The sequence below is a fragment of the Streptomyces sp. NPDC051020 genome (genome assembly GCF_040683105.1).
Taxonomy (GTDB): domain Bacteria; phylum Actinomycetota; class Actinomycetes; order Streptomycetales; family Streptomycetaceae; genus Streptomyces.
The window spans coordinates 1-56589 of sequence record NZ_JBFBCG010000050.1; the positions used below are offsets into that span (position 1 = coordinate 1).

The window sequence follows — 56589 nt, forward strand, 5'->3', positions numbered from 1 at the left end:
GGTCAGGGCCGTGTGGTCACCACTCCAGGGCCCAGGGCCGGCCGGTCGAGGCGAAGTGACCGACGTTGACACATTCGGTGGCGCCGGTCGACGGAACGTTCCGTCGACGGGCGCCGATGAATGTAAACCAGCCGGGTCCGTATCTCGGTACACGCCGGCCGGCGTGCCGGGGTCAGTGGATGATGCCCGTGCGCAGGGCCACGGCGACCATTCCGGCGCGGTCACCGGTGCCGAGCTTGCGGGCGATGCGGGCGAGGTGGCTCTTGACCGTCAGGGCGGAGAGCCCCATGGAGACGCCGATGGCCTTGTTGGACTGGCCTTCGGCAACCAGCCGGAGCACCTCCACCTCGCGGCCGGACAGTTCGCGGTAGCCGCCCGGGTGGCTCGGGGTGCCGGGGGGCCGGCGGTGCATACGGGCGGCATTGGCGCCGATGGGGGCGACGCCGGGTCGGGTGGGGTGGCCGATATTGGTACGCGTGCCGGTGACGACATAGCCCTTCACGCCGCCCGCGAGGGCGTTGCGTACGGCGCCGATGTCATCGGCGGCGGAGAGGGCGAGGCCGTTCGGCCAGCCGGCGGCTCGGGTTTCGGACAACAGGGTCAGCCCGGAACCGTCGGGCAGATGGACGTCGGCAACACAGATGTCGCGCGGGTTGCCGACGCGGGGACGGGCCTCCGCGATGGACGACGCCTCGATGACGTCACGTACCCCGAGGGCCCACAGGTGGCGGGTGACGGTGGAACGGACGCGGGGGTCGGCCACGACGACCATGGCCGTCGGCTTGTTCGGGCGGTAGGCGACCAGGCTTGCGGGCTGCTCTAGGAGAACGGACACCAGGCCTCCTGGGGAGTGGCGGAACGGGCCGGCTCGGGGATGAAGCCGGGGCGAACCGTGCTTGAAGGGTCATTGACCTCTTCGGCAGCAGACCCGTCCTCCTTTAGAGGAAGATCACGATTTCATGCGTAACAATTCGGACAAATCGGACGGGTGATCGATTGTACGACAAGAATGCCGGTAGCTGTGCGAAGCCTGTGACGCGCCGTCGCGGACAGGACCCGGCCGCCGGGACGCGCGGCACGATCCGGTGCCCCGCACTCCGGTGGCAGGGAGGAGCGTGCGGGATGCGGCGTACGGCACCGGCGGTGGAACGCTGCAGGCAGGACCGGGTGTCCGGGGGTACGGCGGCGCGACCGGGCGTGCGGGACCGGGGGTGCGGATACGGTGGCGCGGCGGGGTGTGCGGGATCCGCCTGCCGGAGAGACGGGCCGCGCGGGCATGAGGACCTGGGGGTACGGAACCGGCATACCGGGCCCCTGCCGGAGCCGACGCGCGGAACCTGGTTCCCGGATCCGGCTTCGGACCGGCTGCAAGGAATGGGCACAACGGAACCGGTGGGATACGGAACCGGCGTAGGCAAGATCCGCCTCCGCGTCCGGCCTGCGCACCCACATGGCGCATCCGGCCTACGCACCCACACGGCGCATCCGCCCTACGCACCCGGCCCTGGGAGTCCGCCCGCGTGGCCCCGCTACGGTGCCTGCGGGCCGCGCCGCTGGGGCAGTGTCACCACCGCCGCGTCGGCGGGTCCCGACGGCGGCAGACCGGCGATCTGGCACAGCAGATCTCCCCACGCCGCCAGATGCGCCGCCGTGTCCGGCACCCCGCCACGCCCCTCGCGCGGCGTCCAGGACGCACGGATCTCGATCTGGGTCGCCGGGCGCCGCTCCGCCAGCGTCCCGAAGTAGTGGGAACCGGCGCGGGTGACCGTGCCACCCGCCTCCCCGTACGACAGGCCCCGCGCCTCCAGCGCGCCGGTCAGCCAGGACCAGCACACCTCCGGCAGCAGCGGGTCGGACGCCATCTCCGGCTCCAGCTCGGCGCGTACCAGTGTGACCAGCCGGAATGTGCCCTGCCAGGCGTCATGCCCGGCCGGATCGTGCAGCAGCACGAGGCGGCCGTCGGCGAGATCGTCCTCGCCGTCGACGACCGCCGCCTCCACGGCGTACGCGTGCGGAGCGAGGCGCTGGGGCGGCCGGGTCGGCTCCACTTCCAGCTCGGGGCGGAGCCGCGCGGAGCGCAACGCTTCCACCGCCGACCGGAACGCGGGTGGGACGGAACTGCCCTCCACACTGTCCTTGCCGTCAGCGCTGTCGGAATGTTCGGAAAATTGTCCCTGAGCCGGAGCCATGCGGGGAAGAGTAGGCGGAACCGGAGCCTCGTGCAGGGAGGGACACCCTGCGGGGCTCGGCTCCTTGCCGCTTCATGCGAAGATTCTGTGCGTGAGCGCCAACGACAGCCCTTCGGGCCAGCAGACGAAGACCTCCGCCACCCATGAGTCGGCGTTCCTGAAGGCGTGTCGCCGCGAGCCCGTGCCGCACACGCCGGTCTGGTTCATGCGTCAGGCGGGGCGCTCGCTGCCCGAGTACCTGAAGGTGCGCGAGGGCATCGCGATGCTCGACTCCTGCATGATGCCGGAGCTGGTCACGGAGATCACGCTGCAGCCCGTACGCCGCCACAAGGTCGACGCGGCGATCTACTTCAGCGACATCGTCGTCCCCCTCAAGGCCATCGGGATCGACCTCGACATCAAGCCCGGCGTCGGTCCGGTCGTCGCGGACCCGATCCGCACCCGGGCCGACCTGGCCCGGCTGCGTGACCTCACGCCGGAGGACGTCCACTACGTCACCGAGGCCATCGGCATGCTCACCGCGGAACTCGGGTCGACGCCGCTGATCGGGTTCGCCGGTGCGCCGTTCACTCTGGCGAGCTACCTCGTGGAGGGCGGCCCGTCCCGCAGCCACGAGCGCACCAAGGCGATGATGTACGGCGAGCCGGAACTCTGGGCCGAGCTGCTCGACCGGCTGGCGGAGATCACCGGTGCGTTCCTGAAGGTGCAGATCGAGGCGGGCGCCTCGGCCGTGCAGCTCTTCGACTCCTGGGTCGGCGCGCTCGCCCCCGCCGACTACCGCCGCTCCGTGATGCCGGCCTCCGCGAAGGTCTTCGACGCGGTTGCCTCGTACGGTGTCCCGCGCATCCACTTCGGTGTCGGCACCGGTGAACTGCTCGGGCTGATGGGCGAGGCGGGCGCGGATGTCGTCGGCGTCGACTGGCGGGTCCCGATGGACGAGGGTGCGCGCCGGGTCGGACCCGGCAAGGCGCTCCAGGGCAACCTCGACCCGGCGGTGCTGTTCGCGCCGACGGCGACGGTGGAGGCGAAGGCGCGTGAGGTGCTGGACGCGGCCGCGGGTCTGGAAGGTCACATCTTCAACCTGGGGCACGGCGTGATGCCGGCGACCGACCCGGACGCACTGACCCGGCTCGTCGAGTACGTCCACACGCAGACGGCCCGCTGAACCGGTCGCCGAAACGCATCCTGCTCGCCGCGAAACCCTCGGGTTCCGCGGCGAGCGGTGCCTGGTGCGCACCCAGCCCCGAGACGCCGCCCCACCTATGTGCGCGGCCTCTCAGTGGTCACGGAGTGGCCGTTCGCCTGCCTGACGACGGAGAGCCCCCCTACACACCCGCCGCGCGCACGGCCTGGACCGTCTTGCGTGCCGCCACCAGGACCGGGTCCCACACCGGCGAGAACGGCGGGGCATATCCCAGGTCGAGCGCTGTCATCTGCTCCACCGTCATCCCCGCGGTGAGTGCGACCGCCGCGATGTCGACGCGCTTCGCCGCTCCGTCCCGGCCCACGATCTGTACGCCGAGCAGCCGGCCCGTGCGGTACTCCGCGAGCATCTTCACCGTCATCGGCTGAGTGCCCGGGTAGTAGCCCGCCCGCCCGGTCGACTCGATCGTCGCCGTGACGAACCGGAGCCCCACCGCGCGGGCGTCCTTCTCCCGCAGCCCCGTCCTGGCGATCTCCAGGTCGCAGACCTTGCTGACCGCCGTACCGACCACGCCCGGAAATGTCCCGTACCCGCCGCCCACATTGGACCCGATGATCTGGCCGTGCTTGTTGGCGTGGGTGCCCAGCGCGATATGCCGGGTGCGGCCCGCCACCAGGTCGAGAACCTCGACGCAGTCGCCGCCCGCCCAGATGTTGTCGTGCCCGACGACCCGCATCGACAGATCGGTGAGCAGACCGCCGTGCGGGCCGACCGGGAGGCCGGCCGCGCGGGCCAGCGTCGTCTCCGGTTCGACGCCGATGCCGAGCACCACCACGTCCGCGGGGTAGGTGCCCTCCTCCGTGGCGACCGCGCCGACCCGGCCGTCGGCACCGGTGATGATCTTGCTGACCGGGGCCCGGTTCACTGTCGTGATGCCCAGACCGTCCATCGCGTCGTGGACCAGGCGCCCCATGTCGGGGTCGAGCGTCGCCATCGGCTGCTCCCCGCGGTTGAGGACCGTCACCTCGAAGCCGTGCTTCAGCAGCGCCTCCGCCATCTCGACACCGATGTAACCGGCGCCGACCACGACCGCGCGCCGGCCGGGCGCCCGGTCCAGGGAGTCCAGCAGCGCCTGACCGTCGTCCAGGGTCTGCACCCCGTGCACCCCGGCCGCGTCCATGCCGGGCAGCGCGGGGCGCACCGGCCGGGCACCGGTCGCGATCACCAGCTTGTCGAAGCCGGCCCAGTACGTCTCGCCGGTCTCCCGGTCCAGCGCGCGCACCCGCTGCCCGGCGACATCGATCTCCGTCACCTCGGTGCGCATCCGCAGATCGATGGCGCGGGCCCGGTGCTCCTCGGGCGTACGGGCGATGAGGTCGTCCCGCTGCTCGACGTCTCCGCCGACCCAGTAGGGGATGCCGCAGGCGGAGTACGAGGTGAAGTGACCGCGCTCGAAGGCGACGATGCCCATCTCGTCGGGCCCCTTGAGCCTGCGGGCCTGGGACGCGGCGGACATGCCCGCCGCGTCCCCGCCGATGACCACCAGTCGCTCCGCTGCCATGCCGGGTCCCTTCGAGCGTCGAGTACGAAGGGCCCACGCTACGACCCTCAAGGAGCAGCCGGAGCTTCCGGCGGTACGGAGGCGTGCTCGGCCGCCCGGCGCGTTCGGCGCCGGGTGCGGACCAGCCGCCAGAGCAGCAGCAGTGCGGCCGCGGCCGCCAGGAACGGCGCCGCCGCACCCATCGCCATCGCGATCCACTTCACCGTTGTCACGAACGCGTGCCAGCCGCCGCCGAGCGCGTCCACGAACCCCGGATCGTCGTCGTCCGTGCCCTGCGCCGAGGACTCCGGCTCGGCGAGGTCGAGGGTGATCGTGGCCAGGGTGGTGCGGTCCTTGAGCGACTCCTGCCGGGCGAGCAGCGACTCCAGCTCTGCCTGACGATTGCTCAGTTCCCCTTCCAGGGCGACCACATCGGCAATCTTCTCGGCCCGGTCCATCAGTTTCCGGACCCGGGCGACGCTCGCCCGCTGGGTGGCGATCCGGCTCTCCACGTCGACGACCTGATCCGTGACGTCCTTCGCCTCCGACGTACGGGACAGCAGTTTCCCGCCGCCCGCCAGCTTCCGCAGCACGGCGTCGTACTCGGCCTGCGGCACCCGCAGCACCAGGTGCGACGTCTCGCGCAGGTCGTCGATCCGGTCTGTGGACTCGTTCGCCACCAGCCCGCCCGCATCCTCCGTGACCGAACGGGCCGCCGCGGCTGCCTTCGGCACGTTCTTCACCTCCACGGAGAGCGAGGCCTTACGGATGACATGGGTGGTGGTCGGCGCGGGGGAGCCGGTCGATCGATCCGGGCTGCCGTCGGTGGCCCTCCGGTCCGACTCCCCGCTTGCGGAGTCGGCGCGCCCCGCGGGAGCTGCCGCCTTGTTGTCCGCGGCGTCCGCCGCCTTCGTGGTGCTGCCTGAGCTGTCGTCGGCGGCGCCGCAGCCGCTCACCGCGAGCAGCACGGCAAGCATCCCGGCGGCGAGTACCGTGCGTGAACGACGGGTGGACGAACGGCTCGAATGACGTGGGCTCTGCATAACTGCTCCCCCGGGGCGGGTGGTTGATGGTGCCGGTTCGACGTGCGAGGCGGGGATGCGGGTTGCCCTTTACCGGTTTCGAAGCGGTCACGGTCAGGACTCGGAAGAGGTCTGAGAGAGTGGAGGCATGCAGCGTTCAACACACCGCGTGGACACAGGTACGGGTCATGTCGTCGTCATCGGCGGCGGCATCGCCGGACTCGCGGCCGCCCATCGGCTCATCGGCGCAGGACTGAGGGTTACGCTCCTGGAGGCGACCGACCGGCTGGGCGGCAAGCTCATGACCGGCGAGATCGCCGGCACCCAGGTCGATCTGGGCGCGGAGTCGATGCTGGCCAGACGACCCGAGGCGGTCGACCTGGCGCGCGCCGTCGGGCTCGGCGACCGGCTTCAGCCCCCCGCCACCGCCATCGCGTCGGTCTGGACGCGGGGCGAACTGCGGCCGATGCCCAAGGGCCATGTGATGGGCGTCCCGGGCGACCCCGACGCAGTCAGCGAAGTGATCTCCCCGGAGGGTCTGGCCCGCATCGCGCAGGAACGGGACCTCACGCCGACCGCGATCGGCGACGATGTCGCGGTCGGCGCGTATATCGCCGACCGGCTGGGCCGCGAGGTCGTCGACCGGCTCGTGGAGCCCCTGCTCGGCGGCGTCTACGCGGGCGACGCCTACCGGATCTCGATGCGCGCAGCCGTGCCGCAGCTCTTCGAAGTGGTCCAGGAGGGCGGCTCGCTGCTCGACGGCGTGCAGCGCATCCAGCGGCAGGCCGCAGCCCGGCAGCAGACCGGCCCGGTCTTCCAGGGCATCGACGGCGGCATCGGCACCCTCCCGGACGCGGTCGCCGAGGCCGTGCGCGCCGGAGGCGGCGAGATCATCACCGCCACGCCCGTGCTGGGCCTGACCCGTACCGCCGACGGCTGGGACGTCCGCACCGACACCCGGGTGATCGCCGCCGACGGCATCGTCCTCGCCGCCCCTGCCTGGTCCGCGTCGACGCTGCTGGCCGCCGAGTCCCCGGCCGCCTCCGCCGAGCTCGCGGGCGTCGAGTACGCGTCCATGGCGCTGGTCACCCTGGCGTTCCGGCGCTCCGACGTGGCGGCCATGGGCGCCCTCGACGGGCGCTCCGGCTTCCTCGTGCCGCCGGTCGACGGCCGTACGATCAAGGCCTCCACCTTCTCCACCCACAAGTGGCAGTGGGTCGCCGACGCCGCCCCCGACCTGTTCATCCTGCGTACCTCGGTCGGCCGGTACGGCGAGGAGGACCATCTCCACCGCGAGGACACCGAACTCGTCGACGTCTCGCTGCGTGACCTCGCCGACGCCACCGGACTCGCCGCGAAGCCGGTGGACACCGAGGTCACCCGGTGGCTCGGCGGCCTGCCCCAGTACCCCGTCGGCCATCTGACCCGGGTCGCCCGGATCCGCGACGAGGTCGCCAAGCTGCCGGCCCTGCGGGTCTGCGGAGCGGTGTACGACGGGGTCGGCATCCCCGCCTGCATCGCCGGCGCCCACCGGGCCGCGGACGAGATCGCTGCGGACATCGCGGGCGGGACCGCGGGAGAGATCATTGCCACTCCGACCCCGGTTCAGGGCACACGGAGCGAGGCGGGACAATAGCCGTATGAGTGCGCCTGAGAAGATTCCGAACGCCGGTAAGAAGGCCAAGGACCTCAACGAGGTCATCCGCTACACGCTGTGGTCCGTCTTCAAGCTGCGCGATGTGCTGCCCGCCGACCGTGCCGGTTACGCCGACGAGGTCGAGGAGCTGTTCGACCAGCTCGCGGCCAAGGACATCACGGTCCGCGGCACCTATGACGTGTCCGGCCTGCGTGCCGACGCCGATGTCATGATCTGGTGGCACGCGGAGACGGCGGACGAGCTGCAGGAGGCGTACAACCTCTTCCGGCGCACCAAGCTGGGCCTGGCGCTGGAGCCCGTCTGGTCGAACATGGCGCTGCACCGCCCCGCCGAGTTCAACAAGTCGCACATTCCGGCGTTCCTCGCCGACGAGACGCCGCGCAACTACATCAGCGTGTACCCCTTCGTGCGCAGCTACGACTGGTACCTGCTGCCCGACGAGGACCGCCGCCGCATGCTCGCGGACCACGGCAAGATGGCCCGCGGCTACCCTGACGTCCGCGCCAACACCGTGGCCTCGTTCTCGCTCGGCGACTACGAGTGGATGCTCGCCTTCGAGGCCGACGAGCTGTACCGCATCGTCGACCTCATGCGTCATCTGCGGGCCTCCGAGGCGCGGATGCACGTCCGCGAGGAGGTCCCCTTCTACACGGGCCGCAGGAAGTCCGTCGCAGACCTGGTGGCCGGGCTCGCGTAGCGAGCGGGCTCCGACCACCCCAACCCGGAAGATCAGACGGCGGGCGCCGGCGCACAGCTGTGCGCTGCCCGCCGCTCCAGCGACACCGGGTTCGGCTTCGGGTTCGCCGAGGGCTCCGACCTGCGGCGATCCCGAGACCTGCGGGGAAGCGCACCGCCCTTCCCCGCAGGTCCCCGGCCCACCTCTGCGTGGGCCGGTCGCATGTTCCCGCGGGGGCACGACGGTCCGTGCCGTCCCGCCGCACGACCGCTCGCCGGCCAGGAACGGCTTTGCCCCGTACCTCGCCGCCGATCTTCGTGGCCGGCCAGTGCGCCCGTTCATCGCCGCCGATCCGGCGCACCGTCGCTGCGCCCGCTCGTACGCGTCGACTGGATCCTTGCTGCGGAAGACGCGACGAGACATGGAATCGCCCATGTGCCGAGATGCCGTGTGACCGGCGCCGCAGGTCCTCGCGGGAAGACTTCGGAACCGCCACCTGTACACGGCATCGCCCATTCGGAGATCCTCAGTGACTGTGACCGACAAGAAAAGCGATACTGCGTGGCCCGGGGGGCATCAGCGCCATCACTCTGTTCGTCGAGGACCTGGACGCCACGAAGGGTTTCTACCGGGAGGTCTTCGGGCTGCCGGTGGCCTACGAGGACGACGACTCGGCCGTATTCGGATTCGGGAACGCCCTCATCAACCTGCTGAGGGCCCCTGCCGCGCACGAGCTGATCGAGCCCGCGCGCGTCGCGGCTGCCGACGCCGGATCCCGACTCCAGCTCACCCTCACCGTGGACGACGTGGACGCCATGTGCGAGGAGTTGGCCGCGCGTGGTGTGACGCTGCTCAACGGACCGATGGACCGGCCCTGGGGCATACGGACCGCCAGCTTCCGCGACCCCGGCGGCCACATCTGGGAAATCGCCGAGTGACCGGGGGAGGCACCGGCGGACATCGAGCGCGAGGCGCTGTTCGCGGCCCCCGGCCGGCCACCTCACCGGCCGGGGTGTTCGCGTCAGAGGTGTGAGGGCCCCGGTGTGCCGCGCGGCTCGCCCGTGAGCGCGGCCCGCAGCGCCAGATCGTCGACGGCGCCGACCCCTTTTACGGCGACCGCCGCCAGTACGTCACGCTCCGCGCCGCCCGCCGGGGCGGCGTAGGAGTCCAGCAGCCGCTGTCCCGTGGGAGAGGCCCAGGAGTCCCACGGATGGATCTCCATCCGGGCGATGGCCAGGCAGCCGAGCGTCAGGACGAGCGGCAGTCCGAACCAGACCCACTCGGTCGTCAACGGACTGCCGTGACCTTGCTCCTGACCGGACAGCAGCAGCACCGCACCGGCCATCGCAACCTCCAGCAGCGCCGCGCCGCGCACCATGCGCACCGCCGATGCGAGGTCCGTCCGTTCGCCGCCTGGCAGGGCCAGACCCGCGGCGACGAGCCGGTCGGCGAGGGCGCGAACAGCATCGGCTGCGGCGGTGGCCGCACGTATCGGAGGGATCAGCGACTGCCCCGCCGGCCCGATGGCATGGATCACCGTCCGTTCGACCTCGTCCCGGCCCTCAGGGTCGACGACCGTCGCCCATCCGGTGTGGGCGAGGAGCAGGCGTCTGCGCAGATGCATGGTGACGAGCGCGACATCGGCGACCCGGTGGGGGCCGCCGGCCAGGAACGCCGTCTCGTACAGGGTCAGTTCGACATCACCGGGGTCCCGGGCCCGGTCGACGGCTGCGGCGGCGAGGCAGAGCCGGAGGCAGGAGAGAGCCGCCGCACCCGATGCGACCAGCAGCAACAGAACCCAGAGCATGTCCGAGTTCTATGCGAGGCGGGCGGGGGAGCGCCATAGCCTGTTCAGTATTCGGAATTCGGACCCGCTTGCGAGGTGCCGGTGTCAGGAGCTGCTGCCGCAGCTCGACCCCCCGCAGCTGGATCCACTGCTGCTGGATCCACTGCTGCTGGAACAGCCGGAGCCGCCGGACCCGCCGCAACCGGATCCGGAACTGCCACCGCACCCGCTGCCCCCGCCCGGGGTCCCGCTGGAGCTCCCGCAGCCGGAGCCGGAACCGCCCGAACCGGCGCACCACACCGCCGCGACGAAGTGGTCGTTGCTGCCGGCGTAGGAGCGCGAGGGCGACATCGGTCGCATCCCGCCGGCCGTCCGCATTCGTGCGGCCGTCGCCAACTGCGCCCGCAGCACGGGATCGGGCAGCGCGCGCAGCCCCAGATTCGCCACGAGGTGGGCAGGTTCGGCGGTGGAGGCATGGGCGGCGCGGTACTGCTCGGCGGCACGCCGCCCTGCTTTGGTGATCCGCGTGCGGGCGACGCCCGCGCAGATCAGCCCGGTCGGAAAGCCGACGAACAGGGCGGGGAACACTTTGACGATGAAGGGGAGGGAGAAGTCGAACTCGTCGAATTCCGCCGTGAACTGTGACGCCGTCACCGCGAAGGAGACCGGGATGGCCAGCAGGCAGCCCAGCCCCTGGAACAGGCCCCAGCGGCGCCACTTCACGGTGGCCTCCGGTGCGGCCAGCAGTCCGCGGGCCGCGAGCCCGTCACCGATCTCCTGCACCGCCGGGTGCCGCATCACCGCATCCCGCAGGGTGTGCAGCGCACCGCTGGGGGCGGCGGCGTGCTCCTGGAGAACGGCTCGCTCCACCGGGTCGTGGGCGACCGGCCGCTGGACGGAGACGATGCCGGGACCGCCGACCGCCAGGCGCCCGTCCGTCTGCATGGCGGCGAGCGCGGTGTCCACGACCCTGCCGGGCCCGCCGTTCAGGAATGCCACTTCGTAGAGGTCGTGGGCAGGGCCACCGGGGCCGCGCCGGGCATTCGAGAGCCCCACGATCAGGAGGGTCGAGGAGACCGCGACGGCCAGCGTCACCAGCAGAGCGACGATGTTCATTCCGCTCACCTCCCGATGAGCGCGGCGCGGGCGGCCCGAACCAGCCGGGTCGTGCGGCGGGGCGGCCTTGCGGCCGCGCGGTCCTGCCACCAGATGGTCAGCCGGCGCCGGGCGGCGTCGTCGGTGGGGCGCCCGGCGATCAGCAGCTGCTCGGCGAAGTCCATTGCGTCGCGCCGGTATCCGGCGGCCATGGGGCGGTTCCTGGCGTACGCGAGGAAGGCGCGCCGGTAGCCGTCCCCGAGGATTTCGGGCAGCTCGGGTGCCACCTTGGCGACGACATCGGCGCGCTTGGCAGCCAGTGCGCGGCTCTGGACACCGAGGCGGTGGTGGTCGAAGTCCTCGGGGGCGGGGGTACCGGCGACGAGGGCGGAGAGCAGCGCGGTCTGAGCGACGGCGGCGCGGTCGCGGGTGGCGTCGGTCGTGGGGCCGGGGGAAGAAGCGGCGGGGTGTCCGGCGGGGCGCCCGGCGGGTTCGATGCGGGCGACGCCGTCTCCGGACGTCCCGGCGCCCTGTCCCCGTCCGGGCCCCGTCTTCCCTGCCGCGGCCAGCGTGGCGCGGATCGCCGTCAGTTCGCCCGCCAGCTCGTGCGCGGGCGGGAAGTCGTCGTCGCGCTCCAGGAGTACACCTGGCGGGTCGACCCGCGAGCGGAGCTCGGCGAGCACGTCGAGGACGGGCCGGGTCACCGGGTGGGCGTGCGTGTCGTGCCAGACGCCGTCCTTCTCGATGCCGCCCGCCACATGCACGTACGCGATCGCCTCCACCGGCAGCTCGTCGAGCGACCTCACGGGATCCTCGCCGCGATTGACGTGATTGGTGTGCAGGTTGGCCACGTCGATCAGCAGTCGGACCCCGGTGCGTGCGACCAGCTCGGCCAGGAACTGGCCCTCGGTCAGCTCCTCGCCCGGCCACGCGATCAGCGCCGCGATGTTCTCCAGCGCCAGCGGCACCGGCAGCGAGTCCTGCGCGATCCGGACGTTCTCGCACAGGACGTCCAGCGCGTCCCAGGTTCGCGGCACGGGCAGCAGGTGGCCCGCTTCGAGCCCCGGCGACGCGGTGCGTGTCCCCCCGGCCCGTACGAAGGCGATGTGCTCCGTGACCAGCGGTGTGCCCAGCAGCGTGGCCCGCGCGGCAAGGTTCGCGAGCCGACCGGGGTCGGGACGGTCGGCCCCGCCGAGGCCCAGCGAGACGCCGTGCGGGACGACGGTCACGCCGCGGGCGCGGAGCCGTACCAGGGAGTCGGGCAGGTGGTCGGTGCAGAGGTTCTCTGCGACCGCTTCCACCCAGTCGATCCCCGGCAGTGCCTCCACCGCGTCCGCGATCTCCGGTCGCCAGCCGATGCCGATTCCCAGCTCCATGGTGTCCCCCTCCTCCACTGCGTGCAGGGGTAATGGCCCCGACGGGCAGCGGCCAACCCGAAAGGGGGGACGTTCAGAGCATGATTTGAGGTTCCGGCCACAGAGTGACCGGCGCGTGGACCGGCCGACCGGTGCGGTCCCGCTCGGGCATCGGCGTCGTGGACGGACGCGAGGTAAAGGACCGGTCCCCGGTCGGCTCCGCGGACAGGACCTGAGTGTTCAGCGGCGCAGTGCCGGATGGTCGGCGACCACCGTGCAGGATCCCGGGGCGATCTCCGTGAACCCGGCGTCACGCACCACCGGCAGTCCGCTCCCGGTGAGTTCCGCCCAGCGGGTGGCGTCCGGGGTGGCGACGGAGAGCGGGAAGCCCGCCTCCCGCCACGCCTTGCGCTCCGTGTCCGACAGCTCCCACCAGGCGAGCTGCGCTCCGTGCCCGGCCTGTGCCATCTCCTTGCCCGCGGACATGTCGAGCTCCGGGTTCAGCCAGAGCACCGGGCCGGACGGGTCGGGCGCGGCGGGCGGCTCGGGGTCGTCCAGGTCCGTCCCCGACACCTGGAGCTTCGCCAGCTCCTTCGGCCAGCCGTCCAGCGGAACCGGTGGGAAGACCCGCACTTCGGCGCTCTCGCCGGTGACCGTGATGCCGGGCAGCGCGGACGCCTTGCGCCACTCAGCGCCCCGCGCCCGCCGCACCACCTTGCGGATCCGGGCGTCCTGCCAGTCGCGCATCACCTGCGCCCACTCGCCCTCGCCGGCCGACCGCTCGTCCGAGAGCATCACGAGGACGGCGCGGGCGGCGGTGCGCAACGCGTCGGTGCGGGCCGGGGGGTCGGTCTTCTCGATGTGCACGACCAGCGGAAGCACGTACTGCTGGGCCTCGTCGCGGCTGGTCGGCTCGGAGTGGAACGGGGAGTCCGAGGGGGCCACGGCGCCGGACGAGGACGGGGGTGCGGAAGTGTCGTTGCTGCTCACTCGTCCCAGTCTGCCAGCCGCCCGGCCCGGTTCCTTGGCGGAATGAAACGCTCCGGGTGAGGATGCACCGCATGAAGAGCGATCTCTTTTCCAGCGAGAACATGGTCCAGCCGGCAACCGCCCCTGGAATGACCCTGCAGAATGCCAAATCCATCAAGTACGCCGTCAACGGCGAGATGCACGCCCGCCAGGGATCAATGGTCGCCTTCCGCGGCAATCTCCAGTTCGAGCGCAAGGGCCAGGGCCTCGGCGGCATGCTGAAGCGCGCCGTCACCGGCGAGGGACTGCCGCTGATGGCGGTCCGCGGGCAGGGCGAGGCGTGGTTCGCGCACGAGGCCGCCAACTGCTTCATCGTGGACATGGAGCAGGGCGACGTCCTCACCGTCAATGGCCGCAACGTCCTCTGCTTCGACCCCACCCTCACGTACGAGATCAAGACCGTGAAGGGCGCCGGGATAGCTGGTGGCGGGCTCTTCAACAGCGTTTTCAGCGGTTACGGCAAGCTCGGCCTGATCTGCGAGGGCCACCCGATCGTGATACCCGTCACGGCCCAGCAGCCGGTGTACGTCGACACGGACGCGGTCGTCGGCTGGAGCGCCCAGCTCAGCCCCTCGCTGCACCGCTCGCAGAGCATCGGCTCGATGATCCGCGGCGGCTCCGGCGAGGCGGTCCAACTGATGCTGCAGGGCGAGGGATTCGTGATCGTCCGGCCCAGCGAGCTCAAGCCCGAGAAGGCATCGGCCAACTGAACCTGACAGGAGTGGGCCGACGGTACGGCCTCGGCGGACCATGGGTGCTGCGCGGGGTCGACCTCGACCTGCCCGCGCACACCCTTGTCCGGATCGAGGGTGCCAACGGCACGGGAAAGTCGACGCTGTTGAGGCTGATCGCCGGGATTGACGCCCCGACCGAGGGCCGCATCACCGGCCGACGGCCGCGCACGGCGTACGTCCCCGAGCGCTTCCCGGCGGCGCTGCCCTTCACTGCCGCCGGGTACCTCGTCCACCTCGGGCGGATCCACGGTCTGCGGACCCCGGAGGCGACCGGGCGGGCGCAGGAGTGGCTGGCGCGCTTCGGGGCCGCCGGCCACGCCCGTACCCCCCTGTCCGAACTCTCCAAGGGCACCAGCCAGAAGGTCGCCGTCGCCCAGGCGCTGCTCGCCGAACCGGAGCTCCTGGTCCTGGACGAGGCATGGACCGGCCTGGACACGGCGGCCCGCGGCGAACTGGACCGCGCGGTCGCGGAACGGGTCACGGCCGGGGCCACCGTCGTCTTCGTCGACCACGATCCGCGCCGACTGGCCGAGGCGGTCGACGTCACCCACCGGGTCGAGGGGCACCGGCTCGTCCCCGTAACGGCGACGGAGACCGGGGACGGGACGGCCGGGCCGCGGGTACGCATCGAGGTCACGGGCGCGTCCGGGGCCGTCCTTCCCTCGGGGCTTCCCGGCACCCCGGTGCAGGAGCCCCGGACCGACGGAACCGTCCGGCTCACGGTCGCGGCCGTGCACTCCGACGCACTCCTGCGCGCTCTGCTCACAGCCCGCCCGCCCTGGCACATCACACACCTGTCGGCGGCAGCGGCACCCGAACCGACGCCCCGGACCGAACCGTCAGGGACCAGGCAGGCACGATGACCGCCCTGATCCGCTACCAGGCCGCCCTGCTGCTCCGCTCCCAGCGCTGGCTCGCCCCCGTTCTCCTGTACGCCGTCTTCCTCGCCGTCGGAGTCCAGTCGGGGCAGCCCGTGCTCGACTCGCTCGGTTACGCCGCCGCCGCGCTCCTGCCCGTCACCGCCTGGCTCGTCCAGCTCTGCGCCACCCAGGAACCACCCGCCGCCCGGACCGTCGCCGCCGCTGCGGCCGGGCAGCCGCGGGTCCATCTGGCATCGCTGCTCACCGCCGCGGGCTGTGCCGGACTGATGGGCACGGCGGCCACCGCGATCGTGCTGCTGATCAGCGATCCGGCCAACGCCGACCACACCGTCCGCGTGCCGCTGCTGCCCGCCGCGCTCGCCGGGCTGCTCGCCGCCGCCTGCTGCGTGCTGCTGGGAGCGGCGGTCGGCGCCCTGTGCACCCGCCCGATGGTGCACCGTCGCGGCTGGTCGGTCGCGACCACCGCGCTCGCCGCCCTGCTGTCCCTGGTGACCACCGGATCGCCCGCGAAGTACGCGGTCACGGGACTGGTCACCGGATCGCTGACCGGAGCGGTACACATCCCTGTCCTGCCTCTGATCTGCGCCGCCGTGGCGGCCTGCGCGGTGGCGGCGGTCGTCTGCAGGCTGACTTCGCTGCGCGGGTGAGTAAGAGGCCGCGCACATGGGTGGGGCGGCGTAGCCCGGCCCGGCGGCCGCACCTGCGCCGCGGACGCGGCCCCACCACCTCGTAGCGGCCGATGCCCCCTCCGGTACGGGGGCGGACCGCTCCGCCCCCGTACCGCTCAACACCTCAATGCCAAGGGCCCGTCACCGCGAACGTCGTCCCCGGCGTGTAGCAGTTCACGAACATCGTCCCGCCGTCCGGAGCGAATGTGACCCCGGCGAACTCGCCCCACTCCGGACTCTCCGCCGTCCCGATGTTCTGCCGGCCGCGCGCCATCGCGTACACCTCGCCGCGCCGCGTCACGCCGAACACATGCTGCGCGCCGTTCCCGTCCTCGCACACCATCAGCCCGCCGTCGGACGCCAGACAGATGTTGTCGGGGGACTCGCCGGGCAACTGCACGTCCGTGCCCGGACCGAAGACGACCACCAGCGTGAGGCGGCGCCGCTTCGGCTCGTACCGCCACACCTGTCCGAAGTGGTCGGCCGCCGAGCCCGCCGCGCTCTGCGCGAAGCTGGAGACGAAGTAGACCGACGAGCCGCCCCAGTAGCAGCCCTCCAGTTTCTGGGCGTGCGTGATGCCCTTCGGGCCGAAGCCCTGGAACCGGATCGGTGTTCCGGCGGCCTGCGGATCCGGTACGGGGACCCACTCGATCCGGTCGAAGCTCGCACCGGTCTCCTGGATGACGGAGAGGTCGGGGACGCCGGGCACCCGCATGGCCTGCAGTTCGCCGCCGGCCCGCAGAGAGCCGGTGCCACCGAGCGGTTTCTCCGGAAGGAAGCGGTAGAAAAGCCCGAACGGCCTGTCGAACGCGTCCTCCGTCTCGTACACGATCCCGTTGTGCGGATCGATCGCGACCGCCTCGTGCTGGAAGCGGCCCATCGCGGTGAGCGGCACGGCTCCGGTGCGGCGCGGGTCGGCGCCGTCCACTTCGAAGATGAAGCCGTGGTCCTTGGTGTAGCCGTTGGTGCCGGCCCGGTCCTCGGTCTCCTCGCAGGTCAGCCAGGTGTTCCATGGGGTCCGGCCACCCGCGCAGTTCACCGCCGTGCCGGCGATGGCCACCCGTTCGCCGAGGACCGCGCCCCGGCTGTCGAGCTCCAGGGTCGTGCAGCCGCCCTTGCCCATCGGGTCGTAGGTGAGGCCGTCGACGGCCGGTACCGGGATCTTCGCAGTGACCCGGTTCTCGTGGTTGCGGACGAGATGGACGCGGCCTCGGTGGCCGGTGAACGCCGCCATGCCGTCGTGGTTGCTGGGGACCCGGCCCTCGCCGGAGCGGAGCCGCTCGCCCTCCCGGGACAGGACCCGGTAGCGGAACCCTTGCGGCAGGTCGAGCAGACCGTCGGGGTCGGGGACCAGCGGCCCGTAGCCGCTGTGGCCACGGGCGGCCGCGGTGCCCGCGAAAAGTTCGGAGAAGGCGCCGGCGAAGGCGATCGAGACAGCGGTCGCACCGCTGCCGGCGAGGACCTGGCGTCGTGTTGCGAGTCGTCGAGGTGCAGTTGATGACATGAGGCAACTCCCTGCTGGCGGACAGGAGAAGTGACCCGCATGTGTGTACCACGCGTTTCGTCGCGCGGGAACCATGCGGGTCACTGAGCCTCGTGCGTGTCACGGGTCCGCAGGGGCCCGTGGGATCAGCCGCGGGGCCGGCCGTGCGGTCAGACGAGCGACGCGGTCAGTGTGATCGTCGTGCCCGTGAGGGCCTGGCTGACCGGGCAGTTCGCCTTGGCGTCCTCGGCGGCCTTGATGAAGCCCGCCTCGTCGAGACCGGGCACCTCGCCCTGCACGGTGAGGTGGATGCCGGTGATGCCGGTGCCGGGCTGGAAAGTGACCTCGGCTTGGGTGTTCAGCCGGGTCGGCGCGTTGCCGGCCGTGGTCAGACCGTTGGACAGGGCCATCGAGAAGCAGCTGGAGTGCGCCGCCGCGATGAGCTCCTCCGGGCTGGTCTTGCCGTTCGCCTTCTCCGCACGGGACGGCCAGGAGACCGCGTACTCCCCGATGCCGGAGGAGTCGAAGGTGACAACGCCCTTGCCCTCGATCAGGTTGCCTTCCCAGACCGTGTGCGCCTGACGCGTGGTTGCCATGCTGGATCCCTTCGGATGGGTGGAGTTACCGCACCCGAACCTACTGCGCCACCAGTCCCTTTGCGTCGCGCGCCAGCGCCGTCAGGCGGGAGATCGCCCGGAAGTACTTCTTCCGGTACCCCCCGTTCAGCATCTCGTCGCTGAACAGCCGGTCGAACGGGAGCCCCGACGCGAGCACCGGGACTTCCCGGTCGTACAGCCGGTCGGCGAGCACGACGAGCCGCAGCGCCGTCGACTGGTCCGGCACCGCCTGCACGTCGGTGAGGCACACCGCGCGGATGCCGTCCGTCAGCGCGCCGTACCGGCTCGGATGGACGCGGGCCAGATGGTCGAGCAGCGACGGGAAGTCGTCCAGGCTGGCGCCCTCGGTGGCGTACGCGACCTTCGTGACCTGCTCGTCGGAGTACGGCGCCGGCGCCTCGGGCAGCCCGCGGTGCCGGTAGTCCTCGCCGTCGATCCGCAGCGGCCGGAAGTGCGAGGACAGCCCCTGGATCTCCCGCAGGAAGTCGGCGGCGGCGAAGCGCCCCTCGCCGAGCTTGCCGGGCAGGGTGTTGGAGGTGGCGGCGAGCGCGACACCCGCCTCGACCAGCCTGCTGAGCAGTGACGACACGAGAACGGTGTCACCCGGGTCGTCGAGCTCGAACTCGTCGATGCACAGGAGCCGGTGCCCGCTGAGCGTCTGCACGGTCTGCTGGAAGCCCAGCGCGCCCACCAGGTTGGTCAGCTCGACGAACGTGCCGAACGCCTTCAGTGCGGGAGCGGCGGGCGTGGCGTGCCAGAGCGAGGCGAGGAGATGCGTCTTGCCGACGCCGTACCCGCCGTCGAGATAGACACCGCGCGGTCCGGCGGCCGGTGCCGCCTTCCTGCCGAACCGCCACCATCCCTCCGAGGATCCGCTTCGCGCGCTCCCCTTCCTGCCCGCACCTGTCGCGTGCGCCCCGCCGAGCCCGTGCGCGAACTCGTCGAGAACCTTCACCGCGTCGGTCTGGCTGGGCTGGTCGGGATCGGGGACGTACGTGTCGAAGCGCACCGAGTCGAAGCGCGGCGGCGGCACCATCTCGGCGACCAGCCGGTCGGCGGGGACGTGCGGCTCAAGGGCGCACAGGGACAGCGGGGCCGTTTCGGCTATGGGGCTCTGCCCCGGCACGGCGGTGGATGACGACACAGCTCTCAAGCTTAAGCGCCATGCGAGACTGCACGGATGCGACGCCTCTTCCCTGTGACCGACCCGACACCGGCTGCCGAAGGAGGGGAGTGGAGTCTGGACGAGCTCGCCGACGCCTATGCGTACCCGGCGGGCGACGACCCCTGGCTGCGCGCCAACATGGTCTCCACACTCGACGGCGCCGCGCAGCACGACGGACGCTCGCAGCCGATCTCGTGCGACACGGACATGCGGATCTTCGGCACGCTGCGCGCTCTGGCCGATGTGGTCGTGGTGGGTGCGGAGACCGTACGGATGGAGGGGTACCGGCCCGCCAGGGCCCGGGACGCCTTCGCCGCGCGGCGGGCGGCGGCCGGGCAGGGACCCGCGCCGGCGATCGCCGTCGTCAGCGGGAGCCTGGACCTGGATTTCTCGCTCCCGCTCTTCGTCTCGCCGCTCGTCCCGACCCTCGTGGTCACCGGGGCCGGTGCGCCGCCGGACCGGGTCGAGGCGGCCCGCAGCGCGGGTGCCGAGGTGGTGATCGCGGGGGAGGGCTCCCGGGTGGACCCCACCAGGGTCGTGCGGGAGCTCGCGGACCGCGGGCTGAGGCGGCAACTGGCGGAGGGCGGGCCCCGGCTGCTCGGTCAGTTCGTGGCCGCCGGGGTGCTGGACGAGCTCTGTCTCACCCTGTCTCCCATGCTGACCGCCGGCGATGCCCAGCGAATCACGGGCGGCCCCTCGGTGGCGGTGCCGGAGCGATTCACCCTCGCTTCGATGCTGGAAGAAGCCGGATTTCTCTTCACTCGGTACCGTCGGATCTGACAATCAGCGGAATTTCCCGTTCCGGTTAGCTTCCGATGGGCACAATGACTCACGCAGACCCCGTGCGACCACGGGGAAGGATGGTTTCAGCAGAGGCCGTCGAGGCCCGATGGAGCAGAAGGGCGCCCGAGGTGTTCACCAGCGTTTTGATGATCGAGAAGCCCCTCACTTCCGAGGACGTCGAGTTCGTCACCACCCTGCACGGGGAGGAAGAGACCTCGTTCGTCGTACTGATGCAGCCGCGCGGAGACCAGGCCGACGTACTGCTGCGCGCCATCGACGACGTGGCGATCGGCGAGCTGAAGGAAGCCGCCCGAGAGCTCGAGGAGCCGGAGGGCAAGGACGCCAGGCAACCCGCCGAACTGGCGCTCGAGGTGTCGCTCGCCGCCCTGCGTCAGGCAGGCTCGGAGGCTGTCGGACAGGTGGTCGAGGAGCACCCCCTGGACAAGTTGAAGTCCGTCGTCGACGAGGCGGGGGCGGACGAGGTCATCGTGCTGACCGCACCGCACTACGTGGAGGAGTTCTTCCACCGCGACTGGGCCTCCCGGGCCCGGCACAAGGTCGGCGTACCGGTGCTCAAGCTCTTCGCGCACAGCGAATAGGCTGGGGCCGACTCACAACGACTTCTGGGGAGACACACGCATGGCACCCGGTATTCCTGCCGCCATGGAACGGCCGCACTTCATCGGCATCGGCGGCGCCGGAATGTCGGGCCTCGCGCAGATCCTCGCCCGGCGCGGCGCCAAGGTCACGGGCAGCGACGCCAAGGAATCGGGCACGGCCGAGGCACTGCGGGCGCTGGGGGCGACCGTCCACATCGGGCACGCCGCCGCCCATCTGGCCGACGACGCGTCCTGCGTGGTCGTCTCCAGCGCCATCCGCTCCGACAACCCGGAGCTGCTGCGCGCCGCCGAGCTGTCGATCCCCGTCGTGCACCGCTCCGACGCGCTCGCCTCGCTGATGCAGGGCCTGCGTGCGATCGCCGTCGCGGGCACCCACGGGAAGACGACCACCACGTCGATGCTGGCCGTCGCCCTGTCCGAGCTGGGCCTCGACCCGTCGTACGCCATCGGGGGCGACCTCGCGGGCCCCGGCACGAACGCCAGGCACGGCGAGGGCGACATCTTCGTCGCCGAGGCCGACGAGAGCGACCGCAGCTTCCAGAAGTACGACCCCGAGGTCGCGATCGTCCTCAACGCCGAGCTGGACCACCACGCGAATTACGCCTCGATGGAGGAGATCTACGACTCCTTCGAGACGTTCGTCGGGAAGATCGTCCCCGGCGGCACCCTTGTCGTCTCCGCCGACCAGTCCGGCGCGGTCGAGCTGACGCGGCGGGTACGCGACCTGGCGTCGCTCAACATCGTCACGTACGGCGAGTCCGAGACGGCCGACGTACGGGTCCACAAGATCACCCCGCGCGGGCTGACCAGCGAAGTCACCGTCGTCCTGAACGGCAAGTACCTCACCTTCACGGTCTCCGTCCCCGGCCGCCACTACGCCCTCAACGCGGTCGCCGCTCTCGTCGCCGGTGTCGCGCTCGGCATCCCGGCCCACAACCTGGCCTCCGCCCTCGGTACGTACACCGGCGTCAAGCGCCGCCTCCAGCTCAAGGGCGAGGCGGCGGGCGTCCAGGTCATCGACTCGTACGCACACCACCCGACCGAGATGACCGCCGACCTCGACGCGATGCGCGGCGCCGCCGCCGACTCACGCCTCCTGGTCGTCTTCCAGCCCCACCTCTTCTCCCGCACCCAGGAGCTCGGTACGGAGATGGGCCAGGCCCTCGCCCTCGCCGACGCCTCCGTGGTCCTGGACATCTACCCGGCCCGCGAGGACCCGATCCCGGGCATCACCAGTGCCGTGATCATCGACGCGGCGAAGGCGGCCGGCGCCGACGTCACCCCCGTCCACGACAAGGCGGCGGTCCCCGAGGTCATCGCGGGAATGGCGAAGCCCGGCGACCTCGTTCTGACCATGGGGGCGGGCGACGTCACAGACCTCGGCCCGCAGATCCTGGATCACCTGTCGAGCTGAGGGAGCGACCGTGCCGTACGACATCGAGAAGCCGGACGAGGAATGGCGCGCGGAACTGACGCCCGCCGAGTACGCGGTCCTGCGCCAGGCCGGCACCGAACCGGCCTTCGTCGGTGAGTACACCGACACCAAGACGGCCGGCGTCTACTCCTGCCGGGCCTGCGGCGCCGAACTGTTCCGCTCGGACACGAAGTTCGAGTCGCACTGCGGCTGGCCGTCCTTCTACGACCCGAAGGACACCGACGCGGTCGAACTGATCCAGGACCGCAGCCACGGCATGGTCCGCACCGAGGTGCGCTGCGCCCGCTGCGGCTCGCATCTGGGCCATGTCTTCGAGGGCGAGGGCTACCCGACGCCGACGGATCAGCGGTACTGCATCAACTCGATCTCGCTGCGGTTGGTTCCCGAGGACGAATAAGAGGCCGCGCACATAGGTGGGGCGGCGTCACGGGGCTGGGGCACGCACCTCGCGGCGTTGTCGTCCATCACCATGGCTCAATCCTCCGCTTTGCAGCTGCCCGCACCCAGCCCGCGGGTGGTGAGCGGGCGGCCCGTAAGCACGGTGTGTTTTGGCCTGGCTGAGGGGTTGGCGTAACCAGGTGTGGGAGAGCGACCACATGCAGGCGCCGGTGCTGGTCGAGATCGATGGACGTCCGCGCAGCCCGGGGGTCACGTGGTTCACCGACTGCGCGACGAACGTGATCACGGGTGTCGCACTCACGCCGGGGCATCCGTCGCGGGAGTCGATGCCGGCCGCGTTGCGCTCGGCAGTCCTGCGCGAGGAGCCGTACGGCCCGTTCAGCGGGCTGCCGGAGATGGTGCGCGTGGACCGGGGCAAGGACCTGCGCTGCTCAACTCCAGCTCGGCGAGGGTCCGTGCGGTGGCTTGTAGGGAACCGGTTGGCCGGTGTGTGCGCGTCGACCACAACGCGATCGCCTACGGGTCGTGCCAGCTTCACAGTCACTTGTTGCAACCTTGCCTGCTTGGTGCAGTAGCCGCCGTCGTCCTTCCGGTGTTTGACGGAGCCCGAGAGCACCACGCTGCCCCGTGTTTCCAGTACAGCCACCACGGGGCCATCGTCGCAGGCACCGTGGAGGGCAACCACGGTCACCGAACGCCCTCCTGCGGCAATCTGGACCAGCTGATCGAGCGGATGGCCCGGGACGCCGTAAGCCCGCCCGATCGGCGGCCGGGGGAGCGGCGACGGGATGACAGCGGCCTGCCTGAGAGGGGAGGCATAGCCACTTAGGGTGAACAGCCAGGCTGGGACCACCGCCGGTCCCCGGCTGGTGGCCACACTCATCTCACCCAGCTTCGCCCCGGTCACAGTGAGGTGTGGCTTTCCGCCGGCGCGGCCCCCAGCCAGGGTCTTGTACGACTCAACCGCCCCCCACACACGGTCATTAACAGGACGGATTCCATGGTGAGTTGGCGACAGTTGAGTACGCGAGCCCACCAGTATCAACCTCCGATTCATCCGCCGGGGGTGGGGCGGGCGTGAGGGCGGCGGCCTGTCCTGGGGGCCGGCTGCGGTGCCTGCTATTGCAGGCCGATGTGGACTGGACCGCCGGTGGGTGACACTCCGTCGAGCACGCTGGAGGGGACGCGGAAGACGCGGCCGGGTGCGGCGGGCCAGGTGAGGGTGCGGCGGGTGACGGTCCGTCCGTCCTGGCGGACGGTCACCCTGGGGAAGCGGACGAACTCGTCGGCCCACAGCAGCAGGCGGCCTCGTGCGGGCGCCGGGTCACCGGGTCGCAGGATTTGGGGGGCGACCCAGCGGAAGGGAGCGTCGGCGATCAGGCGGACACCCTCGGTCGGCTGTCGTTCGCTGTTCAGGTGGTTGATGATCTGTTGGGCGACGTGCTTGCCGTCGAGGGCGGCGACGTCGGCGGTGTCGACGGGGTGCAGCACGTTTCCGGCGGCGAAGACGCCGGGGCGGCTGGTGCGAAGGGCGGTGTCGGTGAGGGGGCCGAGAGTGCCTTCGTCGAGGGTGATGCCAGCGGCGCGGGCGAGTTCGTGGTCGGGGATCCAGTCGCCGGTGAAGACGACGGTGTCGCATTCGACGGTACGGCGCCGGCCGGTGTCGAGGTGTTCGATTTCGACGGCCTGGCAGCGGCCTTTGCCGATGACGCGGGTGACGCGGGTGCGGGTGGCGACGGGGACGCGCAGGACGGTGCGTCCGGCCGCGTTGAAGGCGGCGTAGGACTCCGCCTTCGGGTACTGGCTGACCATGAGGGCGGGAGTGCATCCCGCTTCGCGCAGGGTGACGGCCGCGGACCAGCTGACGAGTTCTCCGCCGACGATGACGGCCCGTTTGCCGACGGGCTGGTGGTGGAGGTGGACGAGGTTCTGCAGTTGGCCGGTGGTGTAGACGCCGTGCGGGCGGTCACCGGGGATGCGGCGTGCGGTGCGCGGCCGTTCGCGGGCGCCGGTGGCCAGCACGATGGACCGCGCGCGGATCCGGTAGCGGCCGTCGGGGCTGGTGACGTCGACGGTGTCGTCGTCGGCCCAGCCGGTGACCATGGTCCGGGTGCGGATCTCCGCTCCGGCCTGGGTGGCCTGCCGGACGAGGTGGCGGGCGTAGGCGGGGCCGGACATCACGCGGTGCAGGTCGCGCAGACCGTAGCCGGTGTGGTCGCTGTGCCGGGGAATTCCGCCGGCGGCCTGCTCCCGGTCGACGACGAGGACGTGGCCGGCCCGTCGGCCGGCCAGCTCGGCGGCGGCGGTCAGACCTGCGGGTCCGCCGCCGATGATGAGGACGTCGGGCGTGATCAGGGGCGGCTGGTGGGTCATCGGGGGTCCTTGTGCTGGCGGCTGCAGCCGTCGTGGGTGTGGTGCTGTTCGCGCAGGGCCGCGACGGCTGCGCCGCAGAAGAAGCCCTGGCAGCGGCCGTTCATGGCGCGGGTGCGCCGACGCAGTCCTTCCAGGTTGTGGGCAGGTACGGGGGCGTGGCAGGCGTCGCGGATCTCACCTTCGCTGACCCGTTCGCAGAAGCAGACGATGGTGCCGTAGGCGGGGTCGCGGGCGATGAGGCCGGCATCCTGGTAGGGGCGCAGGGAGGCTTCGCCGATGTTGGGCATCTGCGGGGGCTCGGGCAGGTCGCTGCGGGTGCGCAGGGCCAGGCCGGCTTCCTCAAGGAGCGTGCGGGCGTGTTCGGCGATGGCGATGCCGGCGGTCAGGCCGGTGGAGCGGATGCCGCCGACGAGCAGGTAGCGCTGGTGCGGGGTGGCTTCGATGAGGTAGTCGGGGTGGTCGATAGCGGCTCGCAGGCCTGCGTAGCTGGCGGTGACTTCCTCGGCCAGCAGCCGCGGCATGAGGCGCTCACCCTTGGTGAGGAGGAAGTCGTAGCCGTCTTCGGAGGTGCCGGTGTCGGTGCGGTCGGTGAGGTCCTCGGCGGTCGGGCCGAGCATGACGTTGCCGTAGATGGTCGGGGAGATCAGCACGCCCTTGCCGCGGGAGGACGGCACCGGCAGGACGATTTTGTCGACCATGGGGCGGGCGAGCTTGTCGAAGACGAACAGCTCTCCGCGGCGGGGCGTGACGGTGAAGCGGTCATGGCCGAAGAGCCGGTCGATGTGGTCGGCCCCGAGGCCGGCGGCGTTGACGACCCAGCGGGCCCGTACGTCACCGGCCGCCGTGTGCAGGGTGGTCGCCTCGTCCCCCTGGTCGATGCCGGTCACGGCATGCCCCAGCAGGATCGTGGTGCCGCGTTGCTGGGCGTCGGTGGCCAGGGCGAGGTTGGTGGTCCAGGTGCAGATGATGGATTCGTCGGGAACGGTCAGGCCGCCGAGCACGCCTTCTCCGAGGTCGGGAAGCGCGCGGTAGACCTCGTCGGCGTCGATGATGCGGCAGTGCTCGTAGCCGTTGGCCTCGGCCATTTCCTTCAGGCCGGGCAGCGCCTGGAGCTCTTCGTCGTTCCACGCCACCAGCACGGCACCGGTGTGTTCGACGGGGATTCCGGTGGCTTTGGCGTAGGCGCTCAGCAGGTGGTAGCCGCGGGCGACCAGCCGGGATTCGAGCGTGCCGGGTTTGGCGTCGAAGCCGGTGTGCAGGATCGCGGTGTTGGCCTTGCTCGTGCCGTCGCCCACGTCGTCGCGGGCCTCGATCAGCGCGACGGAGACTTCGCAGCCGGACAGTTCGCGCGCGATCGCCGCGCCGACGATGCCTCCGCCGATCACCGCGACGTCGAAGACGTCGTTGTGGGGACGGTGGGGGGTGGCGGTCATGAGTGATCTCCCTCGGTGGCGCAGGCCGTGGCGGCCTTCGCCCATGTGGTGCGGAACTCCTCGGCCCGCTCGGTGGACCAGCGGGGCTCGTAAACAAAAGTCGGCTGCCAGTCGCCGACGGCCTCTTTGAGACTGAGTGCGGGCTCGAGGGCGCAGCGGGCCAGGGCGGCTGCGCCCAGGGGGGTGGCGTGGGCGTGGGGGTAGATTCGGCATGCAGGCACGCCCCGCGCGCGGGTCTGCTGGGGGCCTGTCTGCTGTTGGGGCGGCGGGGGTGCGATGGTGCGCGCGGCCGTACCCGGGGCGGTCGACAACCCGACTCGTGACCGTTCTTGTGGATTATTGACTGCGAGTTACTGGAAGTGTGGACCTTTGCCTGCTCGGCGTCAAGGGTTGGTCTTCGCGTAACGCGCCGGACAGGCCTGGCGCACTCACCCAGGCCCCACCAACAGCGACAGGAAGGAAGGGGAAGCCTGGCAGGAGGAGGCGCGACGACCTGATCGAGGCCGCCTGGACCGTAGAATGCAGTCACAGATCCACAAAAACGGTCACCCTTCCAAAGGAGACAGGTCGTGCTCGCCGCCGAGCGCCATCGCAGAATCGCCGCCGAAATCGCCCGGCTCACGTTCGTCACCACCGACGATCTGACGACACTGCTGGGCGTCTCCCACGAAACGGTCCGCAGGGACCTCGCCCTGCTCGAGCGGCGTGGCCGGCTCTCCCGGGTTCACGGCGGCGCCACCAGCCCTCAGGCGCCGGTCGGAGAAGAGGCACCCTTCAGCGAACGCAGCGGCGCCCTCGCTTCGGAGAAGGAAACCATCGGCCGCGCGGCAGCAGCACTCATCCAACTCAACCAGACCGTCGTCATCGACGTCGGCACCACCGCTTTGGAAGTCGCCCGCGCGCTGCCCGCCGACCACGCCGGGGTCATCGCCACCCCCTCACTCCTCGTGGCCGCGGAAGTCAGCACACGCCCCCGAGTCGAGGTCCTGGTCAGCGGCGGCCGGATCCGAGCCGGCGACCTCGCCTGCTCCAACGCCCAAGCGGTGGAATTCTTCAGCAACCTGCGCGCGGACGCCGTCTTCCTGGGATCCGGCGGCATCGCCCCCTACGGGCTCACCGACTTCCACCTCGACGAAGTCGCCACCAAGCGAGCCATGCTCGCCAACGCCTCCCACCGTTACGTACTCGCCGACTCGAGCAAGTTCGGCCGCACAGCCGCCCACCGCGTATGCGAGCTGAACGGCTTCGACTCCCTCATCACCGACAAGCCATGCCCGACCGAACTGCACACCGCCCTCGACCGAGCCGGCAGCACTGTCATCGTGGCTTGAAAAGGCGGGAACCGGTCATGCCGCGACGTCCTCGTCGCGGACCTGGCCGGCACCCACCGCCGGCGTCGCGGGTCGGACCTTCGGGAACTCCGCGCCTCCGGCCGCGTATCCCGTCAGTTCACCAGCTGACCGCTCCCGGTACCCGGCGTTCCGGTCCTCGCCAAGGGCCGGGTACGCCTGCTCCCGCAGCCGGTCAGTCGTCCTCGGGGCTCTCGGGGCGCAGCAGCGGGTGGGCGACGCCGGGAAACACCCGCGCCCTGACCACCGGCTCGGCCGCCCCGCCCTGGACCACCGTCTCGGCGACACCCCAGGGGCGGCCGTGCAGGACGACGGTCAGCGTGTACGAGGACGAGCACCCCATGCAGTCGTACCGGTCGGCCCAGGTCTCCACATCCGTGACGCTGCCGGGGTAGCGCGCCACATGCCGGTGCCGGGCATGGCAGTGGTCGCAGGTCTCGCCGGGCTCGCAGGTCCCGCCGCAGGGGCACGGAACGTCGAGCGAGTCCGCCGGGCGCCAGCGCTGCGTGAGGACGGCGTCACGGGTGGCGCCCATGTCCTTCATCGCCTTCAGGTTGCGGGCGGCGACGTTGTACGACTCGCCGGTGGCGGCCATCCGGTCGCGGATGACGTCTTTGCGTCCGCGGTTCGTCGTCATCGGTTCCTCAGCTGTTCCTACGGGGTCACGCAGCCCGCAAGGAGGTCCACGAGATCGGCAGGTTCCACGGTACCCGGCGCCACGGGCGGCTCGTGCCACCTGCCCGGCCGGAGGCGGACGCTCAGGACGGGGACGGTTCGGGGGTGAGAGCCTCACGGCCGATCCTGCTGCCATGCGAGCGCCGCTTGCCGCTGGCCTTCGATGCCGGATGTGCGGTGACACGGCCGCTGGACAGACTGCCACTGGAGTTGACCTGGGTGAGGGTCGGTAAGGTAGCGATCTTCGGGCGGCTCAGCTCCCGGAGTCCTAGAGGCGACTGCCCATGAATCTCCGCCCGGTGCCTGCTCGTTCCGATACCGCGATACACCACGTGTGGCGGCTTCCCGTTGCAGATGCCGTGCGGGGGCACCGAGCCCTCTGGTGGAGCGTCGGGCCGCCGGGCAGCTTGCGGTCCTGTTGGTCCACCGGCGCTACCTTGATCGCAACCGCTACCCCAAGGGGTGGATCGGGCAGAGGCCGGACATCCCGTTCACCGGTGAATTGATCACCATCACAGCGCAGGAGGAACGGCGCACCCTCGTGACGGACATTCGGATTCGGCCCAGCCACCTGGCCCTCGCCCCGGATTCCCGATTCCTGCTGGTGAGCGGACGTACGTTCCGAAACGAAACCGAGGGCCCCTGGGCGCCCAACGCGGTGGTGTTCTCCCCATCAGGTACACCTGAGGCCGAGTTCTGCGTCGGTGATGACATTCCCGCCCTGGTCACCGATGTCCACGGAGGCATCTGGGCGGCTTACGGCGACGAAGGCATCTACGGCGGCCACCCCGAGTCAGGAGCGGGCCTCGCGGGCTGGGACACCCAGGGCCGGACCTGCTGGGCTCCCAAGGGCCGGCTGCCCGACCACCCACTGGAAGGATGCACCGCCGCGACCGAGAACGAACGGGTATGGCTCGTCCGGTACTCCGGCAGCAGCAGAGGCGGCACCTTCCTGACCCGGATCACTCCGTCCACCGGCGAGGTGACCAGCTATCCCAGCCCCGTCCCCGATCCGGACGGATTCGCGGTCCGCGGCAACCGGGCAGTACTCACCCGCCGGAACCACAACAAGCGGTCCGTCGAGCTCACACATGCCGAGCTCAATGGCACCACCTGGGCAGTAACCAGCCGGCGTCGGCTTCGAGTGCCCGGTCGAGTCGTCCTGCGCTGCGGCCAAGGCCGCGACGGCTCCCTCTGGCTCCGCGCAGGCAACACCTGGCTGCGCATAGAAGCATGAACACCGCGACACCATCTCAGCCGGTCCCCACGTCGATGGCAGACGGTCCAGGTTCGACTTCACCGGAGGTCAAGAGGAGCTCAGTCCACCGGCCCGCCGGCCACATAGATCACCTGGCCGGAGACGAACCCCGCCCCGGGGCTCACGAGGTAGGACGCCGTATGGGCGATGTCCTCCGGCTGGCCCACTCTTCCGACCGGAATGGACTGCGCCGCGTTGCGCTGGAACTCCTCGAAGCCGAGGCCCAGCCGGCGGGCCGAGGTCCTGGTCATGTCGCTCACCACGAAGCCCGGGGCGATCGCGTTGGCGGTGATGCCGTGCCGGCCGAGCTGCAGGGCGAGTGACTTGGTGAAGCCGAGCAGACCCGCCTTTGCGCTGCCGTAGTCGACACGGGCGGCGTCACCGACCGCGGAGATGCTCGACATGGTGACGATCCGCCCCCAGCCGGCCGCGATCATGTGCGGGGCGACAGCCCGGGTGACGAGGAACGGGCCGCGCAGATTGACCCCCAGGACCGCATCCCACTGATCCGTGGTCATCTCCACGAGATCGGCACGGGGACCGACGCCGGCGTTGTTGACCAGCACCGTCGGCGGGCCCAGCTCGGCGGCGACCCGGGCGACGGCGGCGGTCACCGCCGCTTCGTCCGCGATGTCGGCGGCGACCGCCGTCGCCGACCCGCCGTCGTCCTTGATGGCCTGCACGGTGCCCGCGCAGTCCGCCTCGTCCAGGTCGATCACACCGACCGCCAGGCCGTCGCGGGCCAGCTGCCTGGCCACCGCGGCACCGATACCGCGTGCTGCGCCGGTCACAATGGCCGTGCGTGGAAGATGAGTCGTGTAAGTCATGGGCTCAAGTTCACGACATGGGCGCACTGTTGCCAACCGGATTGGCCCGGGCCTCCACGATCAACCAGGACACAACGGACGGCGGTTCCACCGCCCCACCCATGTGCGCGGCCTCTAAATACTCCAGCCAGGCCTGATCGCCGCTGAGACCCGGGGGAAGCGGGCGCGTGGCTTGCGTTCACATATCGATCAGGATGAGGCGAATGACGGCCGGCGCCGGGCATGTGTCCACGATCTCCCCTGCGCGCTCCGGCAGCATGCGGGGACGTCCGGACGGGGGTGTGCGGCAGTAGCGTCCCCGGACGCAGACGGCATCCGAGCGCCGTCGCGACGAATCCGGGCGGTTCGCGGCGTGCGTACGCCGCTTGGGGACGGCACGACTGTGAAGCGGCCGAGCCGTCGCCGGGCATGCAACACGCACCCCGCACCTATGAACTGGGCGCTACCACCTGCCGATGAGGTACTTCAGTGGTCCAGTCGCCGCTGCCTCAGAACGATGTGAGAGATTGTCAATCCTCTTGTGAAGAACCGATTGACGGATCGGTCTCGAGAGGGGTGACGGACGGCAGATGGGGGGCGAAAGGTCAGGTAAACCCGCTGTTGCGGCAGATGTGTTGGGCGTATGCGGCGCCATACCAGGCGTCCGAGGAGGCGAAGGTCCGGTGATAGCATCCCGGCATCTGTGATCTTGATCCACTTGACGCAGATGCTGATTTGCGATCGGCGGCAGGCTCTGCGCTTAACAGCAGGTGAACCGTGCCGATCAGCTGTGTTGCGGGTCCTCGCGAGGTGCATCCGCAGCCGTCCGCAGGCCATGCGCCGGGAAAGGTTTCCATGAGTCGAGACGCACTTGCGTGGTGCTTGGTTGCGGTGGCGGCGATAGCCGTTGTCGCGGTCGTGGCACTCGTCGCCCGCAATAGAGCGCTGGGGGCGAAGAAGCAGCATACCGAGGCCGAACTGAGGCAGCAGCTACTCACGACAGACAGCCACCTGCACTCGTCGCGCGCCGAGCTGCAGAGGTTCCGGAACGAGCAGGACGCGACGCTCCGCGAAGCCAAGGAAGCGGCGGAGGAGAACACCAAGGCCGTCCTCAAGGGTGCCGCCAGCTTCCTGCAGAGCCTCGCGGCCGAGCAGACGACACTTCTGGACGGCATCCAGCACAAGTACGGCGGACACGCGGTCCTCAGCGACCTGTTGGACGTCAACCACGCCAACGCCCAGATGGCGCGCAAGGCTCAGGGCATCGCCGTCATGTGCGGTGCGCCGCTCGGCCGTCGCAACAGGCCCGCCAGCGTCTACGACGTGGTGCGCAGTGCCCAGGGCCAGATCCGCAACTTCCACCGGGTCACCATCATGCAGCAGACCGGTCTCGCCCTGAAGGCGTCCGCGGTCGCGCCCGTCGCCCTCGCCGTGGCGGAGCTGCTCGACAACGCTGCCAGCTTCTCGCAGCACGACGCGCCGATCGAGGTGACGTTCCAGCGCGTCCAGAACAACCTGTGCATCGTCATCGACGACGCCGGTGTCAGCATGAACGACGAAGAGCGGCAGCGGGCGACCGCGCTGCTCTCCGGAGAAGTCGCCCCCCGTCTGTCGCAGCTCGGGACTCAGCCGAAGTTCGGCTTCCCGGTCGTCGGCCTGATCGCGCGTCAGCACGGTTTCAGGGTGGACGTCACCGGAGTCTCCCGATACGGCGGCGTCAGGGCCGTCGTCCTCTTGCCCGAGGAGCTGTGGACCATGGAGGAGATGCCGCCCGCCCAGGAGGCTCCGGTCAGCAATATCCGGCGCGCCACCGAGAGCCGGCCCCAGAGCGCGACGTCGCGCACGATGCACGGTCTGCCCAAGCGCGGCGCACGCCAGGCGCCCATCGCGAGCGTCCCCGATCCCGACACCACCTCGCCGGCGCCGCGGACGGAGACAGGCCGCGCTTCCGGGCGCAGCCTGGGGGCCTTCCAGCGCGGCACGCTCTCCGGCCGCAACCTTGACGCCACCTCGCCCGAAGGGTCCGAAGACGCATGACCGCAGACCTGTCGTGGATGCTCGAGGACATCGTGCACAACGTGCCCCGTGCACGGCACGCCGTCCTGCTGTCCGCGGACGGCCTTCCTCGCGGCGCGACGGAGGGCCTGGCCGAGAAGGATGTGCGCACCATCTCCGCCGCCATGGCCGGGATGCAGTCGCTCAGCCGGGCGACGGCCCACTTCGCCGGACCGGAGGAGGACCGGCAGTGGAACCAGACCATCATCGAGTTCTCGCATGGCTGGAGCTTCCTGATCGGGGCAGGGCAGGGCGCCTACCTCGCCGCCGCAGCCGCCCCCGATGTGGACATGCAGCAGATCTCCTTCCGCATGCACCGCCTTGTCGCCCGGCTGGGCAACAACCTCACCTCGCCGCCGAGGGTGAGCGCCGAGGACGCCGGAGTTGCGCGGGGGAGCTCCCCCCGGCAACAGAGCTCCGGTGACGCGGGATTCGTCCTTGGCGAGCTCGACCAGGTGATGTCCGAGGTCAAGGGTGCCCGCCACGCGGTGCTGCTGGGATCGGACGGCCTTCCCCGCGGGGCGACCAACGGGATGAGCCGCGACCTCGCGGACACGATCTCCGCGGCCATGACGGGCATCCACGCCTACAGCCGGGTCACCTCCCAGTTCGCGGGGGTCCTCGAGGACGCGGAATGGCGTCAGACGGTCATCGAGTTCCAGCACGGCTGGATCTTTCTGATGGCGGCCGGCCCCGGTGCCTTCCTGGCCGCTGCCGCCGAACACGACTGCGACATAGAGGAGTTCACCACGCGTCTGCACGAGGTGATTCCCAGACTGACCACAGCGACACCGGGGAAGGGGACAAGCCATGCCTGACGGGCCCGAGCAGGATGAAGAGCTGGAACTGACGTCTCCGTTAGTCCCCCTCTTCGTGATCACGAACGGACGAGCGCTGCCCCCGGACCACGAGTACGGGCACACGACGCTCGTGACGGCGGCGGCAGAGCACGGGCCGGTCGCGGCGCGCACGCTGTCCCCGGAAGCGGGGCAGGTCATGGACCTGGTCGCGAACGGCTTCCTGTCCGTGGCCGAGGTGGCAGGACACACACACCTGCCCCTGGGCATCGTCCGCATCCTGCTGGCGCAGATGGAGGAGGACAGTCTCATCCTCGTGAGGAGACCGGTACCGCGCGCCGAAGGAGTCGACAGAGAACTGGTCAGTGCCGTGCTCGAGGGCCTGAAGAATCGATTCGGAGCGTAACGCGTGTACTTGGATCCAGATGTCTCCCACGCGGTGAAGATCCTCATAGTGGGGCACTTCGGGGTCGGCAAGACCACCTGCATCGGCAGTCTCTCCGAGATCGAGCCCCTACGGACCGAGGAAGAAATCACCGAGGCCAGCGTGGGCTTCGATGACCTGTCGGGCACACCCGACAAGAAGACCACCACCGTCGCCATGGACTTCGGCCGGCTCACCCTCAGCGACACCTTGGTGCTCTACCTCTTCGGAACGCCCGGCCAGGAGCGCTTCAAGGAGATGTGGGAGGAGCTCTCCCGGGGCGCCCTGGGCGCGCTGGTCCTGGTCGACCCGGAGCGACTGCACGAGTCCTTCCCCGTCCTGGACCTCGTCGAACGTTTCGGCCTGACGTACGCCATCGCCGTGAACCACTTCGAGGGCACCACGCACTACCCGCTCGACGAGGTGCGCGAGGCCCTGAACCTCACCGCCGAGACCCCTGTCGTGGAGTGCGACGTACGGGACGAGAACTCCTCGGCGCAGGCCCTCATCACCCTCGTGAAACACCTCATGTCCCAACTCGGCTAGGAGCGCAGGAATGCAACAGCCACGTGAACCGCAGGAGATACCCCCCGGCTGCCCCGCGCACGGGAACGTCCAGATGTACGGCCCCTCGTTCGGAGCCGACCCCGACAGCCACTACGAACAGCTGCGTTCGTTCGGTCACAGTGCGCCCGTGGACATCGCCCCCGACGTCCAGGCCGAGCTCGTCACCAGCTACGACGCCGCTCTGCACGTCCTGCAGAACCCCGCCTCCTTCGTGCGCGACTCCCGTCGCTGGAACGCCCTCAACGAAGGGCGCGTCCCGGCCGACAGCCCGGCACTGCCCATGATGGGCTACCGCCCCAACGCGCTCTTCAGTGACGGTGCGGCACATGCCCGACTGCGTCAGGCCGTTACCGACAGTCTCGCCACGGTCAACGAGCACCAGCTCATCAGGCAGACACAGCAGTCCGCCAACTACCTGATCAGCCAGTTCAGTACCGACATCCGCGGCCAGGCGGAGCTGATGGCCGAATACGCCCAGCCGCTGCCTCTGCTGGTCTTCAGCGACCTGTTCGGCTGCCCGCCCGAGATCGGCGACCGCGTGATCGCCGGGATCAGTGGCATCTTCGAGGGCACACCCGGGTCCGACGAGGTGCTCGGCGGGGCGCTCACCGAGCTGATCGCCCTCAAGCGGCGGCGCCCGGCAGCCGACCTGACGACGCGTCTGATGGGGCACGCGGCCCAGCTGAGCGACGAGGAGGTGCTGCACCAGCTGGTCACCCTGCTCTCCGGTGGCACCGCTCCGCTGGCCGCGGCCATCGGCACCAGTAGCGCCCTGTACCTCGGAGAGGACTGGCAGGTCGGCCTCCCGGTCGAGGACGCGGTCTCGCAGACCCTCTGGAACTATGCGCCGATCGCCAACTACGCGGCCCACTACCCGACGCACGACGTCGAGCTCGGCGGCAGGGTGATCCGGGCCAACGACCCGATCCTGATCTCGTTCGCCGCGGCCAACACCGACCCGAAGCTGACCGATCACCGCGAACAGCTCAGCGCCAAGGCGCACTTGGCGTTCGGAGCGGGCCCGCACGCCTGCCCCGCCAAGGACCCGGCTTTCATGATCGCCGTGACTGCCGTCGAAGCACTGCTCAACCGGCTTCCCGACGTCGAGATGCGTGTCCCGTTCAAGGCGCTCACCTGGGCGCCGAGCCCGTGGAGCCGCTTGCTGGTCACCCTCCCGATCCGTTTCACCCCGAGGGCTGTTCCGCAGGCAGCCGAGTCGGCCGGATCGAACGCGGTCCAGATGCCCCAGCAGCAGACAACCGCCTCCTCGCCCTCCACCGCCGGACCCTCGCGTACGAACGCCAGTTTCGCGCCGCAGCCCAAGGGTGGACTGTTCAGTCGCTTCCTGGCGTGGACCAGGGGCGAGTGAGGCAAGAGTGATTTTAGTAACCTCCTGAATACTCAGTGGTAGTGGATGTTTTAACGATCATGAGGGTATGCATGGCGGCTGGTTCTCAGAAAGGATCCGCCACCATGGCGATTGCCATAACTCCGACGTACGACCGCCGCGCGTCCGCCTCCCTCTTCTCCCGTCTGCGGACGGCCAGAGGGCAGGCCGACCCCTTCCCGATATATGCCGAACTCCTCTCGCGGGGCGAGGTGGTGCCCGCCCCCTGGGGCGGCTCCGTCGTGACGGGCTTCGCCGCCTGCGACCAGGTTCTGCGCAGCCGTCAATGGCTGGAGCCCGACCGGAAATGGCGGGAGAGCCAGGGGCCTGGGACACGCTGGAACGCACCCTCCTCGCGCGAGATGGGCAACACGCTCGCCGCGCTCAACCCCCCGGACCACACCAAGGTGCGACGGGCGGCGGGCACCTTCGACCGAGCCACTGTGGAGGGCATCGGCCGGAATGTGAACCGGACCGCGGAACGGCTCCTCGACGCCTTCGCGGATCGAATACGCACCGGCGAGGCGGACTTCTCGGAGCTTGTCTGCGAGGAGCTGCCGGTGGCCACCATAGGTGACTGGCTCGGCCTTCCGCAGGCCGACTGGCCCAGGCTCCGGCAGTTGACGCACGATCAGGTCTTCACCCAGGAGCTGCTGCCGTCGGCCAGCCAGCTGGCATTGTCCGACGCGGCCACGGCCGAACTCCGCACCTATTTCATGGACCTGGTGCGTGATCGGCGCTCGCACCCCGGTGATGACCCCGTCACCCGGTGGATCCAGACGTGGGACGCGATCGAGCCCGACCAGGACAAGGCCGACGAGGCGGTCTACTTCCTGGTGTTGTTCTTCCTGCTGGCCGCCCTGGAGACCACCGCGACCCTCCTCTCGACGATGACACTCCGGCTCGTCGAAAGCCCGGAACGCTGGGACATGATCGCCGACAACCCGGACCTCGTACCCGGGTTCGTCGAGGAGACGCTCCGCTACGACCCGCCCACCCACGTGATCAGCAGGGTCGCCTCGCAGGACTCCGTGCTGGGAGGCATCGAGATCCGCCGCGGCGAGATGGTCCACCTCATGGTCGGAGCGGCGAACCGAGACCCGGCCAGACACAGCGACCCGGACCGGTTCGACCCCGAACGCACGCCCGGCCACCTCGCATTCAGCGGCGGCATCCACTACTGCCTCGGCGCGCCGCTGGCCCGCCTCGAAGCCCAGACCCTTCTCCGCCAACTGACCCGGCGCCTTCCCCGCCTCACCCTCGTACGCCCCCCGTCGATGGCGCCCCGTGTGGCGTTCCGGCGCCTGCTGAACCTGGACGTAGCCCTCGCATGACCGAATCGACCCTCACCCCCGCACACGCCCGGACCGCTCCCAAGGCGATACACGCCGAGCAGGACGGCCCCGTACTGCATGTCCGCCTCAACCCCTGGGGGCAGGACGACACGTTGGACGCCGCAGTTCTCGACGACCTCACCACGCTGCTCGACGACCTCCACGAGAGACCCGATGTCCGGATCCTGACGCTGTCGTCACTGGGTACGGACTTCTGCCTGGGTGCCGACCGCAACGAGTACCAGGAGGCACTGGCCGCCGATCCGTCCGGAGTGGCCCTGCGGCGCATCGCCGACAAGGCGCACCGCCTGTGCCAGGCCCTGGAGAACACCCACGCGGTCACCATCGCCCGGTTGCACGGGCGGGTCATAGGCGCGGGTCTCGCCCTCGCCTCCTTCTGCGATCTGCGCGCCGGTGCCGACACCAGCCGCTTTCGCATGCCGGAGGTCGGCATAGGGCTACCGCCGGCGTGGGGCGGCGCGATGGGACGCCTGGTCTCCGAGGCCGGCACCTCCAGGATTCGCGAGCTCATGCTCACCTGCGACGTCTTCGACGCCGACACGGCCCACCGTATCGGTCTGCTCCACCGGACCGCCCCACTCGACCAGTTGGACAAGGTGATCGATTCCTGGACCAGGCCCCTCGTCCGACGCTCGCCCGAAGCGCTCGTCCTGACCAAACGGATGCTGGCCGGCTACGCACGGGCGGACAGGACGGCAGACGTCTCCCTGCTCGACTCCCATCTCCTGGCAGCCACTCTCCACCAGCACGCAAGGGGCTGATCCTCCCAGGCTGATGCGAGCGCCCGGCCCGCCACGGGTCGCCGAGGCATGGGGACGGGTGCCTCGGCGCGTGTGGCGGGCACAGTGCGCGCGGCGAGGTGCCCGACCACTCGCGATCGGGTCGGGCACCTCGCCCTGCGCTCGCAACCCCAGCGGCTAGGACTCCAGCTGGACTTCGGTGTATGTCCTCACCAGCACCGTCGGAGGACCCAGCTCGGCGGCGACCCGGGCGATGGCTGCGGTCACCGCCACCTCGTCCGCGACGTCGGCGGCGGCCGCCACCGCCGACCCGCCGTCGTCCTTGATGGCCTGCACGGTGCCCGCGCAGTCCGCCTCGTCCAGGTCGATCACACCGACCGCCAGGCCGTCGCGGGCCAGCTGCCTGGCCACCGCGGCACCGATACCGCGTGCTGCGCCGGTCACAATGGCCGTGCGTGGAAGATGAGTCGTGTAAGTCATGGGCTCAAGTTCACGACATGGGCGCGCTGTTGCCAACCGGATTGGCCCGGGTCTCCACGTTCGGCCAGGACACGACGGGCGGCAGGTTCTCCACCGCCACAGTCGGGCGGCCCACAGCTTCTAGCGATGCGCCTCCCCGCCGCAGAGGTGCAGTGCGCTTTCCAGACACAGCGCCTCTGCCTCGTGGGTGGTGAGGCGCCCCGTTGCGATTTCCTCCGCGGCGGTGTGCTGGAGACCGAGGACGGCGGCTGCGAGCCAGGCCGCGGGGAGTGACGGGTCGAAGTCGCCCGTGTCCTGGCCTCGCTGGATGAGCCGTTCGAGCCGCGGGGGCACGAAGTCATGGGGGTCATTGTGGGGCCGCGGGATCCGGGCCGCGGTGGCGTTCAGCACAAGGGGATAGCGGTCGATGAACCGCCAGCCGGCGCCGAGGAACTGGGCCAGCGACTGGGCGGGCGGCGCGGTGTCGAGGCCTGCGTCGTCGAGCAGGGCGGCGTATTCGGCGGCCGCGACCTCGACGAGGGCGGCGACCAGGGCGTCGCGTGAAGAGAAGTGCGCGTAGACGGTCTGGCGTGTGACACCGGCCGTGGCGGCGATGTCCTCCATACCCGCGTCGGGCCGCTCGCCGAGCACGACCCGGGCCGCGTTGAGGATGGCGTCGATGCTGCGCCGGGCGTCGGACCGGCGGCGGCGTGGCGGCGTGGCAGTGTCATACGAGTCAACCATTCCAAGAATGATATGCCTTCAGCCATAACCTTGACATGCTGTAATAGATAGCTAACTCTTACGGCATGTCAAAGAAAAGCTCGGGTGGGGATCATCCGGCGATCGAGGCGCGCGGTCTGGTCAAGGTCTACGGAGAGAACCGGGCGCTGGACGGGATCGACCTCACGATCCGGCGCGGTCAGGTGTTCGGGTTCCTCGGCCCCAACGGGGCGGGCAAGACCACCACGATCCGCATCCTGGCCACGCTGACCCGGCCGGACGGCGGCACCGCCCGCGTCCTCGGCCATGACGTGCTGACCGAGGCGGACGCGATCCGTTCCCAGGTGGCGGTGACCGGCCAGTTCGCCTCCCTCGACGAAGACCTGACCGGATACGAGAACCTGCTGATCCTCGGACGGCTCCACGGCTTATCCCGGGCCGCCAGCAGACAGCGCGCCGACGACCTGCTCGTCGCGTTCGCCCTGACCGGCTCGGCCGGCCGCCCAGTGGGCGCCTACTCGGGCGGCATGCGTCGCCGGCTCGACATCGGCGCCAGCCTGATCGTCACCCCCGATCTGCTGTTCCTCGACGAGCCGACCACCGGGCTGGACCCGCGGAGCCGCAACCAGGTGTGGGAACTGGTCCGCCGGATTGCCGCGGCCGGTACCACGGTGCTGCTCACCACCCAGTACCTCGATGAGGCCGACCGACTCGCCGAGCAGATCGCGGTCATCGACAACGGCCTCATCGTGGCCGAAGGCACCAGCGCCGAGCTCAAGTCCCGGGTCGGCTCGGGCACTTTGCACCTTCGGCTCCTCGACGGCGAGCAGCGTCCGCAGGCGCTGCAGATCCTGGCCGGCGCCCTGGAGGGGACGGTCCGGCTCGCCGCCGACCCGCTCTCGCTGTCCATGCTGCTCGCCACCCGGCCCGACGCCACGGACGTGGGCCGGCTGGTCGGGCGCGTCATGACCCGGTTCTCCGACGCCGGGGTGGGCATCGCCGATCTCTCCCTCGGCAGGCCCAGCCTGGACGAGGCCTTCCTCGCCCTGACCGACCACCGGGCCGGTCCGGCCACCATCGACCACCAGGGCCTGACCGCATGAGTCCCCCTGCCGCCTCCACGCGCCCCGCCACGGCGGAGGCCGACCCGATCGACGCCCTGCTCGCCGCGGGACGCTTATGCCGCCCTGCCGGGGCACTCGCCGCCTCGGCCACCTTCGGCAGGCGCGCCATGCTCAAGATCAAACACGACCCCAAGCAACTCGTGGACTCAGCTGCCATTCCGATCCTGTTCACCGTGCTGTTCACCTACCTGTTCGGCGGTGCCATCAGCGGTTCGACCGGCGACTACCTCAAGACCCTCCTGCCCGGCGTGCTCAGCATGAGCATCGCCATCGTCACCATGTATGGCGGTGCCCGTCTCGCCCAGGACGTGCGGAGCGGAGCCTTCGACCGCTTCCGCGGACTGCCGATATGGCGCGGCGCCTTCGTGCTCGGCGGTCTGCTCAGCGATGCGGCGCGCTACCTGTTCGCCTCCGCCATCGTGGTGGTCCTCGGTCTGATCATGGGCTACCGCCCCGACAACGGCGCGCCCGGCGTGCTCGCCGCGGTCGCCCTGGTCATCGCCTTCGGGCTCTCGCTGTCCCTGCTGTGGGCCGCGGTCGCTCTGGCAGTCCGGGACCCGGCCGTCGTCATCAGCATCGCCAACGCCGCGCTGATCCCGCTCTCGTTCGCCAGCAACATCTTCGTCCAGCCCAGCACCATGCCCGGCTGGCTCCAGGCCTTCGTCGACGTCAACCCCCTCAGCCACGTCGCGACCGCAGCCCGCGACCTGATGAACGACACCGGCGGCGCCGGCGGCGCGGTCACCTGGTCCCTGACCGCGACCGCTGTCATCACCGTCGTGTGCGCCCCGATCACGCTGCGCCTCTACAGCAAGCAAGGCTGAGAGGCGATCCGACACAGATCCGTGCCGGGCCTGACAGGACGGATCGGCACGCTGCGGCACATGAACATCCACCTTCCCCAGGCAGTCGGCACCCGCTTTGTCCGAACCCTTCAGTGGAGTTTCCATGCGAGTATCAGCAATTCCGTCCGGCCGGAGGGCCAAATGGGCCGTCCTCGTGTTCTGGATCGGTCTGCTGGCGGTCGCCGGCATGTTCAGTGGCAAGTTCGACAGCATCGTGAAGAACGACGTGGGCACGTTCCTGCCGAAGAATGCCGAGTCGACGCAGGCCATCGAACTGGCGAAGAAGTTCACGCCGGACGTCAGCTCGGCGGTCGTCATCTACGAGCGCGCCGATGGTGCCGTCACCGCGGACGACCAAGCCGTGGCCGCGGCGGACGCCCGGCGTTTCGCAGGGGTGGCCCACGTGACCAAGCCCATCGTCGGCCCGGTGGTCGCGAAGGACGGCCGGGCGATCGAGCTCGTTGTCCCGATCACGTCCGGGGGCGCCGGGCAGACGGGCTCGGACGAGACCGCGGCCGCCGTCAAGGAGATGCGGTCGATCCTCGCTTCCCATCCCGGCCTCATCACGCACGTCACCGGACCCGCGGGCTACGCCGCGGACCGGGCCGACGGGTTCTCGGGTGCCGACAAGACGCTGCTCCTGCTCACGGTCGCGATCGTCGTCGTCATCCTGCTGCTCACCTATCGCAGCCCGGTGCTGTGGATCGCCCCGTTGATCTGCGTGGGTGTGGCGTTGGTCGTCGCACAGGCGACGATCTACCTCTTCGCCCGGTACGGGGGTCTGGCGGTCAAGGGAGACACCCAGTTCATCCTCACCGTGCTGGTCTTCGGCGCGGGCACCGACTATGCGCTGCTGCTCATTGCCCGCTATCGCGAAGAACTGCGCCGACACGAGGACCGGCATGAGGCGATGGCGGTCGCCCTGCGGCGCGCCGGGTCGGCCATCCTCGGCAGTGGCGTGACGCTGATCCTGAGTCTGTTGTGTTTCCTCGCGGCCGAGCTCAACTCGACCAAGAGCCTGGGGCCTGCGATGGCCATCGGCGTCGCGAGCGCCCTGGCCGCGATGGTCACACTGCTGCCGGCTCTCCTCGTCATCCTCGGGCGCTGGGTGTTCTGGCCGGTCCGGCCGACGTTCGGCTCGCCGGAGCCGGTGGAACGGCGCACGTGGACATGGATCGGGCGCGTGGTGTCCCGTCGGCCGCGTGCCACCTGGATCGGTTCCTCGGTCGTGCTCGGTGTGCTGGCGCTCGGCCTGATCGGGTTCACGGCGGACAACATGCAGATGAAGGACTCCTTCACCAGCAAGCCCGAAGCCGTCATCGGTGAGCAGGCGATGGCCCTGCACTTCCCGGCGGGCGGCGGCGATCCCGTCCAGATCATCGGCTCCGCCGGCGCGGCCGAACCGCTACGGTCCGCCGTGGCCGCCACACCCGGGATCACAAACGTCACCGCGCCGGTGGTGAAGGACGGCTACGTCTACCTGGAGGGCACGCTGACGGCCGCCTCGAACACCAAGACGGCGTTCGCGACGGTCGACCGGCTGCGTGACGCGGTGCGCGCCGTCCCCGGCGCGGAGGCCAAGGTCGGGGGAGGCAACGCCTTCAACCTCGACTACAGGAGGGCCGCCGAGCACGACCGGGCCGTGCTGGTCCCACTCGTCCTGGTCGTCGTGGCCCTCATCATCGGCGTGCTGCTGCGAGCCGTCGTCGCGCCGCTGGTCCTGCTCGGCACCGTTGTGCTGTCGTTCGCGGCGGCGCTCGGTGTGAGCGCCCTGACCTTCAAGCACATCTTCGGGTTCGCCGGAGCCGACCCGGCGATCCCCCTGTGGATCTTCGTCTTCCTCATCGCCTTGGGAGTCGACTACAACATCTTCCTGATGACGCGGGTGCACGAGGAATCCAAGGCGCACGGCACCCAGCGCGGAGCGCTGCGCGGCCTGAACGCCACCGGCGGCGTGATCACATCCGCGGGCATCGTGCTCGCCGGGACCTTCGCCGCGCTCGCGACGCTGCCACTGGTCTTCGCCGCGGAAATCGGCTTCGCGGTCGCGTTCGGCGTACTCCTCGACACCTTCGTGGTGCGCTCCGTCCTCGTCACCGCCCTGACGTACGACATCGGTCGCCGGATGTGGTGGCCGAGTGCCATGAGCCGCGAGGAGACGGAGAACGATCGCGAGGAGCCGGCGCTGCCCTTGCTCACCTCACGGTGAATCCTCTGTGACCGGGCGGGGCCGGGTCACCCGAGGCAGCCTCGATCAGGGCGGGCGCCTCGGCGTGATCCAGGCCCCGCCACGTCCTCGTAGCCGCGCCCTCCTACGACCGCCGCACCCGCGCCGTCAGCCGGCTGCCCAGTCGTCTGCCGAACGGGCCCGGCCGGTTCCAGGCCCGGAACGCATCTGCCGTACGGCTGCTCCCCGTGCGCTCGGCGGCCCGCTCCACCGCCGTGATCTCGCTACCGGACAGGCCGCGTACCACCGGACGCAGTACTTCCTCCAGCAGCGCGGCCCGGGTCTCGTTCCAGGCCCGGCCCGCGTGCGGGTGGGCGCTCCAGACGGTGAAGCAGTCGGCCACGTACGCCGGGTCGGAGCGCAGCCGGGCCAGAATGTCGCCGTGGCGGGCCGCCCGGCCGTAGGCCGCGATCAGGTCCGCGTCGTCGCTGTGCACGAACGCGTACAGCTCCGCGTCGGGCCGGTCCCGCGCGAGCAGACTGTGGGCGAGGGCGCCATAGGCGTGCTCCAGCACGGTGGGCTCCACCGGTTCGGCGCGGGCACGCAGAGCCATGGCACGGTCGGGCCGGCCGGGCGCCGACTCACCGGAGCTGACGGCGCGGGCGAAGTCCAGGAGTTGCAGCGCACCGCGGACCCGTGCGGAGATCTCCTGAGGGAAGCAGCGCAGCAGATCGTGGGCGAGTTCCGCCGCCTCCTCGTCGTCGGAGGGCGCGTGAAGTGCCGCGTCGACGAGGTGGGACCACGTACCGGCCGTCCGGTGCGAGTCCGAGCCTGACTCGCCGAGCAGAAGCCTGGCTTCGCCCGCCGTCGGGGTGGCGTCGCCCCAGATCAGCGCGACGGCGGTGCGCAGGACCAGCGGTTCCGCGAACGGCGAGAACCCGGCGGCGCGCAGAACCGTGTGCAGCGCCATGATGCGGTCGGAGCCCTGCTCCTTCGCGCGGGGCGCCTCGGCGCACATCCGCAGATGCGGCAGTGCCTGCGCGCCGGTGAAGGGGAGGGCGACGCGAGTGAGGAGCTCCTCGGCGGCGGAGGGGGCGGCCAGGGCGAGTCGATCGAGTTCGCCGAGGAGCGCCGTGCGGACATCGAACTGTTCGTCCAGGAGGTCGAGCAGCGCGGGGACGCTGTCCGGCTCCGGAGCTGCGAGCAGCGTCCCGGCTATGTGCTGCGCCACGGACGGGAGTTGTTCGGTGAGGTCCATGTCGAGCAGACGGGCGATCCGGAGCAGCTGCACCAGGCGTCCGATGGCCGCCCCGCCCATGGACTCCGTTGCCTCCGAGGTGAGTTCGGCGAGCAGGTCCGGGCCGAGCCCGTCAGCCAGTTGCTTCACGGCGGCGGGCTCGGCGAACGCCGAACGCGCCGGGAGTGTCAGCGCGGCGTCGCTGCACCGAACCGCCTCCGTCACCAGCAGTGCGGCGAGCGGCGCCGTGGTGGTGGCAGGGGCACGTCCTTCGAGCCCTGCCAGCAGCCGGGCCACGGAAGCCGATTCGGAGGCGCTGCGGTCGTCGGCCGGTGCTGTGAGTGCGGTGGTCAGCCGGTGCATCTGCTGCTCGTTCAGCGCGTACAGTCGCTCGCCGGCCCAATCGGCTGCTGCGGCACGCCCGTTCGGGCCGAGTGAGATGCCTGCGTGCAGTGCGGTGAAGGCGAGTGGTCCAGCGGCGAAGGGTTCGCCCGGCAGCGTGGCCGCTGCCCGGAACAGTTCCGGTGCGCGGCTGCGCCAGACCCGGGCGACGGTCTCCGCCCAGGTGTCGTCCACCGGGCCCTCCGGAGCGCGGCCGGCACACATGTGCACACGGAAGCCTCGGCCGGTCAGCTCGTGTGCGTCGTCCGGCAGTACGCCGATGACCTGGTGCGGGGAGTGCGCCGGGCGGCGGGTGTACGTGGTGAACGTCAGCCGCTGGGCGTGCTCCGGCGGGAGCACGGCTGCGGCCAGCGCGATCCACCGGGCCACGTCCGCACTCTGCCGCTCCACGAGGACGAGCTGCACCGACGACGGTTTCTCGCTCACCCGGCGCAGGTCGGCGAAGACCGTCGCGAGCCAGGGGCTGCGGGAGACCGCGAAGTCGTTGAGTGCCTCCTGCCCGAAGGCGGCGGAGGCGGGCAGGGCGGATATTCGGTCCAGTGTGCCGCTGTCCGGCGTGGTCGAAGCCCAGCGCGGCGACCGCCACGCCGTGATCGGGAGTGCGTCGCCCGGCAGGCGCGTGCCGGCCGGCAGATGTACCGCATGCGCGTGGAAGTGACCGGCGCCGGAACCGCCCAGTGCCACGGTGCGGCTGAGCAGATGGCTGCCGTCGGAGAGCGCGCTGAAGCTGAACGTCTCGGGAAAGGACCGGAGTTCGACGTTCGTGGGGTGATACGGCGCCCCGGCCGGAGGCTCGTAACCGAGCAGCTTCTCCGCCTCGGTCAGCACCGGAGTGGGTATGCCACCACCGACCGCAGTGAACCGTGCGCCGACCCCGTCGTCCCCCGCAGAGGCAGAGGTGTAGTGCAACTGCGCGAGGCTCATGGGCCGGCCCTCTTCGTCCTTGCCGCGTACGTCCCCGTGTGTCAGCACGCCCCGCCTCGTCGGCCGTCCGTCGTGGAACGGCCGCCCGGGCGCGGCGACGACCCCGGCGGGGAGCGTTCCGCAATCGCGGGAGCGACGCTATCAAGGTGCACGGCTTTCGCAGGCGCGCTGCCGAAACGTGATCTCGGTAACTTGCGCGGAGGCGTTCAGTCCGGCGGCGTCTCTCGCGTCGGCCCGACGGGTGCGCTCAACTCCGTGACGTGGTCAGCGCTGGACGGCGTACGCGACGAAGCCGGTCCAGGCGGCGGGGGAGAGGGTGAGTTGGGGGCCCTCTTCGACCTTGGAGTCCCGGACGCGGACGGTGTCGGGGCAGGTGGCGACCTCTACGCAGGAGTCGCCGTCTCCACCGCTGTAGGTGCTTTTGAACCAGGCCGGTTCGGACGTGCTCATAGCGCTCCTCGCATTCGCTTCAGCAGACTCCCTGTGTCCTCATGGGTGAGAGCCTGCGAGCGCATCTTGGCATACCGCCTCTGCAGCACACTTACGTCATCCGGGTCGGAGATCAGATGGCCGGTGCGCTGCCCTTCGGAGTAGGCGAGAAGCCTGTGATCTGGCGTCTCAAGGAGCTGAATGGGACCCTCCAGTCCTGCGTGGTTCTCCCGTTGCAGCGGCATCACCTGAAGCTCGACATTACGCATTTCTGCACACCGCAGGACGTGGTCGATGAGGTCCTTCGTGGTCTCTTTGCCACCTGTACAGCGCAGGAACAGGGTCTCTTCGACGATGAAGCTGTACTCCGTGTAGGGCTCCTCACGCAGGAGTCGCTGGCGCTCCGCGCGAGCTACGAGCTGCACCTCGATCTGGTCATCGCTCAATGCCGGCACGCGGTTTTCGAAGACCGCCCTGGCGTAGGCATCGGACTGCAACAGCCCCGGGACCACGCGGCATTCGTACGTGCTGAGACTGATTGCATCCGCCTCCAGCTGCGCCCAATGGTGGAACCACTTCGCCAGCCCCCGCCGCCGCGACAAGTGCTTCGCCGCCGCCCTGATCACCCCGAACGCATCCAGCACCTCCTCCGCCCGATCCACGAACGCCGGCGGTGGGAACCGGCGCCCCTGTTCGATCGAGGCGACCGTCGGCACCGAGTACCGCACCCTCGGGGCGAACTCCTCCTGCGTGAGCCGTGCCCGTTTGCGGAAGACCTTGACCACCTCGCCGAACGCCTTCAGGGTGTCCGAGGGCTCCGGCTCCCCGTCCACGCCCGTCGTGCCGCCCGCGCCGTCCGTCATGTTCGGCCACCTTTCATGCCCCACCTGTCCGCAACTTGCCCATGGTCACGGACTGTCACGCGTACCGTCCACACTCCGTACCCGTACGCTGACTCAGCGTACGGGTTTCTGACCTGGTGGGACCGTCCTCCCGGCCGTCACGGTGGGCGCATGGAAGCACTCGCGTCCCCGCAAGCGCCGTTCACCGTGCGTGTGTTCGTGCAGCGATTCAGTTCCACGCCCCGAGGAGCCCGGCTGGCCCGGCAGCTTGCTCTGCACCAGCTGAACGAGTGGGGCATCCCGTACGGCGGTGACGCCTCCGAGACCGCCGCGCTGATCGTCGCCGAGCTGGCGGCGAACGCGGTGACGCACGGCCGGGTGCCGGGCCGGGACTTCGAGTTGAGGCTCGTCCATGCTCCGGGCGACCGGTGCACGCTCGGCGTCCTGCGGATCGAGGTCACGGACGCCCGGGGCGAGCGGCGCCCGCCGGGGCCGGGGGAGCTGGTGACGCCGCCGCCCGGTTCCGGCAACGGGCACGGGCTGATCCTGGTGGAGGCGCTGGCCGACCGGTGGGCGGTGGTGGATCGCGTACCGCCGGGGAAGACGGTCCGTGCAGAGCTGGATCTGCTGTACTGATTAGGGTGACTGCTCCCACCGGCCGGTTCTGCTTGTTGCGGGGAACGCAAATGGGGCACTCTGGGCACATGACCGCCGCGCCCGCCGACTACAGCCAAGGCATCGACCCGGAACGCGCTCTGAAGTACGCCGTCCAGAACATCCGGGGCGACCGTGCCCAGATCGTCGAAGGGATCATCGAGCCCGTGTCGCCCACCTGGGATCACGAGGCCACGGCCGAGGTGATCCGCGATCAGGTCAAGCCGCGCGCCCGTGAGCTGGGGTTTGTCACCGGGTCGGGCAACCTGGACCTGCCCGGGTCGTCGAACTGGTACGTCCCCGACATCGCCGTGGTGCCGGTCGCCGATGCCAAGGGCGCGGGCGCCCTGCTGCCCGATCAGACACTGCTCGTGGTCGAGGTCACCAGCGAGTCCGACACCGAAACGGACCGCGTCGTGAAGCGGCGGCGGTACGCCGAGTACGGGGCGCCGCTGTATCTGCTGGTCGACCGGGTGGAACGAAGCGTGACCCTGTTTGCCGAACCCGGGCGTCCGGGGTACGCGCGGGTGGACGGCCCGCACCCGTTCGGGGCCGTGTTGCACCTGCCCGGACCGTTCGACCTGGACCTGGACACGGGCGAGCTGTGAGCGCGTTGGCATAGGGTCGGGACTGCGCATCGCCCCTGCCCACAGGCAACCGAGGAGAGTGCACGCCCCGTGACCGCACACGCCCACGCGGCCCCGCCGCCACCCGTCTCCGAAGTCCAGCTCTCCGCAGGGCCGGTGGCATACCAGGACACCGGCGGTGACGGCCCCGTCGTCGTCCTGTTGCACGGCGTCGCCATGGACGGCTCGCTCTGGCGGCACGTCGTCGCCGATCTGAGCCCCGACCACCGCTGCGTCGTCCCGACCCTGCCGCTCGGCGGTCACCGCAGGCCCATGAAGCCGGACGCCGATCTGTCGATCCTCGGCGTTGCCCGGCTGGTCGCGGAGTTCCTCGATGTGCTCGACCTCACCGATGTCACCCTCGTCATGAACGACTGGGGCGGGGCGCAGGCCCTCGTCGCCGACGGGCGTGATCAGCGGATCGGGAAGCTTGTCATCACCTCCTGCGAGGCCTTCGACAACTTCCCGCCGGGGCTGCCCGGCTCCAATCTCTACGCCTCTGCCAAGATGCCCGGCGGCCTGAACATAGCCTTCAACCTGCTGAAGCTGAAGCCGATGCGCCGGCTGCCGATGACCTGGGGCCGGATGAGCAAGCGGCCGGTGCCGCACGAGGTGATGGACGCGTGGTTCCGGCCGCTGTGGACCAACCCGGAGATCCGTCGCGACCTGCGGAAGTACGTTCTCGGCGTGCCGCCGAGGGGCGAACTCCTGCATTGGGCCGAGAGGTTGCGCGACTTCGACCGCCCGGCGCTGGTGGTCTGGGCGGCCGAGGACAAGGTCATGCCGCCGGAGCACGGTCGCCGGCTCGCCGAGATGCTGCCGAGGGGTGAACTCGTGGAGATCTCCGACAGTTACACACTCATACCCGAGGATCAGCCGCAGGAACTCGCGCGCCACATCCGGGCCTTCTTGCGGAGTCGATGAGCGGAAGGGGACCACGCCGTGATCCCGTGGACTTGGGCGGCATTCCTGACGGTGACGATACCGGCCTACTGGGTTCTGCTACCACTCACACAAGGGGCTGACCTGGGGCTTCTCTGCGGACTCGCATAGGATGCGGTTTTCTCGCATCTGATGCGAGTCGCGGAGAGTGGTGAATCGGTGGGGTTCAACGGGTCGATACCGGGGGCGGCGAGGCTGCATCTGGTCGATGGGGTCGCGCTGCTGCGGCCGGAGGAACAGGTCTTCACGGCGATGCTGACGGGGTTCGCCAACCAGCAGCTCGCACGGAATCTGGCCCGGACGACCGTGGAGAGCCAGGAGAACACGGTCAAGGCGTTCGCCGCCTACGTGAACACCTACCCCTGGCAGTGGACGCCGGCGATGGTCGATGAGTGGCTCGGTGACCTGCGCTCACTGCGCGACCTGAAGCGCTCGACCATCCGCTCGTACTCCGAGGCGGTTCGGGCGTTCTGCCACTTCGTCACCGACCCGCTCTATGAGTGGACGGCGACCTGCGAGGAACGGTTCGGTACTCACCCGGTGCAGGTGGTGCACGAGTGGAACACCGCGGTGCACGCCCAGGACAACGAGTCCGACCCGAAGAAGCGCGCGTTCACCAAGGCCGAGCTGCACGCCTTCTTCGAGCACTGTGACGACGAGGTCGCCCGCATCCGGGCCTTCGGCCGCAAGGGCTGGCTGCCCGCGTTCCGCGACGCGACGCTGTTCAAGACCGCGTACGCCTACGGACTGCGGCGCAACGAGACGCGGATGCTGGACGCCGCCGACTTCGGCCGTAACCCGCGTGGGGACGAGTTCGGCGAGTACGGCCGGTGCCAGGTCCGGTTCGGCAAGGCCAAGAAGGGCTCGCCGCCCAAGCGCCGCGGAGTACTGACCGTGTTCGACTGGACCCCGGACATCCTGGACGAGTGGTTCACCGAAGTCCGCCCGCTGTTCGGCACCGACAACAACCCGGCGGCCTGGCCCTCCGAACGGGGCATGCGGATCGGCTGCCAGCGGTTCAACTCCCGCTTCATCGCCTACCGCAAGGCCCTGGGCCTGGACGACGGACTGGACTTCCACTCCTTCCGCAGGTCCTACGTCACCCACCTGATCGAGGACGGCTGGGACCCGCGCTTCGTCCAGGAGCAAGTCGGTCACGAGCACGCCAGCACCACCTCTATCTACACCTGCGTGTCCTCGGACTTCCGCACCCGCATCCTGCGCCGACACCTGGACGACACCATCGCCGCGGCCCTTCAGGCCCGGAGCGGGAGGAACGCATGAAGCGCAAAGTCGGCTACACCTGGCGGCTGCGCGAGGTCATGGCCAAGCATCAGATCTTCACGGCCACCGAGCTGGTCCCGTTGCTGCGCGAGCGCGGGATCGACCTGTCCGCCTCTCAGGTCCACCGCCTGGTCTCCGGCACCCCGGAACGACTGTCGCTGCAGGTCATGGCCGCGCTCTGCGACATCCTCTCCTGCACCCCGGCCGACCTGGTGACCACCACCGCCGAGAACGCCGGCGTCCGCCAGACCGCCACCGGCGACCTGCCCGCCCCTCCCGCGAACGTCGCCAAGCTGCGGCCCCGCGCGGCCCGCATCCTGCCCGACGCATGACCCGGACCTACGCGACCGACGAGCAGTACGAACGCTGGTTCATGGCCGAGTGCTGCCGCTGCGGCCGCCGCAAGCACAAGGCCGGCCACTGGCCCGACGGATACGTCTGCCGGAACTGCTCGGACCGCGCGGTCCGGACACGCGGCACCTGCCCGGGATGCGGCCAGGAGCGGGCCCTTCCCGGGCTCTGGACCAGCGACGGCGTCGCGATCTGCACGACCTGCGCTGGCTTCTCCCAGTCCTTCGACTGCTCGCGCTGCGGCTTCGAGGGCAAACTCCTGGGCGGACGGCTCTGCGAACGCTGCACGCTCTCTGACCGGCTCACCGTCCTCCTCGACGACTGCACCGGCCGGATGCGTCCCGAACTGGTCCCGCTGTTCGACTTGCTGGTGGCGATGGAAAAGCCCAGCAGCGGAGTGGCCTGGCTGGCCTTGCGCAACGACCAGCCGGGGAACCCTTCGCAGAGGCTGCGGCAACTCGGCCTCGGCCAGATCCCGCTGACCCACGACGCCTTCCATGAACTCCAGCCCTGGCGGTCAGCGGCTCACCTGGAAGAACTCCTGATGGCAAGCGGGGTCCTGCCCGCGGTCGACAAGTACATCTGCTCCTTCCAGCGCTGGCTCCTCGGCCACCTGATCAGCATCGAGGACCCTGAGCATGTCAAGACGATCCGGCTCTTCACGACTTGGCGCGTCCTGCCCCGCCTGCGGGCCCGCTCCGAGCAGAGCCACATCACGCCAAGCATCCGCCGCTTCGCCGCCGAGCAGGTCAAACACGCGACCTCGTTCCTCAACTGGCTCGGCGAGCGGAATACCACCCTCGCCTCCTGCTCCCAGAGCGACATCGACGCCTGGTGGGCCGGGAACAACGAACACAACCGCACCTGTTTGAGGGCCTTCCTCAACTGGGCCATGCAGAGCCGACATTGCCGACGCTCCCTCTCCATACCCCCGATGAAGGCCACCCGACGAGCCCCGCTGAGCGAGGACGAGCGCCTCGACGCCCTCGACCTGCTGCTGACCGACACAGAGATACCGATGCCCCTCCGCGTCGCCGGCATCATCGTGCTCCTTTACGCGCAGCCCGTGAGCCGCATCGTCCGGCTCACCGTCGACGACGTGCTCCGCGACGGAGACGCCGTACTGCTACGACTCGGTGAGCCCGCCTCGCCCGTCCCCGCCCCGGTCGCCTTCTTGCTACAGGAGTACATCGACAACCGCGACAACATGAGCACCGCCACAAACCCGGGGAGCCGCTGGCTTTTCCCCGGCCGCCGGGCAGGACAGCCGGCCCGCCCCGACCACCTGGCCGCACTCCTCCGCGAAATCGGGGTCCCGGCCGCCGCCGCCCGCGGCGCCGCCATCCGACAACAACTCCTTGAGATGCCCGCTCCCGTCGTCGCAGACGCCCTCGGCTACCACGACAAGACCACCAGCCGCCTCCTCAGAGAGACCGGTGGGACATGGAGCCGATATGCCTCTGGAGATCACGGAAGGTCTCTTCCACGAGCAACAGCACTGACAGCACACGACGGTTGAGCATGAGGCCCTCTGCCGTCTGCCCATCGAGGCTCCCTTGATCTTCCCCGGACTCACTTGATGAAAACAGCCCGCGCAATCTCGTCGGGGGCCGCGCTGGCCTCCGCGACCAGTTCCCCGCCGGCGGACCAGATGCCCGAACGGCCGGACGTGCGGTCGAACCCGCCACCGGTCGGACCCGCGAAGGCTGCCGTGACGACCCACACACCGTGGTCGGCTGCGACCCGGCGGGCGCGCTCGCCGTGAACCTCAGCCTCGTGATCCGCGTGGACAACCCCGGCCACATACCCGTCGATTCCCAGCGCGGCTGTCTTCGCGGCATGCTCAGTGATACCCGTGTCGCGGCAGACGGCGAGACCCAGCCGCCACCCGTCCACTTCGATCACGGCGGGCTCCCCCGGCACAAAGCGGGCGGCCTCGCTGCCGTGGAGGTACGCCTTCCCATAGGCCACGCGCGCACCGTCTCCCCCCACAGCCAGGATGCCGATGCGCGGACCCGGCACAGGCGCGCCGACGGAGGTCTCGGCCAGGCGCCTCAGGGACCGGGTCAGCTCCGCGGACCTCACCGCGCTCGTTCTGACCCCACGCCACGACACCCTGCTGAACGGAGTCGGGCACCTGGCCGCAACGGAACAGCAGCGCCTTGTGAACCTCCTCGTGGACCAGGAGCTGGCCGAACGAGTTGCGACGTTCGAATCGGCGATCGACCTTCTCCAAGCGCAGATCACACGCTGGACCGGCCGGGAATGGTTCGTCGTCGCTGACTCCAGCTTCTACATCCACAACCCCGACAAGCTCGCCGACGCCGACCTCCAGCAGATCCTCGGACTCCCCGGCGGCGAGCCCATCCGCCTGCTGTTCCCGATGGCGGTGGTCGACGAACTCGACGGCCTCAAGGAGTCTGGTAAGCATCAGGCCCGTTGGCGTGCCTCCCACACCCTCGGGCTCCTTGACAGGATCCTGGACGGCAACACGTTCGGGGTCCTGGACCGGGCGCAGCTGAACACCGAGGCCGGTGAGGTCCGCGGCGAGATCAGCCTGGAAATCGTTCTCGATCCGCCCGGCCACGTTCGTCTGCCCATCGCCGACGACGAGATCATCGACCGGGCGGTCGCTTTCCAGGCTCTCGCTGGCCGTGAGGTACGGCTGCTGACCTGTGACACCGGCCAGCACACCCGCGGTCGCGCGGCTGGCCTGAAGGTCACGAAGGTCCCCGCGAAGGACCCCGGCCCGGAACCGGACTGGACGGCCCAGGACAAGCCCGGCACCGGTGTACGGGCCCAGCGCCGCGAGAAGCAGACAGCCCGCAGCGCGGAGCGGAACGAAGACGCAGCCGTCGGCTAGATCCGGGCCCCCAAACACGCGTGCCGGAAGGTGTGCTGCGGGCAGTATGGACCGGTCAAGGTGCCTGCGCCGGCCTGTGATCGCACCCTGAGGGTGTGGATTTTCCTGTCAGGCTGGCGCTGGCCGCTGCCGTTCCGGTTCTGCCCGCGGGTCCGGGATGGTGGTACGAGCCGAAATTCGACGGGCACAGGGCGATCACGGCGCGTACGCCGGACACCGTGGTCTTGGACGGCGAAGCGGTCATCTGGCGCAACGGGCGAGTTGACTTCGCGGCGGCGCAGTCCCGCGCCGCATCATCCTTGACCCGTGCGCGGGCCCTGGCCGCCCAGCACCCTGCGTCGTACGCGGTGTTCGACGTCCTTGAGCACCCCGTGCACGGTGATGTCCGCGGGCGCCCGTACACGGGGTGGGGCCGGAATACGAGCGAAACGTGCCACACACCAGTGGGTAGGTCACAGGCGCGAATCGATGTCGTAGGCGGTGCCGAGGACGTCCGCCGACTCGAAAATCCGCTCGTGAAACACGCGACCGTCCGGCAGTTCACCTGCGGCGATCATGTCGGCCGATGCAGCGCGGCGCCCCCGGGAGGAGCGTCCCCTGTGGCGCCGGTTACTGTTCCCGGTCCGGAGGATGGCAGGACCGAGGGAGACATCGTGGCGCAGTACCTGGGGCCGCTGGAGCTGGTCGGGGACCGGTGGATAATCGGGGATCCAAAGCGGGAGGACGGCCTGTGCGTGGTGCTCACGCCCGAGGGCATCGAGCACTACAGGCGCGCGGAGCCCGCGCCTCAGTCCGTCGTCCAGTGGTCCCAGTTCACGCAACTGGGAGTACATGCGACCTACTGGAAGTGGGAGGCCACCCGTACCGGAGGTCACGTCGGAGCGTTCAGCAACACCACCTTTTATAAAACCGGCCGTGACGGCTGCTCCCTGCAGGGGCTGCTCCGCCCCCCGCACGAGCCGTGGTCTGTCCTGTACACGCACCACAAGCGCCACTACACGGGCAGCCATGTGTTCCTGCTGAAGGCCCTGGTTCGCAAGCTTTCCGAGGCGAAGGCACTGGATCGTCTCGGTGATCCACAGTGGCTGGGCGCGGCCGTCGCCAAGTTGTCGCCGGTGACCGCATGGCTCCCCAGCTCGGGCAACCGCCTGGTGCAGGAAACCATCGAGAACCTCGGCGCCTGAGAAGTCGTCACGGCCCGCACACCCCACGAGAGGGAGGCCCTGACCCACTTGTCCACCGCTCAACCAAGTGGGAAACCCAGTTGAGCCTGGGGAAATTCGCTGATCCCCATCACCGTGGCACGTTTCGCTCGTATTCCGGCCCCACCCCCTGAAAACCGGTGAGCATGTTCCACGAGGTTCCGGCGTCCAGACCGAGGACGAAGGCTGTGGCCGTGGCATAGGTGCCATCGAGGCCATGCCGGGCGGGCTCTCGGCGAGCCGCGGTCATCCCTGGACCCAGCCGGGCCGCATCGGCTCCGGGGTCAGTGCGCGGGCCAGCAGCAGCGAGGCGTCCACGGACTTGGTGGTGGGCCGCACCACCGCGGCCGCGATGGTGCGGGTGGCCAGGTCGACCAGGGCAGTGAGCTCGAACCGGTCGGGAACTCTCTGATCGAGCCGCACCAGCACGTCCAGCGGGGTGGAGTCGATCTGCATCAACTCGCCCGGGGCCGCGACGCTTTCATAGCGGAACGGTCCCTCGGGCTGGTCGGCGAGTGAGCGGCGGGTGCGGGCAGACCCTGTCACGTGGACGCCATGCGACAGCTTGTCGAAGATCCGGTAGAACGTGGCTCGTGAGGGCATTTCCACCACGCCCTCGCCGTACTCGGCGGCCAGGATCCGCCCGGTCCGCCAGCGTGCATGCTCGATCGTGCGCGTCGAGGCCTGGATACTCTCGTTGACCGCCTGGCGTATCGCCGCCAGCACACGTGGATCGGCCCGGCCCAGCAGCGTGGTGTGCGGGGCGAGCCGGCGATCGACCACCGCCGCGATGCCGCCGGCCTCGTAACGCTGACGCTTGCGCTTGATGGTCCGTGCGGTGATCTCCTCGCCCTGCGCGGCCAGTTCGGCGGCCTTTGCCCGTTCTCGTTCAGCCAGTGAGCGGTTCGCCGGGTCGTACTCGGGCCGGGGCGCCCCGGCCGGGACGTCCGGAGGCAGGCCGGTCAGCAGCTCGACCAGGTGCCGCTGCCACCACAGCGCGCGCTCAGCCACCGGTTGCGGCAGATGGTCCAGCAACGCGGCCGAGCCCAGCGCGGCCCGGTCGCCGGTCCCGAGCACCGCGAAGTCCTCGGCCGACTGCAGATGGACCTGGTCCACGAGCATGCCGATCCCGTTGATATCGGCCAGCCGGACCCGCATTCCGGTCAGGCCGACCACCGTATATGCGTGTTCCTGAAATCTGATCCGGTCCCCGATCCGCAGCCGCCCAAGCCGCCCAAGCCGCCCAAGCCGCCCAAGCCGCCCAAGCCGCCCAAGCCGCGCGGACGTCACGACCGACCCTGACCGGACAGACAGACCACCGTGCCGGCACCCAGCGGGGACCTCCGCGGTGTCCTCGTCGACCAGATCCCTCGGGCGCACGTCCACGACAACCCCGGAGCCGTCGACCAGCCGCGCGAAGTAGTCCCGAGTGTGTTCGCGTTCGCGTTCCACTCCCATCCAGGCAAGACGGAAGGGCTGGGACGACAGAGCGACGACCGCCGGGTCGAAATCCAGGGCCATCGCCGTGTCCCGTTCCACCCATGACTCGTAGCCCACCTGGGACCGGGACGTCGCTGCCCAGTACTCACCATGAAGTTCTTCTGCTCCTTGAAGGAGACGAATGCGCGAACCGGCGAGGCAACTTCGAAGGGCTCATTCCAGTGACGGGCCAATGAGTCAAGGCGTTCGGCATCATCGGTGCCGACGAACCGTACCTCGACATCCGACGTCCACTCCCAGGAGGAAGCCGCTGCTGCCGACTCGCCCACGAACACCTCCGCCGACCGCGCTCAGCACCTGCACCTGCACCTGCACTACGAGGGTGGAGCACCTCGCGCAACACCGTGACCCAGAGGCAGATACCGTCATGCGAAAGAGGGGCAACCCGTCTCGAACAAACTGGCCGTATTGCCGACGAATTTCAGACGCGGGACCAGCGAAAGAGTGTGCCAGAGATGACCATGCACGACGATCAAGTGGACGTGACCACCGAAACAGTTGCGACCTTGATCCAGGAA

At 70.1% G+C, this 56589-nt stretch carries 54 protein-coding genes and 1 pseudogene (1 of these 55 only partly in view); 32 read left to right on the forward strand and 23 right to left on the reverse strand.

Features of this window, described 5'->3' with window-relative positions; genetic code table 11:
• Positions 1–172 precede the first annotated feature (172 nt).
• Complete coding sequence (locus tag AB0N06_RS25000) at positions 173–835, reverse strand: response regulator transcription factor (protein ID WP_024488613.1); 663 nt, start codon at positions 833–835, stop codon at positions 173–175.
• A gap of 694 nt (positions 836–1529) precedes the next feature.
• Positions 1530–2189: a DUF3000 domain-containing protein gene (locus AB0N06_RS25005; RefSeq protein WP_366136902.1), complete on the reverse strand. Its 660-nt coding sequence runs from the start codon at positions 2187–2189 to the stop codon at positions 1530–1532.
• A 91-nt stretch (positions 2190–2280) separates the two neighbouring features.
• Here AB0N06_RS25005 and hemE point away from each other — a divergent pair, with 91 nt between their 5' ends.
• The gene (gene hemE / locus AB0N06_RS25010; RefSeq protein WP_366136903.1) at positions 2281–3354 is read left to right on the forward strand and encodes a uroporphyrinogen decarboxylase; all 1074 of its coding nucleotides are present in this window, start codon (positions 2281–2283) and stop codon (positions 3352–3354) included.
• Positions 3355–3514: 160 nt separating this feature from the next.
• Here the strand turns inward: hemE and AB0N06_RS25015 are convergent, their stop codons facing one another.
• Both AB0N06_RS25015 and AB0N06_RS25020 read right to left on the reverse strand, forming a co-directional pair.
• A complete protein-coding gene (locus AB0N06_RS25015; protein ID WP_366136904.1) occupies positions 3515–4894 on the reverse strand; it encodes an FAD-dependent oxidoreductase in 1380 nt (459 codons plus the stop codon).
• 47 nt (positions 4895–4941) lie between these two features.
• The gene (locus tag AB0N06_RS25020) at positions 4942–5916 is read right to left on the reverse strand and encodes a DUF4349 domain-containing protein (RefSeq protein ID WP_366136905.1); all 975 of its coding nucleotides are present in this window, start codon (positions 5914–5916) and stop codon (positions 4942–4944) included.
• 127 nt (positions 5917–6043) lie between these two features.
• Here AB0N06_RS25020 and hemG point away from each other — a divergent pair, with 127 nt between their 5' ends.
• The 3 genes from hemG (at position 6044) to AB0N06_RS25035 (ending at position 9166) form a co-directional block, all read left to right on the forward strand.
• On the forward strand, positions 6044–7531 hold the full coding sequence (hemG, locus tag AB0N06_RS25025; RefSeq protein ID WP_366136906.1) for a protoporphyrinogen oxidase: 1488 nt from the start codon (positions 6044–6046) through the stop codon (positions 7529–7531).
• A 4-nt stretch (positions 7532–7535) separates the two neighbouring features.
• Positions 7536–8249, forward strand: a complete 714-nt coding sequence (gene hemQ, locus AB0N06_RS25030; protein WP_366136907.1) for a hydrogen peroxide-dependent heme synthase — start codon at positions 7536–7538, stop codon at positions 8247–8249.
• A 563-nt stretch (positions 8250–8812) separates the two neighbouring features.
• Positions 8813–9166: a VOC family protein gene (locus AB0N06_RS25035; protein WP_366136950.1), complete on the forward strand. Its 354-nt coding sequence runs from the start codon at positions 8813–8815 to the stop codon at positions 9164–9166.
• An 83-nt stretch (positions 9167–9249) separates the two neighbouring features.
• On the opposite strand, the gene AB0N06_RS25040 is transcribed toward AB0N06_RS25035, so the two are convergent.
• From AB0N06_RS25040 to AB0N06_RS25055, 4 genes are all read right to left on the reverse strand, one after another.
• Positions 9250–10035 (reverse strand): TIGR04222 domain-containing membrane protein, encoded by a 786-nt coding sequence (locus AB0N06_RS25040; RefSeq protein ID WP_366136908.1) that lies wholly within the window; start codon positions 10033–10035, stop codon positions 9250–9252.
• Between the two features lie 84 nt (positions 10036–10119).
• Positions 10120–11130, reverse strand: a complete 1011-nt coding sequence (locus AB0N06_RS25045; RefSeq protein ID WP_366136909.1) for a TIGR04222 domain-containing membrane protein — start codon at positions 11128–11130, stop codon at positions 10120–10122.
• Between the two features lie 5 nt (positions 11131–11135).
• Positions 11136–12485 (reverse strand): DUF692 domain-containing protein, encoded by a 1350-nt coding sequence (locus tag AB0N06_RS25050; RefSeq protein ID WP_366136910.1) that lies wholly within the window; start codon positions 12483–12485, stop codon positions 11136–11138.
• A gap of 219 nt (positions 12486–12704) precedes the next feature.
• Complete coding sequence (locus AB0N06_RS25055; RefSeq protein WP_366136911.1) at positions 12705–13454, reverse strand: peptidyl-tRNA hydrolase; 750 nt, start codon at positions 13452–13454, stop codon at positions 12705–12707.
• 71 nt (positions 13455–13525) lie between these two features.
• On the opposite strand from AB0N06_RS25055, the gene AB0N06_RS25060 reads away from it, so the two are divergent.
• From AB0N06_RS25060 to AB0N06_RS25070, 3 genes are read left to right on the forward strand one after another with little or no spacing between them, the layout of a single operon-like run.
• Positions 13526–14203 (forward strand): AIM24 family protein, encoded by a 678-nt coding sequence (locus AB0N06_RS25060; RefSeq protein ID WP_366136912.1) that lies wholly within the window; start codon positions 13526–13528, stop codon positions 14201–14203.
• The gene (locus AB0N06_RS25065; protein WP_366136951.1) at positions 14200–15090 is read left to right on the forward strand and encodes an ABC transporter ATP-binding protein; all 891 of its coding nucleotides are present in this window, start codon (positions 14200–14202) and stop codon (positions 15088–15090) included. Before AB0N06_RS25060 ends, AB0N06_RS25065 begins: the two co-directional genes overlap by 4 nt.
• Positions 15087–15755 (forward strand): ABC transporter, encoded by a 669-nt coding sequence (locus AB0N06_RS25070; RefSeq protein ID WP_366136913.1) that lies wholly within the window; start codon positions 15087–15089, stop codon positions 15753–15755. Before AB0N06_RS25065 ends, AB0N06_RS25070 begins: the two co-directional genes overlap by 4 nt.
• Positions 15756–15900: 145 nt before the next feature.
• Here AB0N06_RS25070 and AB0N06_RS25075 read toward each other — a convergent pair whose 3' ends face one another.
• From AB0N06_RS25075 to zapE, 3 genes are all read right to left on the reverse strand, one after another.
• Entirely contained in the window at positions 15901–17280 is a 1380-nt protein-coding gene (locus AB0N06_RS25075; RefSeq protein WP_366136914.1) for an alkaline phosphatase PhoX, read from the reverse strand.
• A 149-nt stretch (positions 17281–17429) separates the two neighbouring features.
• Positions 17430–17855 carry an OsmC family protein gene (locus AB0N06_RS25080; protein ID WP_366136915.1) on the reverse strand — a complete coding sequence of 142 codons (426 nt, stop codon included), beginning with the start codon at positions 17853–17855 and terminating at the stop codon, positions 17430–17432.
• Positions 17856–17895: 40 nt separating this feature from the next.
• Positions 17896–19020 carry a cell division protein ZapE gene (gene zapE / locus AB0N06_RS25085; protein WP_366136916.1) on the reverse strand — a complete coding sequence of 375 codons (1125 nt, stop codon included), beginning with the start codon at positions 19018–19020 and terminating at the stop codon, positions 17896–17898.
• 36 nt (positions 19021–19056) lie between these two features.
• Here zapE and AB0N06_RS25090 point away from each other — a divergent pair, with 36 nt between their 5' ends.
• The 4 genes from AB0N06_RS25090 (at position 19057) to msrB (ending at position 22276) form a co-directional block, all read left to right on the forward strand.
• Positions 19057–19821 carry a pyrimidine reductase family protein gene (locus tag AB0N06_RS25090; protein WP_366136917.1) on the forward strand — a complete coding sequence of 255 codons (765 nt, stop codon included), beginning with the start codon at positions 19057–19059 and terminating at the stop codon, positions 19819–19821.
• Between the two features lie 149 nt (positions 19822–19970).
• Entirely contained in the window at positions 19971–20423 is a 453-nt protein-coding gene (locus tag AB0N06_RS25095) for an indole-3-glycerol phosphate synthase (protein ID WP_366136952.1), read from the forward strand.
• A gap of 40 nt (positions 20424–20463) precedes the next feature.
• Positions 20464–21858: a UDP-N-acetylmuramate--L-alanine ligase gene (gene murC / locus AB0N06_RS25100; RefSeq protein ID WP_366136918.1), complete on the forward strand. Its 1395-nt coding sequence runs from the start codon at positions 20464–20466 to the stop codon at positions 21856–21858.
• A gap of 10 nt (positions 21859–21868) precedes the next feature.
• The gene (gene msrB / locus AB0N06_RS25105) at positions 21869–22276 is read left to right on the forward strand and encodes a peptide-methionine (R)-S-oxide reductase MsrB (protein WP_366136919.1); all 408 of its coding nucleotides are present in this window, start codon (positions 21869–21871) and stop codon (positions 22274–22276) included.
• 1121 nt (positions 22277–23397) lie between these two features.
• Here the strand turns inward: msrB and AB0N06_RS25110 are convergent.
• From AB0N06_RS25110 to AB0N06_RS25120, 3 genes are read right to left on the reverse strand one after another with little or no spacing between them, the layout of a single operon-like run.
• The gene (locus tag AB0N06_RS25110; RefSeq protein WP_366136920.1) at positions 23398–24651 is read right to left on the reverse strand and encodes an NAD(P)/FAD-dependent oxidoreductase; all 1254 of its coding nucleotides are present in this window, start codon (positions 24649–24651) and stop codon (positions 23398–23400) included.
• Positions 24648–26084 carry an NAD(P)/FAD-dependent oxidoreductase gene (locus tag AB0N06_RS25115; RefSeq protein WP_366136921.1) on the reverse strand — a complete coding sequence of 479 codons (1437 nt, stop codon included), beginning with the start codon at positions 26082–26084 and terminating at the stop codon, positions 24648–24650. Before AB0N06_RS25115 ends, AB0N06_RS25110 begins: the two co-directional genes overlap by 4 nt.
• Positions 26081–26305, reverse strand: coding sequence for a hypothetical protein (locus tag AB0N06_RS25120; RefSeq protein ID WP_366136922.1), 225 nt, complete (start codon positions 26303–26305; stop codon positions 26081–26083). The genes AB0N06_RS25115 and AB0N06_RS25120 overlap by 4 nt, the downstream gene beginning before the upstream one ends.
• Before the next feature lie 348 nt (positions 26306–26653).
• Between AB0N06_RS25120 and AB0N06_RS25125 the strand changes: the two genes are divergently transcribed.
• The gene (locus AB0N06_RS25125; RefSeq protein WP_366136923.1) at positions 26654–27415 is read left to right on the forward strand and encodes a DeoR/GlpR family DNA-binding transcription regulator; all 762 of its coding nucleotides are present in this window, start codon (positions 26654–26656) and stop codon (positions 27413–27415) included.
• Positions 27416–27608: 193 nt separating this feature from the next.
• On the opposite strand, the gene AB0N06_RS25130 is transcribed toward AB0N06_RS25125, so the two are convergent.
• Entirely contained in the window at positions 27609–28070 is a 462-nt protein-coding gene (locus AB0N06_RS25130) for a hypothetical protein (RefSeq protein WP_366136924.1), read from the reverse strand.
• A 420-nt stretch (positions 28071–28490) separates the two neighbouring features.
• Here AB0N06_RS25130 and AB0N06_RS25135 point away from each other — a divergent pair, with 420 nt between their 5' ends.
• Complete coding sequence (locus tag AB0N06_RS25135; protein ID WP_366136925.1) at positions 28491–29345, forward strand: hypothetical protein; 855 nt, start codon at positions 28491–28493, stop codon at positions 29343–29345.
• A gap of 80 nt (positions 29346–29425) precedes the next feature.
• On the opposite strand, the gene AB0N06_RS25140 is transcribed toward AB0N06_RS25135, so the two are convergent.
• Positions 29426–30193 carry an SDR family NAD(P)-dependent oxidoreductase gene (locus tag AB0N06_RS25140; protein ID WP_366136926.1) on the reverse strand — a complete coding sequence of 256 codons (768 nt, stop codon included), beginning with the start codon at positions 30191–30193 and terminating at the stop codon, positions 29426–29428.
• A gap of 834 nt (positions 30194–31027) precedes the next feature.
• On the opposite strand from AB0N06_RS25140, the gene AB0N06_RS25145 reads away from it, so the two are divergent.
• From AB0N06_RS25145 to AB0N06_RS25175, 7 genes are all read left to right on the forward strand, one after another.
• Complete coding sequence (locus tag AB0N06_RS25145; protein ID WP_366136927.1) at positions 31028–32209, forward strand: ATP-binding protein; 1182 nt, start codon at positions 31028–31030, stop codon at positions 32207–32209.
• On the forward strand, positions 32206–33045 hold the full coding sequence (locus tag AB0N06_RS25150; protein ID WP_366136928.1) for a roadblock/LC7 domain-containing protein: 840 nt from the start codon (positions 32206–32208) through the stop codon (positions 33043–33045). The genes AB0N06_RS25145 and AB0N06_RS25150 overlap by 4 nt, the downstream gene beginning before the upstream one ends.
• On the forward strand, positions 33038–33430 hold the full coding sequence (locus AB0N06_RS25155; RefSeq protein WP_366136929.1) for a DUF742 domain-containing protein: 393 nt from the start codon (positions 33038–33040) through the stop codon (positions 33428–33430). Before AB0N06_RS25150 ends, AB0N06_RS25155 begins: the two co-directional genes overlap by 8 nt.
• A 3-nt stretch (positions 33431–33433) precedes the next feature.
• Positions 33434–33994, forward strand: coding sequence for an ATP/GTP-binding protein (locus tag AB0N06_RS25160; RefSeq protein WP_366136930.1), 561 nt, complete (start codon positions 33434–33436; stop codon positions 33992–33994).
• Between the two features lie 10 nt (positions 33995–34004).
• Positions 34005–35384: a cytochrome P450 gene (locus AB0N06_RS25165; protein ID WP_366136931.1), complete on the forward strand. Its 1380-nt coding sequence runs from the start codon at positions 34005–34007 to the stop codon at positions 35382–35384.
• A gap of 104 nt (positions 35385–35488) precedes the next feature.
• Positions 35489–36736, forward strand: coding sequence for a cytochrome P450 (locus AB0N06_RS25170; protein ID WP_366136932.1), 1248 nt, complete (start codon positions 35489–35491; stop codon positions 36734–36736).
• Entirely contained in the window at positions 36733–37518 is a 786-nt protein-coding gene (locus AB0N06_RS25175) for an enoyl-CoA hydratase/isomerase family protein (protein ID WP_366136933.1), read from the forward strand. Before AB0N06_RS25170 ends, AB0N06_RS25175 begins: the two co-directional genes overlap by 4 nt.
• Positions 37519–37707: 189 nt before the next feature.
• On the opposite strand, the pseudogene AB0N06_RS25180 reads toward AB0N06_RS25175, so the two are convergent.
• Positions 37708–37977 (reverse strand): annotated as a pseudogene (locus AB0N06_RS25180) (SDR family NAD(P)-dependent oxidoreductase); the annotation flags it as partial.
• A gap of 120 nt (positions 37978–38097) precedes the next feature.
• Positions 38098–38700 carry a helix-turn-helix domain-containing protein gene (locus tag AB0N06_RS25185; protein WP_366136934.1) on the reverse strand — a complete coding sequence of 201 codons (603 nt, stop codon included), beginning with the start codon at positions 38698–38700 and terminating at the stop codon, positions 38098–38100.
• Between the two features lie 65 nt (positions 38701–38765).
• On the opposite strand from AB0N06_RS25185, the gene AB0N06_RS25190 reads away from it, so the two are divergent.
• The 3 genes from AB0N06_RS25190 to AB0N06_RS25200 all read left to right on the forward strand — a co-directional run bounded on the left by AB0N06_RS25190 (position 38766) and on the right by AB0N06_RS25200 (position 42857).
• On the forward strand, positions 38766–39782 hold the full coding sequence (locus tag AB0N06_RS25190; protein ID WP_366136935.1) for an ATP-binding cassette domain-containing protein: 1017 nt from the start codon (positions 38766–38768) through the stop codon (positions 39780–39782).
• On the forward strand, positions 39779–40627 hold the full coding sequence (locus AB0N06_RS25195; RefSeq protein WP_366136936.1) for an ABC transporter permease: 849 nt from the start codon (positions 39779–39781) through the stop codon (positions 40625–40627). The genes AB0N06_RS25190 and AB0N06_RS25195 overlap by 4 nt, the downstream gene beginning before the upstream one ends.
• A gap of 124 nt (positions 40628–40751) precedes the next feature.
• Positions 40752–42857 (forward strand): MMPL family transporter, encoded by a 2106-nt coding sequence (locus tag AB0N06_RS25200; protein WP_366136937.1) that lies wholly within the window; start codon positions 40752–40754, stop codon positions 42855–42857.
• A 103-nt stretch (positions 42858–42960) separates the two neighbouring features.
• On the opposite strand, the gene AB0N06_RS25205 is transcribed toward AB0N06_RS25200, so the two are convergent.
• The 3 genes from AB0N06_RS25205 to AB0N06_RS25215 form a co-directional block, all read right to left on the reverse strand.
• Positions 42961–45378, reverse strand: a complete 2418-nt coding sequence (locus AB0N06_RS25205) for a GTPase-associated protein 1-related protein (RefSeq protein ID WP_366136953.1) — start codon at positions 45376–45378, stop codon at positions 42961–42963.
• A 264-nt stretch (positions 45379–45642) separates the two neighbouring features.
• Complete coding sequence (locus AB0N06_RS25210) at positions 45643–45828, reverse strand: DUF397 domain-containing protein (RefSeq protein WP_366136938.1); 186 nt, start codon at positions 45826–45828, stop codon at positions 45643–45645.
• A complete protein-coding gene (locus AB0N06_RS25215; protein WP_366136939.1) occupies positions 45825–46670 on the reverse strand; it encodes a helix-turn-helix transcriptional regulator in 846 nt (281 codons plus the stop codon). Before AB0N06_RS25215 ends, AB0N06_RS25210 begins: the two co-directional genes overlap by 4 nt.
• A gap of 150 nt (positions 46671–46820) precedes the next feature.
• Between AB0N06_RS25215 and AB0N06_RS25220 the strand changes: the two genes are divergently transcribed.
• The 6 genes from AB0N06_RS25220 (at position 46821) to AB0N06_RS25245 (ending at position 52025) form a co-directional block, all read left to right on the forward strand.
• On the forward strand, positions 46821–47285 hold the full coding sequence (locus AB0N06_RS25220; RefSeq protein WP_366136940.1) for an ATP-binding protein: 465 nt from the start codon (positions 46821–46823) through the stop codon (positions 47283–47285).
• A 68-nt stretch (positions 47286–47353) separates the two neighbouring features.
• Entirely contained in the window at positions 47354–47911 is a 558-nt protein-coding gene (locus AB0N06_RS25225; RefSeq protein ID WP_366136941.1) for a Uma2 family endonuclease, read from the forward strand.
• A gap of 69 nt (positions 47912–47980) precedes the next feature.
• The gene (locus AB0N06_RS25230) at positions 47981–48853 is read left to right on the forward strand and encodes an alpha/beta hydrolase (protein WP_366136942.1); all 873 of its coding nucleotides are present in this window, start codon (positions 47981–47983) and stop codon (positions 48851–48853) included.
• 150 nt (positions 48854–49003) lie between these two features.
• Complete coding sequence (locus tag AB0N06_RS25235) at positions 49004–50155, forward strand: site-specific integrase (protein ID WP_366136943.1); 1152 nt, start codon at positions 49004–49006, stop codon at positions 50153–50155.
• A complete protein-coding gene (locus AB0N06_RS25240; RefSeq protein WP_366136944.1) occupies positions 50152–50487 on the forward strand; it encodes a helix-turn-helix transcriptional regulator in 336 nt (111 codons plus the stop codon). Before AB0N06_RS25235 ends, AB0N06_RS25240 begins: the two co-directional genes overlap by 4 nt.
• A complete protein-coding gene (locus AB0N06_RS25245) occupies positions 50484–52025 on the forward strand; it encodes a hypothetical protein (protein ID WP_366136945.1) in 1542 nt (513 codons plus the stop codon). The genes AB0N06_RS25240 and AB0N06_RS25245 overlap by 4 nt, the downstream gene beginning before the upstream one ends.
• Positions 52026–52078: 53 nt before the next feature.
• Here the strand turns inward: AB0N06_RS25245 and AB0N06_RS25250 are convergent, their stop codons facing one another.
• Positions 52079–52477, reverse strand: coding sequence for a nitrilase-related carbon-nitrogen hydrolase (locus tag AB0N06_RS25250; RefSeq protein ID WP_366136946.1), 399 nt, complete (start codon positions 52475–52477; stop codon positions 52079–52081).
• A gap of 34 nt (positions 52478–52511) precedes the next feature.
• Here AB0N06_RS25250 and AB0N06_RS25255 point away from each other — a divergent pair, with 34 nt between their 5' ends.
• Positions 52512–53369, forward strand: coding sequence for a PIN domain-containing protein (locus tag AB0N06_RS25255; protein WP_366136947.1), 858 nt, complete (start codon positions 52512–52514; stop codon positions 53367–53369).
• 653 nt (positions 53370–54022) lie between these two features.
• Entirely contained in the window at positions 54023–54553 is a 531-nt protein-coding gene (locus AB0N06_RS25260) for a hypothetical protein (RefSeq protein ID WP_366136948.1), read from the forward strand.
• Between the two features lie 264 nt (positions 54554–54817).
• On the opposite strand, the gene AB0N06_RS25265 is transcribed toward AB0N06_RS25260, so the two are convergent.
• Positions 54818–56194 (reverse strand): TnsA-like heteromeric transposase endonuclease subunit, encoded by a 1377-nt coding sequence (locus AB0N06_RS25265; RefSeq protein ID WP_366136954.1) that lies wholly within the window; start codon positions 56192–56194, stop codon positions 54818–54820.
• A gap of 332 nt (positions 56195–56526) precedes the next feature.
• On the opposite strand from AB0N06_RS25265, the gene AB0N06_RS25270 reads away from it, so the two are divergent.
• Positions 56527–56589 carry the start of an aminoglycoside phosphotransferase family protein gene (locus AB0N06_RS25270; protein ID WP_366136949.1) on the forward strand. 834 nt of this gene lie beyond the right edge of the window, so the window shows 63 of its 897 coding nt (coding positions 1–63); it begins with the start codon at positions 56527–56529; its stop codon lies beyond the right edge, outside the window.

Bases quoted from the DNA above. Each gene is read 5' to 3' on its own strand.
- AB0N06_RS25005 (WP_366136902.1), bottom strand. From the start codon at position 2,189: ATGGCTCCGGCTCAGGGACAATTTTCCGAACATTCCGACAGCGCTGAC.
- AB0N06_RS25015 (WP_366136904.1), bottom strand. From the start codon at position 4,894: ATGGCAGCGGAGCGACTGGTGGTCATCGGCGGGGACGCGGCGGGCATG.
- AB0N06_RS25020 (WP_366136905.1), bottom strand. From the start codon at position 5,916: ATGCAGAGCCCACGTCATTCGAGCCGTTCGTCCACCCGTCGTTCACGC.
- hemG (WP_366136906.1), top strand. From the start codon at position 6,044: ATGCAGCGTTCAACACACCGCGTGGACACAGGTACGGGTCATGTCGTC.
- hemQ (WP_366136907.1), top strand. From the start codon at position 7,536: ATGAGTGCGCCTGAGAAGATTCCGAACGCCGGTAAGAAGGCCAAGGAC.
- AB0N06_RS25040 (WP_366136908.1), bottom strand. From the start codon at position 10,035: ATGCTCTGGGTTCTGTTGCTGCTGGTCGCATCGGGTGCGGCGGCTCTC.
- AB0N06_RS25045 (WP_366136909.1), bottom strand. From the start codon at position 11,130: ATGAACATCGTCGCTCTGCTGGTGACGCTGGCCGTCGCGGTCTCCTCG.
- AB0N06_RS25050 (WP_366136910.1), bottom strand. From the start codon at position 12,485: ATGGAGCTGGGAATCGGCATCGGCTGGCGACCGGAGATCGCGGACGCG.
- AB0N06_RS25060 (WP_366136912.1), top strand. From the start codon at position 13,526: ATGAAGAGCGATCTCTTTTCCAGCGAGAACATGGTCCAGCCGGCAACC.
- AB0N06_RS25070 (WP_366136913.1), top strand. From the start codon at position 15,087: ATGACCGCCCTGATCCGCTACCAGGCCGCCCTGCTGCTCCGCTCCCAG.
- AB0N06_RS25075 (WP_366136914.1), bottom strand. From the start codon at position 17,280: ATGTCATCAACTGCACCTCGACGACTCGCAACACGACGCCAGGTCCTC.
- AB0N06_RS25080 (WP_366136915.1), bottom strand. From the start codon at position 17,855: ATGGCAACCACGCGTCAGGCGCACACGGTCTGGGAAGGCAACCTGATC.
- AB0N06_RS25090 (WP_366136917.1), top strand. From the start codon at position 19,057: ATGCGACGCCTCTTCCCTGTGACCGACCCGACACCGGCTGCCGAAGGA.
- AB0N06_RS25095 (WP_366136952.1), top strand. From the start codon at position 19,971: ATGATCGAGAAGCCCCTCACTTCCGAGGACGTCGAGTTCGTCACCACC.
- murC (WP_366136918.1), top strand. From the start codon at position 20,464: ATGGCACCCGGTATTCCTGCCGCCATGGAACGGCCGCACTTCATCGGC.
- AB0N06_RS25110 (WP_366136920.1), bottom strand. From the start codon at position 24,651: ATGACCCACCAGCCGCCCCTGATCACGCCCGACGTCCTCATCATCGGC.
- AB0N06_RS25115 (WP_366136921.1), bottom strand. From the start codon at position 26,084: ATGACCGCCACCCCCCACCGTCCCCACAACGACGTCTTCGACGTCGCG.
- AB0N06_RS25130 (WP_366136924.1), bottom strand. From the start codon at position 28,070: ATGACGACGAACCGCGGACGCAAAGACGTCATCCGCGACCGGATGGCC.
- AB0N06_RS25140 (WP_366136926.1), bottom strand. From the start codon at position 30,193: ATGACTTACACGACTCATCTTCCACGCACGGCCATTGTGACCGGCGCA.
- AB0N06_RS25145 (WP_366136927.1), top strand. From the start codon at position 31,028: ATGAGTCGAGACGCACTTGCGTGGTGCTTGGTTGCGGTGGCGGCGATA.
- AB0N06_RS25150 (WP_366136928.1), top strand. From the start codon at position 32,206: ATGACCGCAGACCTGTCGTGGATGCTCGAGGACATCGTGCACAACGTG.
- AB0N06_RS25155 (WP_366136929.1), top strand. From the start codon at position 33,038: ATGCCTGACGGGCCCGAGCAGGATGAAGAGCTGGAACTGACGTCTCCG.
- AB0N06_RS25165 (WP_366136931.1), top strand. From the start codon at position 34,005: ATGCAACAGCCACGTGAACCGCAGGAGATACCCCCCGGCTGCCCCGCG.
- AB0N06_RS25170 (WP_366136932.1), top strand. From the start codon at position 35,489: ATGGCGATTGCCATAACTCCGACGTACGACCGCCGCGCGTCCGCCTCC.
- AB0N06_RS25175 (WP_366136933.1), top strand. From the start codon at position 36,733: ATGACCGAATCGACCCTCACCCCCGCACACGCCCGGACCGCTCCCAAG.
- AB0N06_RS25185 (WP_366136934.1), bottom strand. From the start codon at position 38,700: ATGGTTGACTCGTATGACACTGCCACGCCGCCACGCCGCCGCCGGTCC.
- AB0N06_RS25190 (WP_366136935.1), top strand. From the start codon at position 38,766: ATGTCAAAGAAAAGCTCGGGTGGGGATCATCCGGCGATCGAGGCGCGC.
- AB0N06_RS25195 (WP_366136936.1), top strand. From the start codon at position 39,779: ATGAGTCCCCCTGCCGCCTCCACGCGCCCCGCCACGGCGGAGGCCGAC.
- AB0N06_RS25200 (WP_366136937.1), top strand. From the start codon at position 40,752: ATGCGAGTATCAGCAATTCCGTCCGGCCGGAGGGCCAAATGGGCCGTC.
- AB0N06_RS25205 (WP_366136953.1), bottom strand. From the start codon at position 45,378: ATGAGCCTCGCGCAGTTGCACTACACCTCTGCCTCTGCGGGGGACGAC.
- AB0N06_RS25210 (WP_366136938.1), bottom strand. From the start codon at position 45,828: ATGAGCACGTCCGAACCGGCCTGGTTCAAAAGCACCTACAGCGGTGGA.
- AB0N06_RS25215 (WP_366136939.1), bottom strand. From the start codon at position 46,670: ATGACGGACGGCGCGGGCGGCACGACGGGCGTGGACGGGGAGCCGGAG.
- AB0N06_RS25220 (WP_366136940.1), top strand. From the start codon at position 46,821: ATGGAAGCACTCGCGTCCCCGCAAGCGCCGTTCACCGTGCGTGTGTTC.
- AB0N06_RS25225 (WP_366136941.1), top strand. From the start codon at position 47,354: ATGACCGCCGCGCCCGCCGACTACAGCCAAGGCATCGACCCGGAACGC.
- AB0N06_RS25235 (WP_366136943.1), top strand. From the start codon at position 49,004: ATGCGAGTCGCGGAGAGTGGTGAATCGGTGGGGTTCAACGGGTCGATA.
- AB0N06_RS25240 (WP_366136944.1), top strand. From the start codon at position 50,152: ATGAAGCGCAAAGTCGGCTACACCTGGCGGCTGCGCGAGGTCATGGCC.
- AB0N06_RS25245 (WP_366136945.1), top strand. From the start codon at position 50,484: ATGACCCGGACCTACGCGACCGACGAGCAGTACGAACGCTGGTTCATG.
- AB0N06_RS25255 (WP_366136947.1), top strand. From the start codon at position 52,512: ATGCGCGGACCCGGCACAGGCGCGCCGACGGAGGTCTCGGCCAGGCGC.